This window comes from Candidatus Protochlamydia phocaeensis, assembly GCF_001545115.1.
Classification (GTDB): Bacteria; Chlamydiota; Chlamydiia; order Chlamydiales; family Parachlamydiaceae; genus Protochlamydia_A; species Protochlamydia_A phocaeensis.
Window position 1 is genome coordinate 173,014 of the sequence record NZ_FCNU01000032.1, and the last position, 57,671, is coordinate 230,684.

Below are 57,671 nucleotides of genomic sequence, written 5' to 3' on the forward strand. Positions count from 1 at the left end.
AAAGCAGATTCCGAAGAAAAAATCCGCTCTTTAATCATCTTATCAAAAATGCTCAAAGCGAGATTCGAAGCAGGATTTGAACGAATAAGCGATTTAGAAGCCATTTATCGCGGCACGCTCGCTAAACTTTATCGCCAATTAGCTGAGATTCACATCCGCCGCTTTCTCATTCCCGCGCATGCAAATGAAGGGCAGCATAAAAGAAATTTTGCTGCGGACATTCAAAACGCCATTGCCTATTACGATGAAGCCTTGAAATATACTCCCGAAAATGCGGAATTGCACTTTGACAAGGCCCTAGTTTTGGACTTTGACTTGCGACTGGAAAAAGACAAGGACACCCAAGAGAACGGAGCCTTAGATGAGTATCGCTTAGCGGTCTGTTATAACAAAAAAAATCCCTTTTACCGTAAGGCCTTAGCTTTTACGTATGGCGTGCTGTACGATACTAACAAAATGGAAGAGCATCAAGACAAGATTAAAGCATCTCAAAGTTTCGAGGCGGATTTCCGCTTATGGTACAAGGAATATTTCTACCAAGTCAAAACGCAATCCATCAATGCCCACACCTATTCTAGCTAAAAGGAGAAATTCATATGCCAGGGAGCGAATCGACGCTCTTTGGCCAATGACTACGGCCCATGCGCCACTCGCGTGGCTTGTTTTAATCTAGCCGGCCTTTTTCTTATCTATGCCCTTCACAGTTGAGTTTTAAAACCTTCTCGACGCTTTTGCGTCCCTACGCTAGGGCCTGTCCCTACTCTTTTATAACCTGAGTTTATCAGCTAATCAAATTGAGATGGAGGATGAGGAGAAGAGGGAATTTTTTTTAGGATATCAATAGAAAATGAAAAAGCCCTGGATTGGACTTCCAATCAAGGGCTTTAGTCAATGCTTTCGAGCAATCTATTATTGACCGACGTTCCAACGAATAAAGTTGGAGACTGTCAAAGGCTTGCCAACTTCTTTAGCACGCTTATTGACTAAGTCAGCGATCGTAATAGTATCGTCTTTAATGTACTTTTGGCGAACGAGGCAATGGGCATCATAAAAAGCGCTAATTTTGCCTTCTACAATTTTGTCGACAATATTAGCCGGTTTGCCTTGAATTTGCCCTTTTGCAATGTCTTTTTCATTGGCAATGATCTCTTGAGGAACTGTCTCGGGGGAAAGATACTCAGGAGCCGCTGCTGCAGTATGCATGGCAATGTCTTTCGCCAAGGATCCTTCTTGATTACTGCCTGTCAGTTCAACAACTGTGACGATTTTGCCACCCAAGTGAGAATATACACCTAAAGAACGATCCGGGCTTTTTTTCAGCATCAGGATGCGCTTGATCTGGATATTCTCGCCGATCGTTTGAACGATCGTCGCGCGGTATTGATCAATTGTCAAAGAAGGCTCTTTAGAATATTTCTGCTGCAAGAAAGCATCTAAAGAAGGCGGATTGGTGTTAACCGCTTCTTCCGCAATATTCTCTAAGAATTGCTTGAAGCGATCATTCTTAACAACGAAATCAGTCTCGGCATTCACTTCAACAACTGCAATGGCATTGCTGCCTTCAGCTGTGCCGATCATGCCTTCTTTTGTTTCTCGCCCTTCTTTTTTAACAGCTGTTGCCATTCCAGCTTTACGCAAATTGGCAATCGCTAATTCCATATCGCCTTTAGCTTCTTCCAAAGCTTCTTTGCACTTGCCCATTCCCACGCCAGTACGCTCGCGTAGTTCTTTAATCATTGCAGGAGTGACGGCTGTCATGGTTATTTTTCCTCCTTGGAAAGGCTTGAGGCTTCATCGAAATCCTCTTCCTTATATTTAGAAGAATGGGAGTTTTCGTCTTCGTCTTCTTCTGACTGGTCCTCTTTACTTGCGTAAACTTTAATATCGTTCTTTTTATCGATAATAGCTTTTGCTAGCGTTTCGAGGATGAGCTTAATGCTCTTTAAAGCATCGTCGTTGCAAGCGATCACGTATTCAATCGGATCTGGATCGCAATTCGTATCAACAAGACCCATGACAGGAATACCAAGTTTATTGGCTTCTGCAACTGCCAAATGTTCCTTGCTAGGATCAACGACAATGATCAATCCTGGAGGTTTACGCATGCCGCGTACACCAGAAAGGTTTTTCTCTAATTTTATTTGGTCTTTGGTAAGCAAAGATAATTCTTTTTTCGTCAACCCTTCGCCACCTGTAGAAATGCGCTTCTCAATGCGGTCCAGTTTTTTGATAGACTGGCGAATCGTTGACAAGTTTGTCAGCATTCCACCCAACCAGCGTTCGCAAACATAAAATTCGCCACATTGCTCGGCCAATTCGCGCAGAACGGCTTTTGCTTGCTTCTTTGTTCCGACAAATAAAATAGATTTATGTTTAGCAACAACATCTCTCACGATTTCAACCGCATTGCGGATTTGTTGCAGAGTTTTTGCTAGATCAATGATGTAAAGACCATTGCGTTCTTCGAAAATGAAACGCTTCATTTTCGGATTCCAACGGCTAGTTTGGTGTCCAAAATGGGCACCTGCTTCTAACAGATCTTTAATGGAAATAGGAAGAGTTTGGGTTTTATTCTGAGCCAAGCCTTGTCCCTTTATGTTGACGACGGCATCTTGTCTTAGACAAGATTTCGGTCTTGGTTAAACATGTTTATAGTGAAAAATAGATAGATAAGGTGAATATCTATAGCGCCTGATCAGAATCGAACTGACACTCGTAGCTTGGAAGGCTACTGTTCTACCATTGAACTACAGGCGCATGGAATGAGCAATATTATCTTCATCTTCCTATTTTTGTGCAAGAGCTAAACGTAAAAAAATATGCGATTCCTTCAAAAAGACGCTTTAAATGAATTATTTGTCATACTTTTCTTTGAGTTCGCGCCACTTTTTAACAATCTGAGCCGCTAAGGGAGCCGCCTCTTTTCCATATCCGCCAAAGCGCAAGTAAACGACAACGACCAGCTCAGGTTGGCCAAATTCGTCTTTCAAGATAAAAACATTTTTATTTTTATCATTTTGATCTTTCTGAAAAGCTATGCTGCCAAACCAAACGTGCGTATAAATGCTTGCGCCTTCATTTAAATCCAAATCAATATTTTCAACAGATTCGGATGTACTCGTCTTCCCCAGCAATTGGTCCTTTAGCTCTGTGAAATGGCGGATTGCTTCCGGATGCTGCTGATACAGCCTAGTCAAACTGCTAAGGCTTTCTTGATGGGTTCTTAGGGCTGCAGCCCGCAGTCCTTTTAAAATAATTTGCCGGACAATTTCTGGCATAAAGATTTCTTTTCTCGTTTCGGTGGGAACGGTTTTTACCAAGCTTTCCTGATCTTTGCCTGCAATGGCTGTAAATAAAGGAAAATCAACGCCGATTAAGGACAGGCTATCTTGATAGGCAAAATAGGGCGGACAGGCAATTTGGTCCTCTCCGCGCAAGGGTTCTCGGCCGGCTGTTAAATTCACAATTTTCGGTTTAAGCACTTTGCCTCCATTGGCAATGGCAGACAACATGACGGCTGTTTGCAAAGGCGTGACCACTAAAGAGTGCTGGCCGATGGCCATGGCATATAACCCCGTGCGATTGGTTGTCAAATCCTGCGGCACTTTTCCCGCAATCTCGCCCGGCAAATCAATGCCGGTCCGACTGCCATAAGAGAATAAACGGGCCGCCTGGGATAAGTCATCCGGGCTGTCCAAACATTCCCCAGCCAGAAGCGAAAAGTAAGGGTTGCTGGATACTTCTAGAGCCCGGATGAGATCGACCCGCCCGTTATGCTGGTGCGCCAAGCTGCGGGGCAGGCGCCCTCCTTTATACAATTGCGGAATAGGCTTTCCGTCTTCCGTATAGCCCACATAGCGGGTTTGGCCTTTCGTATACACTTCATCAATGATAGTCAACGGATTGAGATCCAAAAAAGAGACGACTTTCTTGTCCAGCTTGTGATATTGCTGAATCAAGGCAGCATAAGACGTAACAAGCTTAAATAGGGAACCTTGAATAGTTGCTTGCCGATACGCATGCGAACGGGCATAACCAAAACCATAGATGGGATAAAAAGCAGCCGCCAAATGCTTTTCCAAGGGATCTTTATGGCTGCGCAAATAGCGGTAGCGGCCTAAAAGCGGACGGGTCAGCTCTTGATAAGGCCGCATTGTCCGCAAATATGCTATTCTCAAAAAAATAGGGAGTGGCTTCAGCGCTTTCTGCATGATATCGTAGGCCTCTCTCCATTCAACCGCCTGATAGGCCCCTTGCCCGAGCTCTTGATACCACCGGCTAAAATAAGCCTGATAAGGGGTCCATTCGACAGGATAAGTATCGAAGGAAGGATTTCCGGTCAAGAAAACTAAAAGTAAGTCCCATCGATAATGCTCCCAAAACGCTTTAAATAGATGGGTCTCATACTGGTCTAAATAATCCAAATAGGGCTTGGGATATGTTTTAGCGGCTTTCTCCTCCGCTCGTTTTACCTTCAAAAAGTTTTTTTCTTCATTCTTCCGCCATTCTCTAAAATCATTATCATGAAAGAGTTCTTTAGCGAATTCCTTTACAAGTGCAGTCAGCTTGATCAAACTGCCGGTCGTCTTGCGATAGGTTTCTAAAGGATTATTCCCTACATATTCCAAAAGCTCAGGAGTAAAGCGCTCTTCATCGACAGCCAGACGACATAAATCCACCAATAAAACCTTGTCATAATTTTGCGGCAACCGATCCAAATAGGCATCCAATTTTTTTTTAATATCTTTTGCTTGATCCTGATGGATCTGGAAAGCAGCCAGCTGCTTTTGCCTTTCCGAAGCTTTAGCCGGCTGCAGATAGGGCTCATGCTCGTCTGCTGTATAAAGGCAATTGAAAATCGTATAGGGGTCCCAATCCGGATAAAGGCTTGTCAGTTCTTTTACATAGCGTTGAAGATAAATGGCTTGGTTCAAGTCGGTTATTCGATTGACAGCTGATCTCAACGGACTTTCCGCCGGTAAAATAAAATCCAGATAAGCGGGCCAAGAAAGCGGACGCTGCTCGTCATAAAAAGTTTGGCTTAAGCTGTCATAGCGCTCTCTTTCCAGAGGCTGCTGCTGATCCCAAACATCTGCTAAATAGGCCTCATTTTCAAACCAGCGGTTAATGCGCCTTTTTTTTTGTTTCTGCTCTTCCCCTTGTCCGGATGCAATGAAATCGTTGGGATCAAAGCGTGGATATGAGGCTAACGTTAGAATTTCTGCCGTATAGGGATCCATAACAACCACGGCTCCGCTCTTTATCCAAGGATGCTTTTGGGCAAGAATCGTTTTTTTGATCGCCCCCAGCCCGGATTTGCGCACCAAACGCAGCTCTTCATTTTGCGCAAGCAGCTGCTCAGCATACTCTTGCAGCTCGGCCGAAATAGTCAAAAGGATGCGATGGCCGGAAAGAGGAGCCCTTGAACCCGGCAGCTCTCTTAGGAAATTACCCTTGGAGTCCGAATAAAAGCTTTTCTTGCCGTAAAATCCGCGCAGTTGCTCTTCATACACGCCCTCAATTCCTGTTTTGCCGACATAGTCATGAATGGTATAAGCTTTATCTTCTAAATCTTTTAATCGCTTGCGAGCTTGAGCGGTCGTTTCAATTCCTTCGGGAAGCTCGTTCTCTATCCCATCTTCCCTCTCACTGATCAGCTGCTCTAAGATCTTCATCTCTTGCAAGATTTTCTCATATTCTTGGCGATTAATCGCCCCCATATAGCCAATAATATCGGCTGCTACACGCCCTCTTGGATAATAGCGCTTGGGTAAGCGCCGCATGTAAATGCCCGGCCAATCTTTTTCAAGCATCTTAAGCCGGTAATACTCGGCTTCCGACACCTCTTCTTTAATAATAAAAGGGACTTGCGAATAATAAGACGCCTTTGCATGGATAAGGTCTTCAATGCGCTCGGCATCCAAATTCAATTCTCGAGCTAAAAGCTCCGCCAGTTGGTGAATGTATTCCCGTCTTTTAAATACTTTGATTCGTTTGCCATTTTCATCCTTTTGCCAAACGAACGAAGGGATTTCACGGAGTTGAGAATAAAGAATAGTGGCTTGATAATGAACGCGATTGATGGCTAAAGGCAAATTGAAACGATCGCGAATGGTCGCCCGCGTAGCAGGTTCAATGACGACCTTGCGCTGAGGCTTGCGAGACTCTTCTAATTTTTGATCGTATTGAATGACCGCCAAATGCCACACCCGCATAATAATCAATATCAGGGCAATCAAGATGAAATGCAGAATGCGATTTGCCTTAGTCGGAATATCAAGATGCTGGAGATCCAGGCGACTGCGTTTTGAGTGAGAACGTGCCATGCCGTCTTTATCTTAAAGGTTCAAGTAAACTTAAAGCTTAAGGGATTGAATCGAATAAAGAAAAGATAGAAGAAATCTTTCTTCATAAGTTTTCCCCTTATTCCCTTCTAATTTCCGCTTTAGAAGTGACCAGAAACTTAAAAACAAAACTTGCCGTCTCATTTATTAGAGAGGGAAAGATTTTGAATAAAGTAAACTAGAGGCGCCATTCTTTGATGAGTTGATTGGCGCGAACGAGATCATCGGGAAAATCAATTTCCGCGCATTCATTGGAGGCAACGGGAATGCTCCAGACAATTTGTCCGCTTTGAATTCCTTTCTCAATGCCTTTTTCAAAGTAATCTTTGGGATGACAGTCAGCTAAATTTTGCTTTAGAAGGGGCAAATCTGCCTGTTTATAATAGTTAATGCCTAGGGCTTCTCCTTGAGGCTGCCCCACTTGTTTAGACACTTCTAAGATTCGTCCTTCTTCATTAGTCCGGTATTTGACCTCTTCTTCTTCCACCGAGGCCTGATTGACGATCATTCCCGTGCAGTCTTTTCTCAAAATTTTGCTTAAAATGGAAGGATGAAAAACGACGTCGCCATTAAGCCATAGGACGTCGTCGTCTATTTTTCTGAGGGCACGCAGCAAACTTTTAGCCGTATTTTCCTGCTCGAAAAGTGGATTATAAATATAAATGAGATCGGGAAAGACAGACATGATGGCTTCTTTTTGATAGCCGACGACAAGATAGACTTGATCTAAGGAAAGGTATTCCTCCAGGGCATCCAATTGGAATTGCAGAATGGATTTTCCGTTGACCAACTGAGTAAGGGCTTTTGGCCGATGGTCTTCCTTTCCATCCAGCCGACTCCCCACTCCGGCAGCTAAAATGACGACTTTCATGATTTATCCACAGTTAAAGAAGCGGACTGATCTTCTACCAACCACGTATTCCCTTTTCGCACAATTGGCAATAAAAGGTAAGAAGGAAATTTTTCCCCAACGTAAAGCATATTTTTAGCGACTTTAAACTTGCCCGTATTTCCTCCGATTAATCCCACATTCATATTTTTCTCATAGCGGGGATAACTGGAGCTGCTAATTGACAAGCGGATAGAGTGTCCCTTAGCAAAAACGATGCTTGTTGCCCATAGGTCAATGGTAATGGGAATCGGCTGGTTGGGTTTGAGCTCCTGTGGCTGCTCACTTTGAAAGCACATGACGCCAAGGCGGTAGCTTCCTTCGGAAATAAGAATGCTACGGCCATCCGGATAAACATCGCATAAGCGGATGACGAGATCGGTATCCTTTTGATCGGAAGCAAAAAAGAGCTTGGCCGAGAGATTGCCTGTGACTTCGATATCCTCTTCAAGCGGTTCCGATGTAAAAACCAGGATATCGTCGCGCTCTTCAATAGAGGCTTGATTTGTTGGACCGGACGGCAAAAACAAATTGCGTCCGCCATTGGTCTCAATGGGATTGCGAGGATCATAGGTATAGGACAAAATCCCGGTAAAGGGAACCTGCAATTGCAGCCCCTCATAAGAATTCAAATAGTAAGGCGTTGCCTTGGAAGGCACAGGCCATATATTTGATGTGCGCCAGACATTGCCGCTTGATTCTTCTCCATCAAAGGGTCCCATGACATAGTAAGTCACAGGGGGCAAATGCTCGATCCCATTATGCATCCCTTTTAAATAATAATCGAACCAGCGCTTGGGCGAAATATCAAAGGGAGGACTGACCCCTGCAGCGGGCACTTCAAAATCTCCGAATTGCTTAGAGACGGGCCAGTAATGCGTCCATGGCCCCACGACTAGCTTTTGCTGGCCCTTTGCCCCCTTGCCCCCTTCGTTTTGTCTGGAAGCAAAAGCGCTCAATGTGCCCTGCAAAAAGGTATCATACCATCCTCCCACATGCATACCAGGCACGTGGACGCGATGGGAGACTTCCAAGGCATTTAACTGTTTCCAAAATTCATTATAGAAAGGCCGCTGACAAACGTAATTTAAAACGCCTGTATCGCGGGCATAAAAACCAAGCCAGCCTTCGGCCTGATTTTTCAGCAAGACGCCTCCTGGAAAAATGCCGTGATGATAGAGGCTCGCAGCAGCCACAATAATATATTGGCATTGCAAATGCGGAGGATTAGAAGGCGCCATTAGAAGCTGAGTGATCCCTAAGGCTGAAGATCCCCAAGTGCCGATCTTTCCATTTGTATAGGGACTGCTGGCAAGCCACTCCACTGTATCGTAGCCATCCTGGAGCTTTCCCCATCCATCGGAAATAAAGGGGAATGTTTTTCCCTCCGTGTCGAGCACATTGCGCGTATCTTGAATGGCTATGACATAACCTGCCTTGCTCATTTCAGCAAAGCTTTTCCAATAAGCAGACTCGCGGCCGGCCGGACTGCGCAGTAAGATGCACGGCAGCCCCTTAGCCTCCGGTGAAGGCAAATAAAGATCTGTGGGCAAAACGACCCCATCCCGCATGGGAATCATGACCGTTAAATCAGGCTTGAGCTCATCTGCTGCATGTAACAGCTGCAGAACAACTAAAAAAAGACAAACATAACGACGAATGCAAACCATGATAATTCAACTTCATTCCTTCTATTAATAAAAAACCACAGGTCCAAGTAAGAAAAGAAGAATTGGATGAGAATTCTTTTCTTAGCCGATCGGCTGCTTGAAAATCCTGTGGCGGAAGAGGGGCCTATCGCTTTGCAATTTTTCTAAATATGCGACGCCCTTAACCTAAAAGTTGAATGAATTGCCTAAAAGCAGGAGAAGATCATTAATATCGCATAACCTGCAAGCATCGTTAAGCAACCACTTGATACAGGCCTCTTACTCCTAAGCGACTAAATTCAAAACTTCAGGCCTTCTTTAAGCTTTAGCAACTGCGCGTGCAGCTAAACGAGATTTTGTGCGGCTAACTTTGTTGAGTTTAAAAACGCCTTTCTTCGCACATTTGTCTAAAATGCTATAGACTTCATCTAATTTGCTCTTCGTTGCTGCTTCATCCCCTTTTACCAATGAATCTTGGAAAGAGCGGATCGCCGTTCTCACGCGAGACTTGTAAGTTTTGTTATTCAAGCGTCTTTTTTTATTTTGGAGATCGCGCTTTTGCGCTGTTGGACGCTTGACTTTTTTTGTTTCTTCTTGCTTTGCCATTTTTCCTCTAGGGTTTAAAAACTTTTATAAGAAGGAATCCAATTATAGGAAATAGAGCTTAATTCGTCAAAGATTACTTGCATATAAATTGTCTTGGAAAAAACTTTCATTAATAGCAAGATAGTTGTTAAAAACAATAAACAGCATTTAAATTTAAAGATTTTATGAAATATCTTGCTCAAAGCGATACCTCTATTTTAGAGGCCTTAACCCAGTTGGCACCTCAAAGTTCTAAGAATACCTTACGTTCGTGGCTGAAAGAAGGACGGGTACAGATTGATGGCGTTTTAATTAAAACCCCCAACTTTCCTGTTCTAAAAGGCCAGCTTGTTACTGTGGTCCAACGTAAGAAATTTATTGGACAAGGAATTGAAATTCTTTATGAAGATAACGACCTTGTCTTCATCAATAAACCGTCAGGCCTCTTGAGCGTTTCGACTGCTTTCGAGAAAGGTGAAACAGCCCATGCCCTTTTAAAAGCCTATTATCGACCACGCAAAGTGTTTGTCATCCACCGCTTGGATCAAGATACATCCGGCGTCATGATTTTTGCCTTCAACCAAGAGACCTGCGACCGCTTAAAAGATTTATTTGAAGTCCATCATATTCAACGCTCTTATACAGCCATTGTCGAAGGGCAATTCCTTTCTCCCAAAGGGACCTGGAAAAGCTATCTCTATGAGGACGAGCAATATGTCGTCCACGAAACGGAAGATCCTTCTTTTGGACGGCTGGCCATTACGCATTACCGGACATTAGCTGCCCTCAAGCGCTATTCCCTCCTTGAGCTGACTCTAGAGACAGGACGCAAAAATCAGATTCGCGTCCATTGCCAATCAGCCGGGCATCCTGTCGTAGGAGATAAGAAATACGGCGCACAAACGAACCCCCTCAAGCGCCTCTGCCTACATGCCCATCTGCTCGCTTTCCGGCATCCCATCAGTAAAAAAGAATTGAAAATCGAATCGCCCATCCCTGAAGAGTTCTATCGCTTAATTCCCAAAAATTAGGGAAAGGGTATGATGATGCACCGCAATCCCCTTTGGATCGCCTTCCTCTGCTTAATCGGTCTGTATGTCATGGGATATACCATTTATACAGGCCCGCAGCTTTATCATTATCTCCGCCTGACAGAAAAGCTTACTCCTCAACAGATCGAATGGTCGGTTGCCAAACTTGGAGAAGACGCCTTTGCGCCAGAAACCCACTACACCTTCTCTTTCGGAGGCAAAACCTATCAAGGCCAAACAATCTGGCACTCCCCTTATCTCAATGCCTGGGCGGGAAACGAAGCAACCGAAAAGCTCAAACAATCCACTCTGCCCGTATGGTTTGACCCCTCCTCGCCGCAGGTATCGACAATGGATAAGCACTTTCCGGTTAAACCCACTCTTTATTTAATCATGCTGTGGGGTTTGCTGCTTTATTTTATTGGATTGGGACGGTACGTCATCCGCTTCAACAGCGATAAAAACTAACGCAAGTTTTTTAGAACAATTTTTGCCAGTATCGTGCCCTTCGCTCCAAACCATGGGTGAGCAGCACCCATGGCGCGTAAGAGATAAGAGATAAGGTTAATTTTTGATCAAGATAACTTGATAGCCGCTATATAGCACTTTCCATCCCTTATCAATCAAATAAGGAATGACCAAGGCCCCTTTTCCTCCTCCCGGCACATCGCAGTCGTCAATCATAATTACGCTGTTATCTGTGAGCTTGGGATAGACAGCTAAAATTTCTTTGAGATGGTGCTCTTGTGAAGGTCCGGGATTGAAAATATCGTAATCAAAGCTGTCCAAGTATAAGAAATCAATGGATTGATTGAATTGGCTTAGGAAGGCAATCGAATCTTGGCAAACCAATTGAACGTTGGGATTATAAGGCCCGATGCTCATTCTGGCAGCGGTAATGGCATCGGGATTGATGTCTACAGAATAAAGCAAGCTGCCATGGTCTAAAGCCCACTCTCCAAAAATTAACGTCGCCGAGCCGTCTCCGATAAATCCCTGCGCTCCGCATCTTGCCGTTCCTGTTTCTACAACAATTTTGGCCTGCCGCTGGCTCATCAAATCAAGGGCAAGCTTTAGGCTGGCATAGCGCTTATCTGTGCTTGGAATGCGATCTGCCAAATAACTAGTCGAATCGACAAACTCTTGCGAATGAGCAAAAGCCGAAGTCTGAGAAACAAAAGCCATCAATAATAAAGATAGAAACCAATACATATCCTTCTCCTGTTAAAAATGCAAAATAAGGACAATCTAGCAAAAACAGCAAAGAATGAAAACAAAGTCTTTAATTTTGTTCAATTTTATGTCGGTCCGCATAAGAGGCATTTTCAAATCGATTAACCCAAGTTTGGAGCTTTGAAATAATGAGAGCTTAGCCCCGAATTCATAACGGCCTAGATTCAAATTCTTTTCTCCTTAAGAAAAAATCCAAAAATTTTGATTTGAAAAAAAAATTTATTTATCCATTTTAAAAGACATGGCTGAATTCATAAGCAATCGAATCAAGCGAGTTTTTGACTAGGAATAGGAAAGCGGATGGATAAAATTATTTTAGAGAATCAGACCTCCAAAGGAGAACGTCTGCAAGCAGCTTTTCTTCCTGAAAAAGGAATGAACTTGATCAGTTTCAGAAAGGGCGATCTGGAGGTGATCGAGCAATCTACAAGGGATCTTTTCGAAGAACGCTTTGCAGGGTTAGGCGCACTGATCGGCCCCCACTTCCATCGGCGCCGCCCAGAGCTTGTCCCTCGCATTCCAGATGAAACGCTCTTTCCCCATATCGCCCGTGTCAAAGCCAAAGGAATCCAAGATCCTTTTTCTCATGGCATCGCCCGCTATGCCCCTTGGAAAGCCGAAGCCACAGCGACTAAAGTCAAAGCCGTTTTAACAGGCAAAGATACATGGAATGGCGTGCCTTTGGCAGCTATGGAGGGGCAAAATTTTAAAATAGAGTTCGAAGCCGACCTGCAGCCAGACGGCCTGCACCTTCACTTGTCTATTGTTAGCGAAACAGCGTCTCTCGTCGGCATCCATTATTATTATGCCCTTCCCCATGGAACTGGAAGAGTCATTAGCGATGTGCAGAATGAAGCGCGCATGCAAGGAAACCTTCAGCCCATTCCAGCCGACTGGCTATCGGATTCACATCGCTTGACTTTTGATTTAAATCAAGAGGCCGATTTTACTTTTCGTCCTCATCCTGATCCTTTAAAAGGTTCTATTCTGCTTGAGACAGGCGCATACGCACTTCGCACACGCTATCAATGCCTATGTGCGGAGAACTGCTGGCAGCTTTATCATCCAGCTAATGCCCCCTTTGTATGCATTGAGCCTTTAAGTTCGCAAGATCCCCGCCATCCCAATTTATCTGTGAGCGCTCTTCAAATTCATTTAGAGATCTTGTGAATGAATTAATTACGCTTGCGTATACGGAAAAATTAAAAAAATAAGCCTTTGAGTATAAAGGCAATTAACCTATTAAATGTGTATTCATATCAAATGTGAGCATCAGCCCAATGGATGAACCTATTCAGCCCCGACAACCTGAAAATGTAGTTAATGCACAATCTGCTGATAAAAAAAATGAAAACATAGAGGAAAATAACAATAATAAAACAAAGCGAAATGGAATCCTTTTAAAAGTTTTTCTCGTACTTATTCTATTGAGCATTTTGACTTTCTTATATTGGTATTTTTTTATTCGCTTTCATGAAACAACCAACGATGCTTATGTCAATGGCAACAACGTCAACTTAATGGCCCCTCAAAACGGCATTACCGTTTCCATTTATGCTGACAATACGGATTTCGTCAAGCAAGGACAATTACTAGTCGAACTCGATACGACAACTTATCAGTTGGCCTTCGACAAAGCCCAAGTTGATCTGGCTTTAGCTGCCCGTCAAGTCCGGCAATTATGGGAAGATACTAAACAACGGGATGCGGACGTCTTGCTAAGAGAAGCCGAGCTCAAGCGCGCCCATCAAGATTTTGAAAACCGCAATGCGCTGCGCAACACCCAAGCCATTTCTAAAGAAGATCTTACGCATGCCCAAGCTGATTTAGAGGTCGCTAGGGCTGCTCTGCATTCGGCTCAGCATCAGCAAGAATCCGCTCAGGCCTCTTTAGGAAGTACCCCTATTGAAGAGCACCCGCTTATTCGAAATGCTGAAATTGCTTTAAGAGAAGCCTATGTCAATTTGCAGCGCTGTGAAATCTTGGCTCCGGTCAGCGGATATGTCGCTCAGCGCAACGTGCAAGTCGGAGAATGGGTGACTCCTACTAGGGCTCTGCTCAGCATTATTCCTTTGGATGAGATTTGGATTGATGCCAATTTTAAAGAGACAGAATTGAGCGATATCCGCATCGACCAGCCTGTTTCTATTGTAAGTGATCTATATGGCTCAGACGTTGTCTATCATGGTAAAGTCGTGGGCATGCAAGCAGGCACAGGCAGCGTCTTTTCGCTTATTCCTCCTCAAAATGCAACCGGAAATTGGATAAAAATCGTCCAGCGCGTTCCGGTCCGCATTTCTTTAGATAAGCAAGAGCTGCAGCAACATCCTTTGGTATTGGGCCTGTCCGTTCATGTCAACGTTGACACGTCCGATCAAAGCGGCCTGCAATTAGCTGAAAAACCTCTTTATTCACCGCGATTTATTACCCCTGTTTTTGATATTACTATGCAGCCTGTCGATCAATTAATACAGTCCATTATTCAGCAAAATTTGCATTCGACAGGAAACTCAACAGGAAAGGGAACGCCTTAGATGACAGGCTCTCATCCATGCCTTCACGGAATCCGGCTTATTCTTCTCACTCTTTCTCTAGGGCTTGGAACCTTCATTCAAGTCTTAGACAGCTCTATCGCCAACGTCTCCATTTCCCACATTGCCGGAGACCTGGCCGTTAGTCCCAATGAAGGGACATGGGTCATTACCTCTTTTGCCATCAGCAATGGCATTATTTTAGCCATTACGGGGTGGCTGGCAGAGCGATTCGGCGGCATTAAGCTCTTTGTATGGTCGACAACTCTTTTCTCAATTACTTCTTGGCTATGCGGACTCGCCTGGAATCTCCCCTTATTGGTTTTTTTCCGTATCCTGCAAGGCGCTTCAGCGGGAGCATTAATTCCCTTATCGCAGGCTTTGCTGTTGACAAATTATCCGGAAGAAAGAAAGGGGGTCGCTCTGGGATTTTGGTCCATGATCGTCATCGTGGCCCCTATTTTAGGACCGATCGTTGGAGGATATATTACAGACAACTATGGCTGGCCTTGGATTTTCTACATTAATATCCCCATCGGCTTCTTCTCCGCTTGGCTGACTTGGTTTCTCATCGGCCAACGCCACGAGAAAACAACCAAGCGCCCGATCGATTTCATTGCTTTTGCCTTGCTGACCATTGCCATCAGCACCCTGCAGATTTTTTTAGATAAAGGCGAAGAACTGGATTGGTTCAGCTCGAATTTTATCTGCGTCTTGATCACCACCTCTATCATTGCCTTTACCTTCTTTATTCCTTGGAATGCCTATTCCGAGCATCCCATTATGAATTTTTCTTATTTCAGGCACCGCACTTTTACCATTGGAACCATCCTAGGCGCATTGGGATTTTTGATGTTCTTCGGAAGCAATGTCCTTCTTCCTTTATGGCTGGAAACACAGATGAACTATACCGCTTTTTGGTCCGGGGTTGCCGTTATGCCCGTCGGGATATTACCTCTTTTTTTATCTTCTTTTGTTGGAAAATTTGTAACCCGAGTAGATCCGCGTTGGATGTCGACCTTTAGCTTTCTAATGTTTTCTATTACTTTTTTTTGGTTCAGCGTATTAACTCCAGACATCAGCTTATTCGAACTCATGCATCCACGCTTTCTGCAAGGACTGGGGTTAAGCTTCTTTTTCATCCCGCTTGTCACCATTTCCCTATCAGCTATCCCCAATCCTGAATTGGCCGGCGCCTCAGGAGTATTCAATTTTGTGCGGCTAATTGCCGGAGGCGGGTTCGGCACCGCACTTTACGTGACTTTATGGGATAGAAGAGAAATTTTTCATCACAGCCGCTTAACAGAAATCACAACGATTTATAATCCCTTAACTACACAATTCTATCGCCATCTCGACACAACGCTTGGCACTTCCGAAGCTGTCAATCATAATATTTTGGAAGGCCTCATCACCCAGCAAGCTTACTTATTGGCCGTCAATGATGTCTTCTATTTGACCGGCTGGACCTTTCTTCTTTGTATTCCCCTCATCTGGTTCTGCGGCCGCATTGAAGTCAAAAAAGGCCAGCAAGCTGCATTAGATTAATTTATCAAAGCTTTTATTTATTATTTAAATTAATAAAACAACAATTGATTGATTTAATCTAAAAATCTAAAATTAATCAAATTAAATTAGTTTTAAATATTAACCTGACTTGAAGTTTTTTACTCTTTCGATTGCGTCAAAGCTGCGAAGAGGAACAAATGGCAAAAAAACTCCAAACGCAGGTTATTAAATGACAGGTGGTGAATAATGAGAAAATCGATCTATTTTTTAATTCTTACTTTTTGGTGCTTATTTAATTCCGCAGCCTCGCTTGCTGCGCACACCCAATCTGATTCCACTGCAGTGCAAGCAATTATTGCCTCTCCTGACTGGCAAGAAGTTGTGGAATATGCACGTGCGAATCTGCCTTGCGAAGGGTATTTACTGACAAAACCGGATGGATTCGTTTATGTAAAAGTCGATGACGAATACATTCACACCCTATTTCCTATGCTGGGATTAGAAGAAGAAGGATATAAGAAGCCGCCCTATTTCCGTAAAAGTGACTCCCCCGGTGCGCATATTAGCGTCTTTTATGAAAACGAAAATGTGAATCCGGAAGAGATTGGCCAACCGTTCGCATTTGAGCTTAAACAAATCGTGATTGTCAGGCCGTCCAAAGGCACAAGCTATGCCGTCTTGCAAGTCGAATCGTCTGAGCTTGAGCAATTGCGCCAAAAATATGGTTTAACCCCCAAGCTGCATGGACATGAATATCACATTTCTTTGGCCAAAAAAACGTCTGGCCACAAGCATTAACCTTGCGCTTGCTTCTATCTTTAACTTTTCAAGTTAAAGATAGAAGGCTTAACCCGAAATGCCAAGCATTTCGGGAGGATTTAAGCGCATGCACCATTAATAGCCTCGATAAAGAAAGAGAACCTGCTTGACAAATGGCCCATAGGCATAAGTCAGAGCTTTATATCCAGCTAAATAGAAGGGCGGTTGCGTTAAATCGACCGGACGATACTGCCCGGGTGCAATATTTGGATTAGCACTTGTCAAGGTGACGGGATCCACATCGTTAGTGATGAGACAATATTTAAACTTGGGAAGCTGCCCAAATAAAAGAGAAATATCTTCATTGGGAAGATGCTGTAAGACATCTTTGCAAATCAACAGATCAGCGGACGGCAAGTCCATTCTAATCGCATTGCCATGGACAAAATGAATATTCGGCTTGGCAAAGCGCTTTTGGTCTCTTTCGATTACCGATTGAACGACATCATAGCCTGTATAATCCATGCCGTCCCAATTAATCGCCTGGGAAAACTCCCAATCTCCGCAACCCAAATCAATCACAGAGCGAATTTGAAAATCTTTTAAAAATTGCTGTAAAAAAATTCGGTAGCATTCTGTGGCTTCTAAAGTCGATCCGCCCCCGGACACCCCTTGCCCTTCTGCATTGACTCCCCAAATGCCGTAATTGTAAATCGCTGTAAAGGCCTCCTCTGCAGTTTGGGCGGCCAAAGAAGGCTGAGCGGCCAAGCAAGCGAATAAAAAGCCAGCCATAGCCTTAGTTTTTAAATACTGTTTCATATTGAATGGCTCTTGTTTTTTAAATTAATCTTCAATCAATCGCTTATCTCATCCAAGAATGGCAGGAGACATAATGATAACCGGCCGCTTGATAGGCCGCCAGGTGATCGATACTGTTGACATTATCCCATTTTAAGAACCGGATTTCCACTTGTTGGGTTCTGGCAAAGGCAAAGTTGAAGTAAAGCTCATATTCGGCTGCTCCAAAGAATAGATAATTTAAATCTACGCAATCGCAGAAAGCTTTCCAGAACTCTTTTTGATGAACGGATTCTACGACGGCGAATAGGTCCTGCAGAATAGGCCGCTGAAAAAGCATATGATGGGAAATGCCCGAATAAAAAGGAAATTGCTTTTGGAAGCCTGGAATCAAGCGATCGCCGTGTTCAAAATAAGGAAAATGATATTCCGTTCCTGGATTGAAAAGGCCAGCTCCTTGAGCATTTGTGAATGCCACAGGATTGAGAAAAATCGTATCGGAATCTAATATCAGAACATTGGAAGAAAGACCGGGTATCACAAAAGAGGCATAGAGTTTTAAAAGCTGCTGATAATACCATCCCAATCGGTTTTCCGGGGTATTTAAATATGCTTGGGCCATTGCCTCATTTCCTTTTAAAAGGCGCAGAGCTAGATTGGCCTTATTGAAGGGAAAAAGGCGTTCATCAAACCATTCGGCTTGATTGGTCAAAGGCTCTGCCGATACAACAATAATTCGCCTGACTTGGCTGCAATTGGCCCTAATGCCATTAATGCATAAATCCAAGGTAAGCAAATCTTTGTTAGTAGAAGGAATAATGACATCAATGGGCTCAAGATTAAACTGATAAGGCCCGCTAAGAAAGGAGGAGTGGTTCAATTCCGCGGTCGTTAATAAATCAATCTCTGCCGCCTGCGCATCTAAGCCAAAAGATAGGCTCATAATTAGACTGCTATAGAGGCAAAATAGAAAAGAAATCCATGCGCGCATATTATTCCCTGTCTTTTTCAAAGCTAGTAAACTGCGTTTGTCAACTCAAGCCATTAAGAAGGTGTATTAAAACCCATCATAACCGATATTTGAGGTTATTTTCTCATTAAAGGCATGCCTTTCTTATAGATAAACAAAAAAAATGCGGCTGAGATAAGTTATTCCAGATAATAAACCTGTATTTGAAATTTTTTTGCTCGTTCGACTGCGTTAAAAGGGCAAAAAAACTCCACGCTCAGATTAATAGTCTGCACACTAATCCTTCCAGTTATAAAAATCCAATTTTATTTTAGATTCAATCAAACTTAAAGGTTTTTAAAAAATTTGCAATAAAAAAGTCTAATCAGATAGAGTGCGGCAACACACTTGATGGGGCAAATTGTGAAGCGTTTTTCCTTTCTTTTTATTTTATTTCTCCTTCTATTTAAAAATTTCTCTTGGAGTGCGGAATCAAATACTCCCACCCTCGTCTTTATTCACATTGGGGACCATCTACCAGATCACCTAGAGGCTTCTGTTCGCCAAGCGCGCTTGTTTAATCCCGACAGCCCCATCATTCTGGTCGCCAATCAACAGGCTTTTACCTCTCTTTCTCCTTTGCTGCAGCTGCAACAACTCCTTCTCATTCCTTGCGAATCTTTAATTCCGACTGCGGAGCATATCGCCTTCCGCCAAGCTGCCCCTCAAGCCGGATTCTGGCTGTATACTTCCGAGCGCTTTTTGTATCTGTATGATTTGATGGCGCAGTACCAGCTCAAGGATGTTTTTCATTTAGAAAATGACAATATGCTATACGCAAACCTAAAAGAGCTGCTTCCTATCTTTCATGCCCATTATCCAGGGATTGGAGCGACTTTCCATAACGACGAGCTTGGCATTGCAGGCTTTATTTACGCAGCCACCCCAGAAGCTATGCGCAGCTTGGCCTGGTCTTTTGCCAACTATGTCGGCTATGGCTTCAATGACATGCAGCAGCTGATTATTTTTAAGAATCTTACGAATCGCTCGGCAATCGATTATCTCCCCACTATACCAAGTACATATGCTCAAAAGTATCCTTTACAAAGCTTGGAAGGACACACAGTCAAAGAGCCTGAGCGTTTTTCCCATTGCGCCGATCTCTTTCAATCTCTTTTCGATGCAGCCGCGATCGGGCAATATCTAGGAGGCGGCGACATTTTTTTTCATGCCTATGCCAAACCGGGCTTTGTAAATCCGAGCTCGATCTTTAATCCGTCTTTTTTCAGCTATGAATGGAGGCAAGACAGCTTAGGCAGAAAAATTCCCTATGCCATTTTTGACGGGAAAAGCTACCGCATTAACAACATCCACGTGCATTCTAAACTGCTTTACCAGTTCTACTCCTATAGGGAATAAGCGATTCGATTAACGTAAATAACAAAAAAGAGATTCTTTAAAAGAAGGCATGAATGATGATAAAGAAAGCTATTAGGAATTTTTTTATATTTGCAATGGGGCTAACCGCTTGTGCAAATGGGCTGGGTGCCCTTGAACCCGTCGATCAAATTACCTATGATACTTTAGCCAATAGTCCTTGGACTGATCATGTCCGCGCATTTAGGAAGCTATTTGAGCTTGAAAAAGTCAATTCCTTCTTTGAATTCGGCCTAGGCCTAGGAACGAAGTACTTTCTAGACAGCTGCCCTCAAGTCACTTCCATTGAACTCGTCGTCAAAGATCGCGCGCAATATATTGTTCCGTGGTATTATGACTGTGTTAGCCTATTTCAAAGATATTCCAATTGGACGCCCATTCTTTATGAATTTTCCGATACCGTTAATGCAGCCAACCAGCTCGCCTTGCTCAATCTCAATCCTGAACTGTTCGACGCTTCCTACTTGAATGAAATTCGCCAGCTTTGCCAGGGCATTTTTACAACCATCCATTATGATGTAGCTTTTGTCGATGCAGGCATTCACATTAGAGGAGATTTGGTCAATGCCCTATTCGGCTACGTCGATATCATTGCCGCGCACGACACAAACTCCAATCACGCCTGCTATGGATGGTACAAAATCAACCCGCCTGACAATTACGAACAAATTACCTCTACTTATGGATGCGGGATTACCTTTTGGATTAAGAAAGACAAGCAAAACCTGATCAATCAGCTCAAGTTTAGCCTGCTGACTCCTTAGAAGGTTTCTTAGCTTTAAGCCTTCTCTTGTAGCTTGAATGGCTACAAGAGAAGAACACACTCTCTCTAAAAAATTCCGCCTACTCAGTTATTTCTAATGGCAAAATAATTGCTATAGACATAATTTTCCAGCTCAGGCCGCCATTGATCAATGTAGATCAATCCCTCGGGAATAATGCGATAAATCGAATAACCGCAAAGAGTTAAATACTCATAAATTTGCTTCAATGTCGCCTTAGAATCGAGATAGCATCCTCCATATTCAAATTGGATCATGTCAATTGCCTGTTTGCGAATCAACCCATCCGCCCCCGCCAACACCAACCATTCATTGCCTTCAGTGTCAATTTTAAGAAAATGAATTCTGGAAATATTGCGCTCTATACAATATGTGTCCAAACGCTCTGTTTGAACGGTTAAGAAAACGGGATCTAGGCCGAGCATCTTCTCCACTTCAGGGCGTTGATGAAGGGTACTTAAGCCGGGAAGGCTGGGGTAATAAACAAAGGAGGCCTCTCCTTTCGTATAAGATAAGGCTAAAGGGCTGATCTCCGCTTGATAAGGCTGCAAGGCGGCCTTTAAAGTATCAAAAAGCATCGGCAGCGGCTCGAATCCGTGAATGCTGACTAGCGGCTGGCGGCGAAGGACATGCAGGCTCCATTCTCCTATATGGGCACCGACATCAAAGACCATATCCCCCGGTCGAATGACCTTGAGAATATTGGCTTCTCCATTTGTCTGCATATCGCCATTGTTGTAGCCCAAGATATCCATATATCTTCCATCCGGGAAAACGGCAACATTGGCCAAGCGCTCGTCTTTAAGCGAAGCAAAACTCAAGGCCGTGCTCATCATCATGACAGCAACCAATAAGAACATCTTTTTCAAGCATTTCATTGTTTATTACTCCTTTCTTACATGCGTTTATTTTCAGAGCCCTATCAAAGTGAATTCAAAATCTAATAACAAGAATATCAATTTTATGAACAATCCTTTATTAATTGATTAGGGTATTTATCAATCAACTAATAGCCTAGCTTTGAGTTTAAAAACATACCCCAGGAAAATAGGTTAATTAAGTATGTACATGCAAGAAGAGAAAAAACGGCTTTTTTTTGGGCTTGAGGTGCTTGCCCCCTGGCCTTCCAAGCTGCCGCACGGGCGTCTCTTAGAAGAATCCGACCGCCACCTCACACTGGCTTTTTTAGGCGAGGTCCCGTATGCCAAGCTTTTCGAACAACTGCCTACTATCCCTCTCCCTTCTCGCTCGATCGGCTTTGCCGGTCAATTCGACGCCTGTCTTTTTTTACCAAAAAGGCATCCGCATGTTGCCGCTTGGCATGTTCAATGGGCCAATGACGGAGATAAATTGGACGCTTATCAAAAGCAATTGACTCAATGGGTCAAACACCTAGGCTTATCCCTCGATGAAAAGGACGCATTTTTATCTCACGTAACAATTTGCCGATCACCCTTTCAAATCCAAGCGTGGAAGCGGGCATTTACGCCCCTGCCAGTGATAGCCCATCAACTTCACTTGTACGAAAGCTTGGGCCATTCCAGTTACAAGGCGTGCTGGACCCACTCTTTTAAGCGCCCTTTTGAAGAGATTGAACATACGGCCGATATTGCTTTTCTAATACGTGCAGAAGCCCTTCAACATCTCTACCAGCATGCTTATTTAGCGCTCGCCTTTAAATTTCCTCTCTTGCTCGATTATTTCGTTCCTCAAGAGCCTATATCCGATCTCGATGATATCGTGATTCATCTCAATAATGCGATTGCTCAAGCCGATGTTGCCGCTGGCTGCCCTTTTAAAGCGATCAGCTTTCATGGCAGCATTCAAGAAGAGGCGGATAAAACCTTAACATGGGAGATGATTGTCGATGTTTGATTTAAAGGAAATCCAGCCAGCTGTTTACATGCTTCCTCAAACGGGAGGCATGCGAGTCCCAGGCCTCGTTATCGCCACCCCTACTTTGCTGCAAGAAATGGATATTGACAAGCCATTGGAGCAAGTGCGCAATGTTGCCTATCTGCCGGGCATTGTCGGCTATAGCATCGCCATGCCGGACATTCACTGGGGATATGGCTTTCCTATCGGCGGCGTAGCCGCGACAGACGAAGAGACAGGCGTCATAAGCCCCGGAGGAGTGGGATATGATATTAATTGCGGCGTACGACTGGCAATGGCTCCTGGCCAATTCAAAGATCTTTCAGAAGCAGTCAAGCATGACCTCATTAAGACCCTCTTCAAGCTGATTCCATCGGGCGTGGGGCACGAACATAAAGGGACCGGGCTTAGCGAGTCGGATTATCGCAGTATAATAGAAAAAGGAGCACGCTGGTCAATCGAACAAGGATTTGGATTGGCCATTGACCTGGATCACATCGAAAGCCATGGCGTGATCTCAGGTGCCAATTTAGATGCCGTCTCCCCCCTAGCTAGAGAGCGTGGACGCAAACAGCTGGGATCGATCGGCTCGGGCAATCACTTTGTTGAAATCGGAGAAGTCAGCCAGATTTACCTTCCAGAAACCGCTCAAGCCTGGGGAATAGAAAAAGGGCAAACCTACATTTTAATCCATTCAGGGTCCAGAGGATTCGGCCATCAAATCTGCCAAGACACGTTGAATTCCTTTATTAAGCAAGGATTCGCAGAAGACCTTCCCGACCGGCAGCTCGTTGCCGCACCCATTAAGAGCAAGGCCGGGCAAACCTATTTTCAGGCTATGGCCGCAGCCGCTAATTTTGCCTTTAATAACCGCCAGCAAATTCTGCATTGGGTCAGGCAAGCCTTTAGAACAGTCTGTCGCATCAATCCAGAAGAAATCCAGCTTGTTTATGACGTCTGCCACAACATCGCCAAATTCGAGGAATATGAAATAGAAGGCAAAAAGAAGCGCCTCTGCGTGCATAGAAAAGGAGCGACGCGCGCGTTCGGGCCGGAAGCCAAAGAGCTCGCCCCTATCTTCAGAAAGACCGGGCAGCCTGTCCTAGTGCCGGGAGATATGGGGCGCGCCAGCCATGTCATGGCAGGGCTGGGCAATCCCTTGACTTGGTGCAGCGCATGCCATGGAGCCGGACGGGCAAGAAGCCGCGTGCAGTCTTTAAAGGCTTGGCAAGGCAGGGATCCCATCTCTTACATGTACCAAGACAAAGGCGTCCGCGTCATGGCCTCTTCCCACCGGACAGTTGCCGAAGAGATGCCGGATGCTTATAAAGATGTAGATGCCGTCGTAGAGGCTGTCCAGCAAGCTGGATTAGCCAATATGGTCGCCAAGCTTTCCCCCCAGCTAGTCATCAAGGGATGAGAATTTGAGAAGATTTTATCTATTTTTTAAATAATTGATTTGAAGTTTATCGAGAACCAGGCTACGATCGTCCTCAAAAAATTTTATTTTAAACGTTGGTGATATGTTTACAGAAATTTCATTTAGCTATTCAGACATTGAACGGAACTGTTCGGAGATCATTTCTCAATATACCAAAGAAAAAGAAACGCGCGATTCTTCTAAAGAAGAGAAAATCATATTTGTTGCAAGCAGCCGTTTTAGAGAAAGCTACGAGCTTCAGTTACAGGGCAATCAAATGACGTTTAGAGTGAATGGGGCCCTCAGTTCCGAGAATTTGCAATCTGCCAGTCAGCTCATTCAGCACGTTGTTGCCTTTGCCGCCATCTGCGGATTGACCGATGCGGACAGCAAAGGAAAAACAGATGAATCATGCTTAGTAGAAGCTGAAAAGAAAAAGAAGCGTACGACAAGCTCAACGGATTTTTCCGAAGAAGGCGTCGATGTAAAAAAATCCAATTCCCTTTTAACCCCCACTGTTGCAAGAGATAAAAGGCGAAGAAACTTGGAAAAAACTTTTAATAACCATGGAAAAGTTTATAACGCCGGCCTGCTTTTTCCCAGCCGCCCACCTCGTTCTTTATCCTTCCAACTAACAATAGCATCCCATCAGGGAACAAGAGACTATATGGAAGATGCCGGAACGATCAAAGATGAGAAAACGGGCCTATTAGCCGCCGTTTTCGACGGCCACTGCGACCAAGGACGGCTTTCCCAATATGCCGCCGATGCATTTAAAAAAGAGTTTTTAACGGCAATTGAAAAAGAGCCGGATCAAATATCTTACCTCTTTCACCATTTCATGGATCGCATTCATCGAGAGATTGGCTCCTTGCGCTTAAAAGGGGGAACGACAGCTGCTATATGCTATCTAGATAAAACGACGAATTATCTCTATACCTCTACTTTAGGGGATTCGCAAGCTATTGTTTTCCGTAAGCAAGGGCATGCGATTACCTGGTTTCCTGTTTCATGCGTCCGCGATTGGTCTAGCCCAAAGGATGCCAAACGGGCTGTAGAGGGGCTTAAGCTCTATTCGTTTAAATATCCCTACGCATCTACTATTGACTATCCCACCTATCTAGATATAGGAAGCTGGACTTCGGCAAAGAATCCCAAGCTGCTGCGTTTTCCGCCTAATCGCTTTGGAATCAATGTCAGCCGCAGCCTAGGGGATTATAATAATATCAATAATTGGCCGCCTATTGAGATTCTGAGCCACAAGCCCAAAACAACCGAATTCTTATTGAACGCAGACGGCGAATCGGAAGAGTGCATTGTCATTGGAACAGACGGAATCTGGGACTATGTCGACATGGATGAATTGAGTGAGAAGGTGATGCTTCCTCATTGGGGACAAGCGGATCTTGCCCAACGCATTGTGACCCTTGCCGTCGAGCTACCCACAGATAGTGAAGAATCCCGCGATAACGCCACGGCCATTTGCATTCATGTCAGCCCGCAAACTAAGGAATAATCCATTGGCCGCTTTTTATTTGAGCTAACTGCAAGGAAAGATTCAAATTGGCATCCGCTGGAAAACGGGTGCCAATTTGAATTGGCCTGATTTGATGAGTTAGCCGCTGAAACGGATGTCACCATTTCCATTTTAAGGCTGCATGGCTTGCCAAGCATGCAGAACCATCTCATCGATGGAAGGATAGATAGGTTCCCAATTTAATTCCCGCTTCGCTTTGGCCGAATTGGCAATCAAAATGGCCGGGTCTCCCTTCCGCCTATCGCCCTCAATCGTGTTGACTTTTCGGCCGGTCACACGTTCGGCAGCGGCAATGACTTCCCTAACGCTGAAGCCTTTTCCATTGCCTAAATTATAACAGCCGGATGGAGCGCCATTTAACAGCCTTTCCAAGGCGGCAATATGGGCTGCGCTTAAATCTTCTATGTGAATGTAATCGCGAATAGCCGTCCCATCCGGAGTAGGATAGTCTGTGCCAAAAATTTTGACGGCTCCATTTTCCTCTTGAAGGCTTCTTAATACAATGGGAATGAGGTTTCCGGCTTTTTTCTGATAGTCTTTGATTTTACCTTGTGGATCTCCGCCGGCGGCATTGAAATAGCGCAAAGCGCAAAAGCGCAGCCCATAAGCGGCGTCTAAATCTCTCAGAATGTTTTCCACCACCAGCTTAGTGCGCCCATAGGGATTAATCGGCTCGGGCCTGTCGTCTTCGGCCACTTCATCGATGGGCGGCAGGCCAAAGATGGCGGCAGAGGAAGAGAAGACAAATTTATTCACGCCATGGCGAAGCATGGCCTGCAAGAGATTCAAAGTATAGGAAACATTATTGAAATAATACTTCAGGGGATCAGATACGGACTCTCCTACATCTTTGAAGGCAGCAAAATGCATGACGGCATCGATAGGATAATCTCTAAAAGTTTGATCCAATAATGCCTCATCGGCAAGATCGCCTTTTATAAAAAGGCCATGGAGAATGGCCTGGCGATTTCCCGTGCTTAAGTTATCCAGCACAATCGTCCGATAGCCATTTTCATGAAGCCTTTCGTTGACATGTGATCCAATAAACCCACCTCCCCCCACAACCAATATATAACCGGGATGTGACTGATGGCCATGTAGCGAGTGAAATAGAAAAAGGTTTAATAAAATAATTAAAAACCGGCGCATTTTCATCCTTCAAAATAAAATTTTATACGCATTATAGTGACGCCTTATTTGACTGCTAATATTTTTTTTATTACATAACTCACCTGACATAAATTGATAAACCGGGATCTTTCATGCGTGAGCCGCTTTCTCTTCCAACTGTTAGGATTTTTTTTCCTTCTCACCTTTACCGGCTCTTGCTGCCCAAGCTCTTCCATGCCTGCTTTGTGTGCCTTTCTTTATATTTCCTATTCGGCCTTGTGCGATTGGAAGGCAAGGAGAGCTTTTTCCCTCTTATTAAGGAAGAGCCCGCATTCGCCGATGAAACAGTTCCGCAATATGAATTGGTCATTTGCGCGCTTTTTCACAATGAAGCCTTCTTCCTAAAAGAGTGGATTGAATTTCACAAGCTCCAAGGGGTCCAGCATTTTTATCTTTATAATAATTTGAGCACGGACAATTACTTGGAGATTTTAACGCCTTATATTGAAGCGGGCGAGGTGGACCTGATCGATTGGCCTGTCGAAACAAGCAACCAAAAAGATTATATGAATAATCTTCAGCTGCCGGTCTATCAACATGCCCTCGCTCTTGTCAAACATAAGGCCAAATGGGCAGCGTTCCTGGATTTAGATGAATTTCTCTTTCCCGTTAAGCACGCTCATTTGTGCGAACTACTGGAAGACTATGCGGACTACGCCGGTTTAGCTGTTAATTGGCAGGTATATGGCACATCCTGGCTGGATGCCCTGCCGCCGGATGGGCTCATCATTGAGAATCTAATCCTCAAATCAGATGAGCGCTGGGAAATGAACAGGATTGTGAAGTTAATTGTCCAGCCAGCCTATGTCGAATGTATTCCCAATCCACACTTTTTTATTTATAAAGACGGATGCTTTGCCGTCAATACTTCCAAAATCCCTCTCGAACCGGGATTGATCGGGCATCCTGTCGTCATTGATACCGTCCGCATCAATCATTATTGGTTCGGGCCTTATGAATGGTTCCTGAAGAATAAGCTGCCTCGCCGTCAAAAATGGGGAATGGACCTGTCCAAGGAAACTTGGGACGGGCTGATCCAATCCTGCAATCAATACAAAGACGAAGCGATCGTCCGCTTCGTCCCGCAGTTAAAAGAGCGCCTGTTCAATCGACAATCACCCACTCCTCTGGAATGAGGTCTCTCGTGTCCCGGATATAGGTCTCGCTAAACCAGGCGGCAGGAGCGGCCACAATTTTCTCTGGATTGCGGTTCAAGTAGGCAGCCCACCAGGAGAAGCTCGAATTGCAAATAATGTTATGCTTGCACAGGCTCATTAGGTAGAAATCATGGTAATGAGGCTCGCCTTCTATAAAGCGGATGGATCTCGACAAAGCCAGCTGACTGAGTTCTTCTTTGCACCATTCCATATCATTTGAGAACACGACAAAAAGGGCATCCTCAGGGAAAAGAGACATGGCTTTTTTTACATAATCCGCGCCCAAATGGGCATAGGCCATGCGTTGCTCTAGCGGCTCTTTCAAATAAGAGCGCAAATGAATGGCCACTGTTCGAGGATGCTGGAGGATATCGCCATAATTCTTTTGCAGATGCTCTAGAATTGCCGGAGGGGGGGAAAAAAGGTCAATGATCTCCTCTTTATGATTGGCAAAGTACTTCTCCGATTGGAACCAGCCTAGCAAACGCATGTTGGGCTGATAAGGAATAGGATCGTAAGAAAAATTCGGCTCTAGATAAAGATAGTCGCATGGCTCAGGCGGCTTAAAGGCATTCAAATGGTAAAAAACTTTTTCGTAATTAAGAGGAATCTTAAAAACAGGATCCATCTGTTCCGAGAGCAAATCCGGAAAGGTATAATCCGCTCCATGGTCCAACGCCAAGCTGATCGCTGCAGCCATAATGAAAAGTTGATTGCCGAATTGCCCCATTAAATGGGCTGTCACATAAGGCTGGGCCATTAGTACAGTCGGCAGAAAAAAGGCAAAAACAACCAATTTTTTAATCCATAGTCTCATCTTATTCATAATCATCCTTAATTCCATGCGGCAGTGTAAATCACTTAATCGTTTTCTTGTTCTAGCCTTTGGTAAGGCTCTTTATGCCTGATGAAGGCATCCAATTCATTTTGAAGCTGGGCATTCACCTTATTATCATTCAATTGATTGGCCATATTGTAGACATAATTAACTTCAGATAAATAGGCATGCCTTTCCCCTGCCATTTCTATCATGGGAAACATCATCGCCATGTCCCAAGTCACGGGAAAGAAGCGCCCCTCATATAAAAGATCGTCGAGCTTGATCTTCTTAAATAGCCACGTATAAAAAGTCCTCAAATGTGAAGGGCATTTAACCATTCGAAACGCATTTTGGCTCACAATGGCAGGAGGAACAGGCTCTGACCAGGTGACATTTCCCCAGGGATATTCGATCAAACATCCATGAGTTAGCCAAACTTGACCGGATAAATAGGCTTTATTCACCCGCTTTAGCACATCCGCATCATAAAGCCAGTCATCGCCATCCACTGTGACGACTATTTCATGATCGCGGCAACTTTGAATGGCCCGGTATAAGTTTGTCAAAGCTCCGCAGCGGATTTGGTTTCTTATCAACGTAAAATAATGGTTTTCGTCATTGACTAAAGCCGAAAACCCTTCCGTTGTGTCCGGAATTCCTTCAAAACGTCCCTCATCAAAGGCGATTTCGCGAAAATCGACATGGCGATCTTTAAGCCATTCTCTTACCGCCTCTCCTGTCCCGTCGTTTGAGCAATCATCCACATAAAGAATGCGATAATTTGTATAATTTTGTGCCAAAATGGAATCAAGGTTAGACTCCAACCATTCCATGTTATTGAAAGAAGGAATGATGATCACCAAATCTTTTTCCATCTGTTCTTCCGCCCTTAAAGGGGAAGCGCCGAGCAAAAAATAGCTAACCAGCCAGCCAATCTGATATAAGAGGCAGAGAATGGGAATTGACCTGCCGTTTAGCTTTTTTAAAAAAAACAAGCGGATTGCATTAATCATTTTCATCCTTTCTCATTTCATCGTGATTTTTATCTAAAGCGAGCAATTTTTTAGGATAAGGAAGTTCCCATCTTTCGGGATAGCAATAGGAAGGCGATAAAATAACGGTGGGCTCATGGTCGATGCAGTAGCGATTCCAATGACTTTCATCATGCCAAACAGCAATAATGCCATTTGAAAGATCTTCATCGATATGGGCTGCATTTATTTTAGCAATATTTAAAGCTTCCTGGCTCGAGCCTCCCCAAAATCCCCCTGCATAATAAGCTGTGCCTTCTTGCTCGGATACACAAGCTAAAGAAAGCGGGCTTGCTTCATAAGAACCGCGCTGATGCGTAAACCCCGGATGCAAAGTCGCCACCCGCTCTCCTAAAATCTCATCTCCTACTGAATCGACAAAAAGCATATCCGCATCGCAGGCGAATAAATAATCCTGTGTCTGCAGTAAATCCTGATTTTGCGCATACATTTTAAAGCGCATCATGGTATCAAAAGGCCAGCCTAAACGCGGCTGATAAATACGGACAATATTCGGCGCCTCTTCTAAAGGGCCATCTGTGAAAATAAAATAGGTCACTTCATGCCCTTTGCAAAAATGCTTTTCAGCAGATTCGATTAAAGGCCCGACAAAGGAAATATACCTGCCGGTTGCCACAACTAATAAGCCTATTTTCTCTGCAAAAATGTTTTGATAGGAAGAAAGGAGCAATAAAGCAATAACAATAATTTTTCTTAACATAAACCCTTATAGCTAGATAGATATAAAAAAAGTATAGGACTCATTCAATCCATCAAAAGAGGATTGCAGCACATGCGTTTGATTAGCGACAAGTGGATTGATTAAAGAAATAGCTTCTTATTTGCGTAAGAAAATAAAAGGATAGAAAACGCTTTAACATAAAAGTGTTTTTCTAACTTTTATTTTTTATTAGGCAAAAAAAACTTATTAACGCATGTGCGATTCTTTGACTATTAAGATAAAGTAATAAAAATAGCTGCTTTGCTAACAATAGCCAAAGCATTCTTTTTCCATCTTCAAGCAAATTGAAAATCAAAGATATCCAGCACACGCATTGATTAATCAAATTCACAATGGATGCTAAACTTTGCTCATTCCATGCTTTTTCGACTTAAAGAGTTAAAAAGGATTTCCTATTAGCTAAAAGCCTTAGAGCCAGTTAAAAAGCCTTCTAATGGTTGGAATTCGAGTTCTTCTTTCGTGGTAAGCACTCTTGCTTACTCGTGAGAAAATACTCTCAAATGCAAACTACTATAAGTTATTTAAGAGGCTCTTAGAAAATGCCTTTTTCACCTTTGATCATTAAACGTTTATCGATGCTTAAATTGCCAGCAAGCCAGACCGAAATAAGCTCCGGCTTGGTTAGCGATGTTACGACTCTGATCATAGGCAACAAGAGCCGAAGCATAATCTTGCGTCCAGTAGAAGATAATTTGTTCCGCATCAAATTGAACGAGTTGATTGAGAAAATTATGAGCAGTCCCTGAATCGATCAACGGGTTAACGGAATGCAAAAATTCAGCGATAGCCCCCCCATAAGCTAACCATTGGGAGTAAATTTGCTGAATTTGGTTTTGATTATTTGCTTTAATAGCTGTAATCATTTGCGAAGCAAACGTATCATAAACAGCGAAAAAGCTGCTAATTTGGTTTCCTACTGAAGTTCCAAGTAATCCTCCAAAGAAAGAACCAATTTCCACATCGCTTGTAGATAAGCGTCCTTGTACAGCCGTTTGTTCTGCTGCTGGATAGGATGAATAAGGAAAAAGGTTGCCAAAATTAATTAAAGCTGTTTCATGAATATAAATGGCATGATCTTCAAATGCAGTCGCACCAGTCAGTTCTTCTACAAGTTGCGCCTGGCTAAAAGAAGTTGTCACAACAAATAATGCGACAAAAAAATATTTCAAAACTTTAATGGATTTAATGATCATATCCCTCCTCATTAAACTTGATTTGGTTACCCATTTAACAAAAGGCCTTATTTTTTAAAATAGTTTTTGCCCATCCTAATAAATTTACATTTATCTATTATTTGTTGGTTGGAAAGCTCTGATCGAGTATCTGCTCCAAGGCACCATAGAAAAGACGCATCTTTTCTGCCCGTTTGGCAGGATCCATTTTATTCCAGTCAGAGCCTGCTCTGAAATGAATAAACGCATAGTCCATATAAAATTCGTAGTCATAAGGCATTTCTGTTATCAGCTGGAACATTTTTGGGAAATTTTTAAAAAAATCCATAATGGCAGGATCAATGGGATTTCTGACATCCTTCAGCGGAATAGTAATGCAAGTCGTTTTCAACCATTTTAAAAATGGGTGCTGTTCTATATAATAGTGAGTAAATCCCCCTGTATCGACACGGACGCCGTCAATTTCTCCTATATTAAAATTGAGAGTCCTCTTATCTATTAACCTCTCCATATTGAAAACAAGTAAGTTAGGTAAAAAATAAGTCACTTTACCATGCTCTCCTTTTCTATATTGAGGATGGGCGGCTACTTCGCTATCTCCTAAAAGGGAAGTCAAATTGATCTCTCGGATAGGGAACATATCCGAATCAATCACGACAACTATTCCGGGATAGTCAAATCCAACAGTGTCAAGCATATATTGAATGGTATCTGCACATTCTGCACTGGGATCTCCCAGTGGATTGCGGCTTCCTGGCAAGTAGGGTGCCGTATAATTATGGATGGCTTGGGGCACCTCTACGCAAGAGACGTTCAAGGAACGGCAAATCTCTTGAATTTCTAAGGAAAGCGCTTCGTTGGAGGCATCATTGAAGACAATAAAGGTGTAGTCTTCTTTTAAAAATTTCTTAAGCGCAGCCTCTTGCCAATAAATCAATTCGGGTTTGTTATAGGCATGCGTCATCACTAGAACGTCGGCATTTAAAAACGATGCTGCCAAACTGAGGAAGCCTAGAAATAAAAACATTCTCCATTTCATCTGAGTGTCCTTCCCTTTAATCGATTCCTATTTTTGCAAAGACAATTCATTGACAAATTCCCTTTCAATGACAATCAAAGTATTGGCATTAATTTGATTTTTATTATGGGCCATTCGATCAATGCTAATAAAATCGGAAATTCCCAGCTGATAAAGAATCACAGACAACGCATTTTGATCCGAACGAGGCGAAAAGAAGGCATTGGGATCTAAAGCAGCGTTGTACCATAAATCGACAATCTTGGCTCCAATTTCACTTGTAAAATCGACTCCAAAAATACCTGCTGAGCAACTTGGAATATGATTAGCCTCTTCCATCGTCACACCTAGAGCCGCTGCCGCCTGCGGATCCATATAGGGGCCGATCATGTGAGAATTGCCCAATACAAAATACCCTTTTTCTTCGATCATTTTAAAAATGGTATTCAAGCTGACATAAGGAAGCACGGCCGTATCCAGCCAGAAAGCACGCTTATATCCCAATCTTTGCGCCTCTTTGAGGAAGGATACCTTAAATGCATAAGGCACATGAGCTAAGACAAGAGAGCCGCCCTCTACATTCGGCCATCCTCCCAATCGATAGAGGATGTGGCCTTTAAAGTCTGATTTTGCGACGAAATTAACTAACCTGGCCAATCCCCTGGGGTAATTTTTATTAAATGAGGAATAAGCGACTAAACAATTTTCTCTTTCACTTTCTTCGCTATTGACGGCGATCAAGCCCGAGCTGGGAAGTTCGTCTTCTGTTTCCCCAATAATTTTAAAATTTCTTGCATTTGGCTCATAATCGCGCAAGCGCGCCGTAATGGGCCGATATCCATTCGTTAAATAATTTTGAATGAGGCGGTAGTCATCCAAAGTGGGATGATAAATGTCGGCAATCTCCTCATAAATATCGCTCGGTGAAAGCGCGTCTTCTGCTGCTAGAAACGAAGAAAATAGAAGCAAAAAACAAAAAGCTAAACGAATGGCTTGGGTTTTCATATATCCTTCCTATCAATTTTGAGGCCTTCTCATCCCTAATTTTCCTTCGCTAAATTATTTAGCAATGAGGAATTTGTAAAGTTATTTTTTAATAATTATTTGAATGCAAAGGGAAAAGAGCGTAGTGAAAAATCCAAGCCTTTGGCTTCAAGGCTTTTATAAGAATGCTGTTTGGAAAACGCAAAGAAAAGAGAAAGGAAGACGGAAAGAACAAAAGGACTAACGGCGAAATGGCTTAGCCTATCCTTTTGTTCCTTAAATTTTTTCTATCGTTGGACGTAATTGACTTCCATCCATTGGCGATAAGCGCCGGTTTGAACACGCCTGACCCAATCCATGTTATTCATATACCATAGAATGGTTCGCTTCAGGCCTTCGGGGAATTTATGCGAAGGGCCCCAGCCGATTTCTTTTTTAATTTTAGAGCAATCAATGGCATAACGCAAATCATGTCCAGGCCTATCCTTGACAAAGGTAATCAATTTTTCAAGTTCCTGGGCAGGCATGCTTTGAATATCGGCAATGATGCGGATCATTTCATGCACAAGGTCGATATTGCGCCATTCCGCCTCTCCTCCAATATTATAGGTCTCGCCTTTTCGGCCATATTGCAAAAGCAAATATAAGGCCTTAGCATGGTCTTCGACGTATAACCAGTCTCTTACGTTCAAGCCATTTCCATAAACAGGAAGAGGTTTTCTATCCAAGCAATTGAGGATCATGACAGGGATAAGCTTTTCTGGAAAATGGTAAGGCCCGTAATTGTTGCTGCAATTCGAAAGGCAGGTGGACAATTGATACGTATGATGATAAGCCCTGACAAGGTGGTCGGAAGAGGCCTTGGAAGCGGAATAGGGAGAATTGGGCTGATAAGGCGACTCTTCGGTAAAGTACCCGGATGCCCCGAGAGATCCGTACACTTCATCGGTGGAGACATGATGAAAGTGAATATGCGGATTTCTCTTGACGACTTCGAGCAAATGAAATGTTCCCAGGATATTTGTTTCAATAAATGCCTGAGGCCCTAAAATGCTGCGGTCAACATGGCTTTCAGCCGCAAAATGAATGATGGCATCAATCGCATGCTCTTGGCATAAATGCTCCACTAAAGCCTCATTGCGGATATCGCCTTTTTCAAAGATATAGCGCGGGTCTTGATCGACAGAAGCTAAGTTCTCCAGATTGCCGGCATAAGTTAAGGCATCTAAATTGACGCACGTCCCCTTAAAAGCTGCTTCAGGAGATAGTAGATAACGGATAAAGGCCGAGCCGATAAAACCGGCCCCGCCCGTAACGAGAATATTTGTGATGTTTCTTTGTGTCTGCATGCTTATATCAATTGCTGGGTTTCTTGATATCTTTTAAATGTCGTTAAATAATCATACAAGGCTTCTTGCCAAGGCCTTGGCATCCGGCCCAAATGGCGCTCGATTTTCTTCGTGCTTAACGTCGAATAAGCAGGTCTCTTGGCTGGCGTCGGATAGTCCTCTGTTTGAATAGGCTCTATTGCACAAGATTTAAGCGGGAAATTCAATTCCTTGCCCTGCCGATAAATCTCTTTAGCAAATTGATACCAACTGGTCTCAAAAGCATTGGCAAAGTGGAAAATGCCTTCTTCATCGAGCAGATCGAGAGTGGCTTCAGCCAAATCCTGACAATAGGTTGGCCTACCGATCTGGTCGGAGACGATGCGAAGCTGATCTCGCTCTTGCATGAGGCGCAGCATAGTATCCACAAAGTTTTTTCCAGGCAAACCGAACAGCCAAGATGTGCGTATGATGCAAGAATGCTCGTGCTCATCCAATAATTTGACTTCTCCAGCCAGTTTGCTCATTCCGTAAGCCCCCATCGGCGTACAAGTATGCTCTTCTGTGTAAGGAGCGCGGCCCTTCCCATCAAAAACATAGTCGGTGGAAAAGTGGACAACGCGTGCGCCATGCCTTCTCCCTGCAATTCCCAGGTAATGCGGGCCAACAGCATTGATCAGGTAGGCTTGCTTTTGCTCCACCTCTGCCTTATCGACTTGGGTATAAGCCGCGCAATTAATGATATGAGAAATTTTTTGTGTCCTGACAAAGTCGGAAACCATCTCAAGCTGCGTAATATCAATCTGTTGATGGTCATTGGCAACAAAAGGAATAGCACGCTTAGTTAATAGGCGCGTAAAATGCGATCCTAGCATGCCGGCAGCGCCGCAAATCCAAATTTTTTTCATACCTATCTTCCTGTATGCAAAGGTAAATCTTTAAAAGAAGGGGCTTGTTGATCCCGCTCAGATACGATGGGCTGCTGAGTGGGCCATTGAATATTGATTTGAGGATCATTCCAACGAAAGCCTTTTTCATGGACAGGATCGTAAGGCGTGCTGACTTTGTACATGACATGCGCCTCTTCGCTCAATACGCAAAATCCATGCGCAAAACCAACAGGAATAAAGAGTTGATGGTGCTCTTGATCATCTAAAACAACCGCCTCCCATTGTCCATAAGTCGGAGAGTCGGGACGGATATCTACAGCGACATCATAAACCTTACCAACTGCCACCCTGACAAGCTTGGCTTGGCCCGGAAAGGATTGAAAATGCATGCCGCGGATGCAATGCTTTGTAGAAAAAGAATGGTTATCCTGCGCAAATTTTTCCTGAATTCCCATCTTCTCATAAAGAGGCTGCTTAAAGCTTTCTAAAAAAAAACCGCGCGGATCTTTAAAAACTTTCGGCTTAATCAGCTTCAGCCCCTTTAAGCGCAAATCAATGACTTCCATGATGTGGCCCTTTTTCTGCTAATTCCATTAAATAACGCCCATATAAGCTTTTGCCAAGCTTTTGCCCCAGCATCTTCAACTGCTCGCAAGAAATAAAGCGCTGATGATAAGCAATTTCTTCTAAAGAAGCAATGCAATGTCCTTGCCTTTCCTCAATCACTTGAACAAATTGGCTTGCTTGCATCAAGCTTTCATAGGTTCCGGCATCCAACCAGGTAAATCCTCTGCCCATTACGTGCACAGAAGCTTGCCCGCGTTTTAGATACTCTTGATTGACATCGGTAATTTCAAGCTCCCCTCTCGCAGAAGGCTTCAAGCCATGCGCAATGTCGACCACTTGATTATCATAAAAATAAAGCCCTGTCACTGCAATAGAAGATTTGGGCTGCTTGGGCTTTTCCTCAATCGATAAAATTTTTCCTTGGGAATCGAACTCGACAACGCCATATCTTTCCGGATCTTTTACTTCATAGCCAAATAGAGTGGCCCCTTCTTTCTTCTCTCGCGCACTTTTCAATAAGTTGCTTAAATGGCTACCATAAAAGATATTATCCCCTAAAATGAGGCAAACCGGATCCTTGCCAATAAAATCTTTTCCAATAATAAACGCCTCGGCCAATCCATTAGGCTTGGGCTGAATGGCATAGCTGAATTTTACTCCTAACTGCGATCCATCCCCTAAGAGCCGCTTAAATAACGGCATGTCTTCCGGTGTCGAAATGATGAGAATATCCTGAATGTGTGCCAGCATTAGGACAGAAAGCGGATAGTAAATCATGGGTTTATTATAGACAGGCAATAGTTGCTTTGTGACTCCTAAAGTCAATGGATGAAGGCGCGTCCCGCTTCCTCCAGCTAATACAATCCCTTTCATGCTTCACCTTTAGTCTCAAATTTTGAAGAGGGGCATATTAAAACGGAGCCTGGATTTTGTCAATGGAGGAACCTTATCTCAATAAATCCAGAGCCGGAACAGGATAGATACCTGACTTGAGGAGAAAAGTAAAAAAGATATTAGCTTCTTAAATTATGCGCCAATTTTAATTAAATACGCCTTTTATCGAGCTAGATCCGCTGAATTTATCAAACAGCCTCCGCATTCATTGAACATAGTTGTTTTCAGATAGATTGCTGATTGAGTACGACCTGCTCTTAGGAAAAAATCATCCTATTGATCAATAAAGACTTGAGTTTGAAATAAAATAATACAGGATAATATTTTGCTATAGACAGTTTTTTATCGAATTATCACCAAAATGAGTGGACTGTCAGCCTAATCGATGGGTTTTAATAAACCCTTTTAGAGGGATATAGATTAGATATTTGGCTCAAACGTCTCCTTATAAAGATCTTTCCTCTCTTACCTGTCAGGGTTCCAAGAAGCCTTTACTCTATCGTCTTTCAAAAGCTCTTCAACGATAGCGTTATGCCCCTCTTCGCTTGCCCATTTAATGGCCTGATTTTTGTTAGCGGTAGGATCAACTCTTTCATCTTTTAGGAGCAATTTAACCATTTCTAAATTTCCCCTTTGACTTGCCACTCTAAGCGCTCGATTATTGCGAGTACTAGGATCTACTCTTCCATCTTTTAAAAGCACCTCAAGCACTTCTACAGACTCTTGCATAACTGCATCCTCGATGGCCAAATCATCGATAGCGACGATTCTTTCATTTTGTAAAAGCATTCTAAGCGCTTCTGCATGGCCGTTCGAAACTGCCATCTTAATAATATTGGCCGATTCATTAACGGGAACCCCTCTCCCATCTTTTAAAAACGCCTTAATGACTTCCTCATGCCCTTTGGACATTGCAGACCAAAAGGCATCATGATCATTAACAGCAGGATCTACTCTTTCATCTTGTAAAAGTATTTTCACGACTTCCGCATGGCCATTTTGGCTAGCCAATCTAATCGCTTCCTGATTATTAGCAGTAGGGTCCACTCTTTTATCTTGTAAAAGTATTTTCACGACTTCCGCATGGCCATTTTGGCTAGCCAATCTAATCGCTTCCTGATTATTGGCAGTAGGGTCCACTCTTTTATCTTTTAAAAGCCCTTTTACGACTTCTGCATGGCCATTTTGACTGGCCAATCTAATCGCTTCCTGATTATTAGCGGTAGGGTCCGCTCTTTTATCTTCTAAAAGTACCTTAAGTACCTCTGCATGGCCGCCTTGACTGGCATTAATAATGGCTTGATTATTATCTTTAGAGAGATCTAATTCCTCATTTTTGAGCAACTTTCTAATGGTTTGCACACTGCCAATTTTGGCTGCAATTGCCACGCTTTGATTGCTAAAAATGTCTTTTTTAAACGAATCATTTCCAATTAAAGAAAACTCCCGGGAAAGTTGTATAATAGTGCGTTGATCTTCCGGCTTGTCTATATGAGAAAGAATAGAAAAAATCATCTCCATTGGAAATTCAGACAATTGAGATAAACCCCTTGTTAAAAAAGAATTTTTTTCGATTTCCTTTTTGGGAGAAACTCCCTCCTCATTTTTAATAAGGGGTCTATTGGGATCATAAAAGGGAAAATTTTGTGAAGAGGAAGATATAGGCATTGTTTATTTCCTTAAAGCCCATCAAAAAAACTTCTAAAGGCTTGAATTCGAATTCTTTTCCCTAGAAGATCCTCGTGTTCCCTAGGCAATATGGGTTTAATAGGATAGGGAGCAAAGCGTCTACTAGGAGAAAATAATTTTAAATGCAAGCCATTATAAATTATTTGATAGTTGTTTAGAGATTAATTAAATTAATTAAAACATAATATTAACAAATAAAGTTAAATTTCATCATTAAACCATTAATATTATTCTCTTTACAAATTACACTTTCATCAATTTCACATCAAAAATCAAATATTCATTTAAAAACTAGATTTAAAATCAAATAAATCTTTTATTTTTATTATAAATCTAAACCAATTTAAACAAACATAATTATTTAGCACAAATTGATTAATAAAAAAGCACATGAATTAATTTGTATTTAAAATATTTTTTAGATAAATGATAATAGTTTACATTTGAAATTATTTTCTCCCTATCCTATTAAACCCATATTGCCTAGGGAACACGAAGGATCTTCTAGGGGAAAAGAATGCGAATCTTCCCTCCTCATCCCCATCTGCATGTAAAATTTTTATTTTAATTTAAACCATCCTTCTTGCATCATTTAGTTTTAATAGCCTCGATTTTTTGCAGGCCAGCTTACTAAATTAAAAAAATTCTTTAAGGGGAGCTTTAAGCGTCTTTAAAAATTCAAGGGAGAATTTTTAATAAGAATGGAAATTTTTTCCTTTGATTTGAACAGTGAATTTTTCTATTGAAAAATTGGGCTTAAAACCTTTTATGGCCATGACAAAAATTGAATTTAGGTGTTGAGGTTTCTCACCAGCAATCAACCAAGAAAGAAAAAGATTGAAGCTTATAGAATAAAATTCATTAACAAAGGAGGCTTTGTGTCAGATAATTTTTTTTCTCAAATAATCACGAGAGGGGTTGCTGCTTTTCTATGCACTCTATCTCTTTGGACTGTTCCGGCGCCAATACAGGCTAGTTGCTGTGAAAGCAATCCATGCTGCGAAACAGATGAGTGTTGCGGAGGAGGTTGGTTTGGAGGAGGGAATGGGCGAACAGCTTTAGTCATTGGCGGAGCTGCTGTTGTAGGCGGCATTGCCGGCGCCATAGCTGGAAATGCCTCTAGTCATCGCGGGCATCGCGGGCGCACAGGCGATCCTGGAGCTGTGGGTCCCATTGGTCCTGTCGGGCCTACTGGAGCAACTCCTACAACGCCCGGCCCAGGCGCTTTTACCGTTGATGCAGCCAACACGTTGACATTTGCCATGGGATTGACTGTCACGGCAGCAACAGCCGGATCGATAGTTACGCCTTTTGTCGAAAGACCTGATGGAGTTACACTTGAGGGAACTCCTGTAGCTGTCGGCCTTATTGGCACACCAACTTTCGCGCCTATTACCATTACTGATCCCGTTTATGGTACGTATCATGCAGGTCTACGCTTCACTGCTACAGGCTTATTGACGCTTACGGCAGCTGTGACCGGAAGCGTTTTTGCTACACGCGACTCCTCCGTTACTAATATTGGAGTAGCTACGCTTGCGCCAACGACCCCTTTAATTACGGGAACGGCCACACAGGCTCAAATTACGCTTGATTTTACTTACGACGCATTAACCATTCCGTAAAATTAAAAAAGAGGGCTTTTAAAAGCCCTCTTTTTTAGTCATGACGCAAAGCCCGGATAGGATCCATTGTAGCCGCTTTATAAGCGGGATACAGCCCCGAGCACAGCCCCACTCCCGACGCCATTGTCAATGATAGTAAAATGGACCAAACGGTCACGATGGTTTTCCATTCCGCAATATAGCTGATTAATAAGGATAGGCCAATTCCCAGTGTAATTCCTAAAATAGCTCCGGTCAATGTAAGCAGAAGGGTCTCTAAAAGAAATTGCGTCATAATATGCCTGCGATTGGCCCCTACAGCCCGGCGGATGCCAATTTCGCGCGTTCGCTCGGAAACGGTTGCCAGCATAATATTCATAATGCCGATCCCCCCCACCAGCAAGGAAATAGCCGCTATGCTCCCCAACACCCAGTTAAATGTCTGCTGCGTGCGATGGGCTTGGTTTAATAATTCTTGCGGAATGATGATTTGATAATCTTCATAGCCTGCATGCATGCGTTTTAGGATTTTTTTAACCAGGCGGGCTGCCGCATCCATGTGCTTCGGCTGATTGATTTGCAACAAGATTTCGGAATACTGGTCTTTTTTTAAATTTAAGGCAGAGCGCGGCAAGGCTTTTTCCGTGCCTAAGGGGATGAAGACAACCTTGTCCAAATTACGTACCGTCATGACGCCATTTTTACTTGCTTTCCAATGCGTGGGCTTCAAGACGCCTGCCACTTCATAGCGGACATTCTCAATTCTAATCGATCCGCCGACATGCCCATCTTTGCCTAAGCTCTTTGCGACTTCATAGCCCAAAATGCACACCTGTTGCCGACGCTGGCTATCGAGATCGCAAAGGAAGCGCCCTTCGGCCAGCTGAAGATCTTTGATTTCGCCAAATGCGCGCGAAGTGGCTATAATTTCAGGAGAAATAGGCATCAACGTGCCGGTTAAGGATGCTTCTACAATGCGGATAGGAGTAGCTTCATAGGCAAGATAGGAAACATTATTTTGCAAGGCTTCCACATCTTCCCATCTCAAGCCTTTCGAGCGCTTTTCTGCCGCTTGCATCTGTTGTTCTTCGGACTGAGCATGCTGGCGGATGATAATGCTGTTCATGCCAAGCTGTTCAATTTGCTCGAGCGTCTCTTGCTTGGCCCCTTCTCCGATAGACAGCATGGCGACAACAGCCGCAACGCCGAACAACACGCCTAGCGTACTTAAGAATGTTCTTAAACGATGCATGAGCAGGGAACGGAAACACTTTTGGATCTCGTTTCTTATCCTCATAAGTCAATTACTGGGTTGCTTGATCTGAGACAATCTTGCCATCGCGCATGCGCACCAGCCTTCTGCAATAGGCGCCCACTTGCTCGTCATGCGTAACCATGACAAGCGTAACGCCTTGTTCATTGAGCGTGCGGAAGAGATGAAGAATATGCCTTCCTGTTTCGGTATCCAAATTTCCTGTTGGCTCATCAGCTAAAATCAAAAGGGGATTGATGGCCAAGGCACGGGCGATGGCAACCCGCTGCGTCTCTCCTCCGGACAGCTGAGAAGGCAAATGATATAAACGATGGCTAAGGCCAACTCGTTCAATAGACTCCAAAATTAAACGACGCACATCTTTAGGATGCATCTCTGCCGGTTGATACAGGAAAGGGACTTCTACATTCTCAAAAACGTTGAGCTGGGGCATGAGGTTAAAAGATTGGAAGACAAAGCCAATTTTAGAAGCGCGGATGCATGCCAGCTGTTGGTCATTCAAATCAGAAACGTCCTGCTCGTCTAGCCAATATTTGCCTACAGTCGGCCTATCCAAACAACCCAGTAAATGCAGAAGCGTCGATTTACCGGACCCGGAAGGTCCCATAATCGCAAGCGATTCGCCAGGTTTAATCGTCAAATGAATATCTTGCAGGGCATGAACGATTCCATGTCCCATTTGGTAAGACTTGCTTAGGTTTTTGACTTCTACACGGGCTGGCGGTTTCATTGTTCATCCTGCGTCAAAGGATTAAGCAGGCACACGCATTCGCCTTCATTCAAACCGGCCTGAATTTCTATCCACTGTTCATTGTTAGCTCCTGTTGAAATCGCCCGCTTTTCATAGCTTGGCCCGCAAGCGACATAACAATAGGATTGCTTTTGCTCTTCAAAGACGGCATGCAATGGCACAGCGAGGGAATCTTTGACTTGCTGTGCATGAATGGTGGCGCGCGCCGTCATGCCGGGGCGCAGCCGATCGTCAACGTTGTCTAAATTAATGCGGACTTCAAAGTACTTCTCTTCGCTGCCCCTTCCCAAATCAGCTAACGCTAATACGCCGATCGACGAAACAGTTCCATCAAAGCGTAAATGCGGATACGCATCCACTTCTATGCTCGCTTTTTTGCCGATGCCGATTTTAAAAAGATCAACTTCCCTTACGCGTGTTTTGACCGTCATTGAACTGAGGTCCGGCAGGTCCATCAGCGCCTGATTCTTTACTAGAATATCCCCCACGCGCGGCTTGCGTTTCTGTCCCGAGCGGTATTCTTCGCGATGAACGACCATGCCGGGAGCCGGCGCTAAAATTTGCGTTTGAGCCAATTCTTTTTCATCTTCCCGCAGTTGGGTATAATAATCTTCCAATAATTGCTTGGCCTGCAAGTAAAGGGCTTTGGCTTTGGCTATTTTATAAACGCCTGTTTTGGCCGCTTCTTCTTGTTTGATTTTTGCCCGTTTCAAACTAGCCTCGGCTTTTTTAATTTGCATGGGATAGACGTGGTTGATATAGCTCTCATATTGAAGCCGCGCCACCTCATACGCTTCTTGTTCTTCCAACAATTTTTTCTGGGCCTGCTTTAGCTCCGTTGGATTCAAGAATCCTTGCTCCTGCAAATCCAGCAGATCATTGGAATAGGCATTCAATTCATCGTATTTTAACCAAGCCTTTTGCATCGCTCCCTTCAGGCGCGAAATTTCTTGAGGCCCATCGCCATGCGTAATCTTTTCAATTTCTAAAGCTGCCGTTTCCACTTCATAGGCCGCATTTTTATTTTCATGTTCGGCCTGATTGATTTCCCATTCCAACGTTTGTTTCAAAGTCAGTAAATAGGTTTCCTGCTCTTTGATCTGGGCCTTAAGCTTCTCTACTTTCTCTTCAAACGGCGAAGGGTCCATTTTAATTAAGACTTGGCCTGGCGTGACATTAACCCCATCCGGAATCAAGTCAATGATTTTCCCCAAATCTCCTTTGATGGAAGAGGCAATGATGGTAGAGCGAGCAGCTTCTAGCTCTCCAATCGTTTTGACTTCGACGGCAAAATTGCGCCTCTCTGCTTGAACCGTCGGTAAATGGGAAACAGGAGAAGAAGCTGCCGTTTTCCATTTCCATCCCCCCAACGCTAGCAGGCCGCATAAGCCGATAAACAACAGGAATTTGATGAACTTTTTCATATTAATGTATACACGGTTTATCTGTTAGCAGGCCGATTGCTGCTAAAAGTTGATATTCTCCAATAATGTGATCGATCAAAGCGGCCCAATACGTTTGTTCAGCCGCTCTTAAGGATTTTTCGGCTTGAATGACATCAAAGTTATTTGCCATGCCGCGGTCAAATTTAATTTGGGCCAAATGCAATTCGCTTTGCGCGGTATGAATTTGCTCTTCCTGTACTTGAATGCGCTTAAGCGCTCTTTGAAGCTGGCGAATCGCTTTTTTCACTTCTAAAATTAAATTGGCCTGGGTCTGTTCCAATCCTCTTGCGGCTGTTTCAATGGCCAACAAGCTTTGCTCATAAGCGGCCCGGTCTGCAATGGGATCGAAATCCGTAGAAGTCGTAAAGCCTATTCCCCATGTACTTTCCCGATGGCGCGTACAAGAACGGGTAAAAATTTCATCTCGCCCGCAATTGGCATAATTAAAAACTAAATTCAATTCTGGGTAGAGGTTATTTTTAGCCACTTTGGCCAATCGATAGCTCTCCCGCCACTGGTCTTGCGCCTGATCAATTTCAATGCGGTTTTGCAACGCCAGCTTGACAGCTTCGTCTGTATCCAGCGGATTAGACGTATACACAAGCGGAACCTCGACCTGGATACAGGCATCTAAAGGCAAGGCCAATAAATCGCGTAACATATCTTCGGCGTCTTGCAGCCTTTCCTGTGCACTAGTCAAACTATCTTCCGCATGGTGAAGCTCAATCTCCGCTCGATATACGTCCAAGGCATCCGACAAGCCTATCCTTTCCTTCAATTTGGCCGCTTGATAGAACTTACTAATGCGCTGATAAGATTCTTCATTGAGAGCCAGCGATTTCTGCGCCTTAATGACATCATATAAGCTATTGATCGTGCGAATGATCAGCTGCAACTGCGCCATATAAAGATTGCGCGCGGCTGTCCGCAATGAGAACTGAGCCCCTTTGACACCTGAAAGCTGATAATCGATGCCAAATCCTCTAAGGAGAGGCTGAGAAATCAAGGCCCTCAAATCAGTATGATAATGCTCCTTGGTCTTTAGAATAGACGGGCCTACCGTCACTTGCGTTCCGCTAATAAACTTCTTGCTAAAGTCCAGGCCTCCTCCTACAGACATGCCAGTTCCTTCACGCCCGCCTCCCACATAACCGGCTTTGCCGTTAGGGGCGATATCCAAAGCAAATTCACTAAAGGCAATATCTAAGCCATATTGCGCTTTGGTAACATTATCAGCAGTATTAATCAGCTGCCGATTATAGCGAAGAGCCCTTGTCAAAGCTGATTCCAAAGTCAACTTTATGCATGCCGGCTCCGTCCCCTCCATACACGCATCTTGAGACAGCGGTCTATCCTCTTGGCCGCTCCCCTTGCAGGGACATAAAAATGGAAGCATCAACAGACAGAAATATAATAGACGACAGAGGCTTAACATGATATCTCTGCTTAAGTTTATTTATTTTTAAAATAATTATTTAAATTTTACTTGAGATATAAGTAAAAATAATTTTAAAAAATTAAGAATTAAATTTTATTCCTGCTATAATGAATTTTATAATTTATAATCAATTAAAGACTGTCATCCAATTACGAATCTTTTTGCTTTTCTATCAATGACATAGGCAACTTATGCAGCTTACTCCTGAACATCTGCGTCTGACCGAGCACCATGAGCACAAGGCCAACTGGCGCAAGTGGGGGCCTTACCTAAGTGAACGTGCCTGGGGAACAGTACGCGAAGATTACAGTGAGAATGGAGAAGCCTGGGATTACTTTCCTCATGACCATGCACGCAGCCGGGCTTACCGTTGGAATGAAGACGGCATTGGCGGAATTTCCGATCGCTATCACTATCTTTGCTTTGCCCTTGGCTTATGGAATGAGAAGGACCCAATCTTGAAAGAGCGTTTCTTTGGATTGAATCCCAAAGAGGGCAATCATGGGGAAGATGTCAAAGAGTATTATTTTTATCTCGATAATACTCCTACTCATAGCTATATGAAAATGCTCTATAAATATCCCCAGCAAGCCTATCCCTATAACCAGTTAATTCAAGAAAATCAAAAGCGCAGCTCGCATGAGCCTGAATACGAGCTTCTTGATACAGGCATTTTTGATCAGCACCGTTATTTTGATGTTTGGATCGAATATGCGAAAAATAGCACGGACGATATTTTGATCAAAATGACGGCAGTTAATCGAGGCCCCGATCCGGCTCCTTTGCATTTGTTGCCCACTTTATGGTTCCGCAATACGTGGAGCTGGGGGTATGCAAACGGCCCGATGGGAGATATGGCAAGCAAGCCTCTTTTATTTGCCAAGAATCAAGGCTCTTTTTCCGGCATTCAGGCAGACCATTCTGCCGCCGGCACTTATTATCTTTATGCAGAAGGCAATCCTGAGTGGATTTTTACCGAAAACGAGACCAATCGAGAGCGCCTGTACAATAGTCCTAATCCCACTCCTTATGTCAAAGACGCTTTTGACCGCTTTCTCATTCACCGGCAAAAAGAGGCCATTAATCCAGAAAAGAAGGGAACTAAAACGGCCGCTCATTTCTCCTTTTTAATTCCATCTCAGCAAACTATCAGCATTCGTTTGCGCCTATCCAAAAAAAGTCAGGTTGATCCTTTCGCTGATTTTGACTCCATCTTTTCAGCCAGGCAAAAAGAGGCCGATCAATTTTATGAAGCCATCCACAATTCCATTTTAGACGAAGATGAAAGGCGGGTTCAACGGCAAGCTTTTGCCAGCTTATTGTGGACAAAGCAGATGTATTACTATGACATTGAGCAATGGCTAGAGGGCGATCCCAATTGTCCCCCTGTCCAGCGCGCGCTCAGCCGCAATAAGGATTGGATTCACCTAGTCAACTTTGACGTCATTTCGATGCCCGATAAATGGGAGTATCCGTGGTATGCCAGTTGGGACCTTTCCTTTCATTGCATCCCCCTGACTTTGATCGACCCGGATTTCGCCAAACGCCAGCTGATTTTGATGACCCGCGAATGGTATACCCATCCTAATGGACAATTGCCCGCTTACGAATGGAATTTTAGCGATGTCAATCCTCCTGTCCTTGCCTGGTCGGCCTGGCGTCTTTATAAAATCGACGGCAAGCAGGCCGGCAAGCCGGACCGAAACTTTTTAGAGGCCATCTTCCATAAGCTCCTTCTCAATTTTACCTGGTGGGTCAACCAAAAAGACAAGTTCGGCCATAACGTCTTTCAAGGGGGATTTCTAGGCTTGGACAATATCAGCATTTTCGACCGCAGCACCCCTTTAGAACAAGGTCATATCGATCAATCGGACGGAACAGCGTGGATGGGATTCTATTGCATTTTAATGATGAAGATTGCCATCGAGCTGGCAAGAACGGATCCCGTCTACCAGGACTGTGCGACCAAATTTTTTGAGCATTTCCTAAGAATAGCTAGCGCCATGATTAATCCGGAAAGAAAGGGATTTGCCCTTTGGTATGAAGAGGATGGTTTTTTCTATGACACGCTGCATATCAATAGCACCGTCATTCCTTTGCGCATCCGGTCCATTATGGGCCTGCTTCCCTTATTTGCCGTCGAGACTATTGATGCGAGAATTTTGGATAATCTTCCCATCTTCAAGCAACGGATGGAGTGGTTCTTGAGCCAAAGGCCCAACTACACCAGCACTATGACCTGTGAACAAGATCCAGCTAAAGGAGAAAGACGGCTGATGGCCATTTTGACGAAAGAGCGCCTTCTATCCACCTTGCGCTATATGTTGGATGAGAATGAGTTTCTCTCTCCTTATGGCATTCGTTCCTTGTCCAAATACCATCAAGACCATCCTTATACTTTAACAATCAACGGAGCCCAGCACTGCATCGGCTACCAGCCCGGCGAAGCCGTGTACCGCATGATCGCAGGCGGCAATTCAAATTGGCGCGGCCCTATCTGGTTTCCGCTTAATTTTTTAATTATTGAATCTCTCCAAAAGTTTCATTATTACTATGGAGAAACGCTGAAAGTTGAATTTCCCACAGGATCCGGCAATTGGCTCAATTTAGGCCAAGTTGCAACAGAATTGTCCATCCGCCTGATCGCCCTCTTTCTCAAAAATTCCAATGGTGCCCGCCCCATCTATCCGGAAAAGAGCCTTTTCAATCAAGACACGCATTGGCAAGATCTTATTTTATTTCATGAATTTTTCCATGGCGATCATGGCATGGGATTGGGAGCTAGCCATCAAACCGGTTGGACGGCCTTAGTCGCCAAGCTTTTACAGCAATCCGGCGGAGAGAATTGACCCCTTCTATCTCTTGCTTAATATTCATCAAATAGATAGTTTGATTTTTAATTATTGAGTTAGAAGAGGAACTTCCATGTCCCAACGTCGGATTGCCTATGCGATTTTAAACATTTTCCATCGAGCTCCTGTCAGCACCATTCTTATCTTTGCCTTACTATTTCATTGGAAAATGGCCTATGCGATCGTTCAAGATCGCCCTTACGATGAAGCGGTGAGCTTAGGATATTCCTGCCAAGTTGCCCAGCAATTAAATGATAATGGCATCCGCCATCAAGCCTATCCTTTTGACTGGATGCTTAGCAGTGCGGAAGGCCTGATTTTATTTATTCACTATGCCGGAGCTGGATTTTTAGATTTAGATAAGATCGCCATTGAAGAAAGGGTGGCCGGAACGAATATTTTAATTGTTGCCGACACGCTCTATGGCTTTCGCCTGCTGCATGATTTTTATGATCCTTTCGACACCTTTTATCCAATTGTAAAACAAAAATACGAGCGAAGAATCGCCCGGTTTTTTAATCTGCTCAGATCAAATAAAAAAGTCCTTTTTGTCCGCATTCAATTCACACGCGAACAGGCAGAGCTGTTAGATTTCATCCTGCATACGCTTTATCCGCAATTGACTTATACGATTTTAGCCTTAAATCCAGAGCCTCAAGCCGATTGGGGATTAGAGCGCGTAAAAAATCTTCAACTCCATCAAATTCCCGATGTTTGGTATGGAGACCATACGCGTTGGAGAGAGATTCTGAGCCAATTTAACGTCAAGCCTTCGCCTAATCCACCCCAGTTGCCTACAGGGGAATGAGTCGGCTTGAAAAATGAAAGTCCGGGCCTCTTAAAAGAGGTCCCCTCTTTTTATTTTTTTACCCAGCCGCCAATTTTACCGATCTCAAGCAGATAATGGGGATCGATCGAGCCAAACAGTTTGATCAATACAGCAATTATCCCTGTCCAACCTGTCTGATGGCTTGCCCCGATTCCCGCTCCATTATCCCCATGAAAATATTCATAAAAGAGAAGATAGTCTTTCCAATGCGGATCGCGCTGAAACTTTTCACTCCCTCCAAAAACAGGGCGATTACCTTGCTTATCTGGCAGGAAAATGCTGATCAGGCGATTCCCTATTTCTTGGCTCACTTCAAAGAGGTTCATCATCTTTCCAGATCCTGTCGGACATTCAATTTTGAACTCATCTCCATAATAAAGATAATAATTCAAGAGCGCTCGGATAATTAAAATATTGATGGGCATCCAAATAGGTCCGCGCCAATTTGAATTTCCGCCAAACATGCCTGTATCGGATTCCGCGGGAATATAACTCACTTTGTATTCCTGCCCATCTACATAAAAGATATAGGGATGCTTCAAATGATATTTGGACAGGGATCGAATGCCATAAGCCCCCAAAAATTCATTTTCATCCAACATCTTTGTTAAAATTCTTTGAAGCCTTTCTTTATTAACAAGAGCGGCAATTCCTCTTTCCTTTTGTCCAAAATGCCCAGGCCCAGTCAAGTGAATGTTGTTAAAAAGGTCAGGCATCCGTTTAATGCGCTCAAAGAACTTCTCGACGATTGTTGGAAATAAATCTCTGGATTTTTTCTCCGTAATAGTCGTCGCACACAGGGGAAGTAGTCCCACAATAGAGCGGACCTTCAATCGGTGGGCTGTCCCATCCGGCAAGCGAAGCAAATCGTAATAAAATCCATCTTCCTCATCCCACATGCCCTCCTCTCCCACTCGGTTAAGAGCAGAGGCAATCCAAAGAAAGTGTTCGGCAAATTTGAGAGCCATATCTTCATAAGTGGGATCACTAGTTGCTAAGGCAATGCTTAACTCCAGCATATTTTGACAAAAAAAAGACATCCATGCTGTCCCATCCGCCTGCTCCAGATATCCCCCTGTTGGAAGGGGTTTGCTTCTATCAAAGACTCCAATATTGTCCAACCCCAGAAAGCCGCCTTCAAAGACATTTTTGCCAAAGCGGTCTTTGCGATTAACCCACCAGGTAAAATTGAGCATGAGTTTTCTAAAAGATTGGCGCAAGAAATTCTCATCCATTTTCCCCTTCTCTGCCTCTTCCATTCTTGAAAGAAACAAAGTGGCCCAAGCATGGACAGGAGGATTGACGTCGCTAAAGTTCCATTCATAAGCTGGAATCTGGCCGCTTGGATGAATATAGACTTCCTGAAGCATGAGATCTAGCTGCTCTTTGGCAAAATCCAAATCGACAAGTGACAAGGCTATAGAATGAAAAGCAAGATCCCATGCTGCATACCAAGGGTATTCCCACTTATCGGGCATCGAAATGATATGTCCATTGATCATATGGAACCATTCTATGTTCCGGACATAGCGTCCGCCTCTTCCAAATGGATTGACTTGATGCTCTTGCAGCCATTTATCGAGATCAAAGAAATAATATTGCTTGCTCCATAACATACTAGCCAGAGCTTGACGCATGACTTTTGCAGCTTCTAAACTAATAGAAGGCGGAGTAATAGAGGTATAAAACTCATCAGCCTCTTGCTTTCTCTTAGTAAGAGCCGCCTCAAAGTTTTGACCAAAATTTTCACTCCTTGCCTTAGGCGGCAATTTAGATAAACGCAAGCAGACTGTGGCTGTCTGGCCCCCCTCCACCTTCAATTGGTAGTGGAAAGCCGCTTTAGTCCCCTTCTTTTCCGGATTCACGGCTTCTTTTTGACCATGAATAACATAGTTATGAATGCCGTCTTTAACATAAGGACTGGCATTTGAAGTTCCAAAAATCCGCTGATTGTTTGTGTCATTTTCAGTAAAGAGAAGAGGCACATGGCTATCTGCTTGTAAAATATACTCTCCGAGTTCAGCGTGATGGGCAACTATGGCACTCCCCTCTTTGTCAGCAGCCTCATTAAGCTGTGGCTTTTGCTTGCATTCCCACCATGTCCAGACGTTGCGAAACCAAATGGTGGGAAGAAGATGAAGCGTGGATTCCGCCGGCCCCCGATTGCAAACGGAGATTTTGATGAGCATCTCTTCTGGCGATTCCTTTGCATATTCTACAAAGACATCAAAGTAGCGATCTTCATTAAAAATCCCAGTATCAAGCAGCTCGTACTCCATATCTTGATGGGTTCGCTCTTTATTTTTCTTTATCAATTGTTCATAGGGATAAGCCGCTTGAGGATACTTATAAAGATATTTCATATAAGAATGCGTCGGCGTACTATCGAGATAAAAATAATACTCTTTGACATCTTCCCCATGATTGCCTTCGCTGTTAGTCAGGCCGAACATGCGCTCTTTGAGAATGGGATCTTTGCCATTCCACAAGGCAAGCGCAAAGCAAAGACGCTGTTTGTCATCCGAAATGCCCGCTATCCCATCTTCACCCCAATGATAAGCACGAGATCTGGCCTGATCATGCGAAAAGTAATCCCAAGCCTCGCCATTCTCGCTATAGTCTTCGCGGACAGTTCCCCATTGCCTTTCGCTTAAATAAGGCCCCCATTTCTTCCAGGGAATATCCTGCTCGCGAAAGGCTTCGAGTCGCTTTCTTTCTTCAGACATGACGCTTCCTAATTTTGTTGATTGCTTGTATTAAATTTATTTATCAGATCGATTAAAGGCTGCTGGCTAACTTTAATGAATCCTTCTTGGGGACGGTCAAGGTCTGAAATAAGCGCAATGACTGAAGAAAAAGTCAAAATGAAAAGCAGAGTAATACCAATATAACGGGTATGTGTAAGCCCAAATTGATAGCCTAAAGATCCAATAGCTAGAATCGTCACAAAAAAGAGCGTTCCCCAGATGATAAATGGAATGCGAAGCCGTATACCAATATTGACTCGCTTGGAGTGAAAATCAATCAGGTCATTCAAAGATTGTATGAAAAGCCCCGCAACGACAGAGTTGGGATTTCTCTCCGCTATGGCCACCGCTTGCTTCCATAACTGGTCTTGCAATGCGTCCGATTGTTTGAGTGCCTCCTCTAACTTTTCAGGCTTAAGCGCTTCTACCCGTATGGCAACATACTCTCTCAATAAGGTTCTAATTCGCGTTTGATAGGGGTCAGCCAGATAACCTGCTCGTAGATAAGTTGTTCCAATTGCATTTGCTTCATCTAAAACAAGTTCTCGTCTCTCATCAAATTTTGCTGCTCCCATTCCAAAACTAAAGGCCAATAAGAAGGCTAAAAGACCTAGAGAGGCCGCGACAATCGAACCAATGGGACTGCGATCTTCTTTCTCAGTGATTAAGCGATGTCTCTTTCCTAGTAATACTCCTCCTTCAAACGCAAGCAGGACAACTAAAAAAATGAAAATAAAAACTCCCCATAGGGGGATAATGTTGAACAAACTAAAAAGCATATTAAGAAGCTCTTTGAGTTGTTTATATTCTTAAGATTCAATTAAATCCGAAAATTTTATCTAATCAAAAGTACGCTAAATTGTAAATATTTTTTTTAATCATAACCCGCCTCTTCCGCGCCCTTCCATAAAGCTTAAATCCGCTTATTAAAACCGCTAATGGCCTAGATTCGAGTTTTTTTTCTCTTCGAAGCAAGACATGCTTCCTAGAAAGGAAATAAAATTTCAAATATAGGGATTAAGAATTTAGGACGCTCTAAGGCGATTATGAATCGTAAGAAAGCTTCTCATTTATTGAGATCTTTAACGGGGGACTTTACTTCCGCCAAAATTGCGATAAAAGGGAAAATCAGCCAAGGCAAGCAGCTCTTTGTCTCCCCGGCTATCGCCATAGGCATAAAGGACATATTTATCCTTCTTCCCCATTTTCTCCAGTAAGCGCTTACTTTTTTCCGGTCCCCAGCAGTTGAGATCTTGTAGCCGACCTGTTACGCAGCCTGCTTGATCGAGTTCCAAGCGCGAGGCAATCACGTCGTCAAAACCATGGCGCTGAGCCCAGGGACATAAATAAAACTCTAAGGACGCGCTAATCAACACACATCGATGCCCTGCTCGCTGATGCCAGCGCAAACGCTCAATGGCCTCCGGCTTCAGGTAGGCATCCAAAGACTCTGACGCGTATTTTTTTCCCCACTTTTGCAATTCAGCGTAAGGCATGCCTTTAAAAAAAGAAGCGAGAATTTTCTCTTTAATTTCTTGTCGAGAAAGCGTTTTAAAAAGAAAGTGGATAAAAGAGGGAGTCAGAGCCATCAAGCGACTGGCAGCCTTAAAAAAGCCGGCCTGATAGAAAAGAAAAGGAAGAAGCGAGTCCCGATCAGTCAAAGTATTGTCAAAATCAAAAGCCGCTATAATGGGTAAAGAGGAAGACATGGAGTATTTAAAGCATTAAAAAGATTCTTTCAGATAAATGTTAAGGCAATAGGTATAGCAAGATCAACGAGAATGTGCAAGGAACTCTCACTTTTTCATATAAGCGGAAATGGCATAACGCCTTGCCATCCTTCTCCATTCAAGAAATTGGCTTGCTGCTTTTATTTATTATCGAGGGACTTGCTCTCATAGTCTTGCATGTCAGCCGGATAAGGCGCATTATAATCATAAGGAATGCGTATCCAATGAGGAAAATAAAGGTCATCCAAATTAGGAGCTCCCACATAGTCGGGATGTGTCCAATCACTTGGTGCAACGACCATTTGATGGGGATTTTGGCATAAATAAGCCGCCCACCAAGAGAAAGTAGAATTGGCTAGGATGTGGTGCTTGAGCAATGACATTAAAAATAAATCTTGAATATAGTCATTGCCTTCAATGAAGATCATATTTTTATCTTTAAAGTTGGCAAAATGATGCTTACACCAATTAATGCGGTCGGAGAAGACAACAAAAAGCGTGTCCGAAGGAAAAAGGTCCAAGGCTTTTTTATAGTATTCCAATCCTACAAAGGGAAACATTTTGCCATAGTGCAAGGGAGCATCATAGGTCCTGACATGCACGCTAACCGTGTTGGGATGGGACAAAAGTTCTCCATATTTAAATAACAAGTAATAGCAATCGATCTCTGAAGGAGCAAATACTTGCAAGAGTTTATCGCGGTGGTGGTGAAAGTATTTCCAGGATTGAAAAAAACCAACAAGATAGTGATCGGGACAATACGTAATAGGGGTATATCCAATGGGACCATTAAAAATTTGAGTAAACGGTCGCGGCAGAGGAGAATTGTCCAATCTAAAAAAAATGCGGTTGCGATTATAAGATTGAGCGTAATCGCTTTTATCTAATTCAGGAAAAATTGGCCGCGCTTGATGATCCCATGCATAAGCTAGCGTTGTGGCAATTTGAAAAAGTTGATTGCCCAACTGTCCCATCAGGCGGCAGGTGACATAAGGCTGTTCAACCGAATTAGCAAGAAGGAGAAAAGGAAATAGAAGCCATGTGCCTATGCATGCAAGCCTATACTTATAATAACTCATAGCCCTATCTTAAAATTAGATTTATTTCTGTATATGTAAATTCCGAATGAATTATGCACAAGTAAATTCACGACCGATCAATTGTCACATAGATCTTTCGGACAAACCGTTCGAAGAGGAATAAATATGGATGGAACCTTTTTTGCGCTTGACCATACAGCTTTGGGGATTTTAGCATTGGGTTTGCTTTTGGCAAGCCTTATTAAAATCTTTTTCTTCCCCTCTTCCCTTCCTCCGCATTTTCTTTTTTCGGATGTGAAAACCTTGCTCTATCCCAATCAACGCTCGCGCTTGGCCCATCTACCTAAACGCTTGCATCAATTGGCTTTAGCCTGCTTCATGCTCGCTTTTGCAGACCCTCATTTTTTGTTTCCCAAAAGCCGCCAGCCTCCTCCACATCCTTTTGTGCGCACAGAAATACCGACTAAGGGAATTGCCATCTATCTTCTTCTAGACCAATCCAGTTCGATGGCTGAAACAATTTCATCATTTAAAAGAAATAAAACACAGCCTGCACCCTCTAAATTTTATCTTCTCAAGCAGCTTACCAAACAGTTCATTTTAAGCCGCCCATCAGACTTGATCGGGCTCATCTCATTTGCCCGTGTTCCTAAAGTCATTGTTCCTTTAACCCTTGATCAAGAATCTCTTATCGATCATCTCAATCAATTAGAAGTCGTCCAAAATCCCGAAGAGGACGGGACGGCAATCGGCTATGCAATTTTTAAAACAGTCAGCCTGATTGCTGCGACACGTCATTTTGCGGAAGAATTGCAAGGCAAAGAAAAAGCCGCCTATGAGATCAAGCATGCCATTATTATTGTTGTCACAGATGGCTTTCAAGACCCCAACCGTCTCGATTATGGCAATCGTTTGCGGACAATCGAACTAGATGAGGGGGCTGCTTATGCCAAAAGCCAGGGAGTTCGCTTATATGTGATCAACATCGACCCCCACTTCTCCTCCTCTCCAGAATTTGCCCCTCATCGCCGGCAGATAAAAGCCCTAACAGAATCGACAGGAGGGCAATTTTATGCGGTCAATAAAAGCGAGGACTTGGAGCAAATCTACAATACAATTGACCGCATTGAAAAAGAAGACATTCCTATTGTTTTAAATCCTAAGGAAAATTTGAAAGCCGCCTACAACCGTTTTTCGCTCTACCCTTTCCTCGTCTCGGCAGGAATGTTCTTTTTTCTAAGCGCTGCTTTTTTAGAAACAACTTTTTTAAAAAAAATTCCATAGCTTACGATAAACATAAACACACTTGAATCGATTTTATGATAAGAGACATTTTTTTTGACTTCCCCCAGGCCACTTATCTTCTCTTTATGGCCATTCCCCTTTTCTGCCTATACCTTGCCCTCCTGTACGACCGCTCTAAAAAAACCGCCTCTTTTGCCTCCTCTCCTATTTTATCCCAGCTGCTTCTTCCACGCTCTTTGCCGGTTTCAATTTTTAAACTTTGCGCCTATAGCATCAGCTGGGTGTTGGCTTGCTTGGCCTTAATGAATCCCCAAGGGAACTTGCGCTACCTTCCGCTTGCTTCCAATCAGCCAAGCGAAATTCGATCCGATGCTCTTCCTCGCTACCGCCCTCATGAAATTGTTCTTCTAGTCGACACGTCCAACTCCATGTCGGTGCCCGATGCGTCTCAAGGACAGACACGTTTAGATCAGGCCAAAGACATCATGAATGGCCTGGTTAGCCAATTAAAAGGCCCAACCGTCTCCCTCTATAGCTTTACTTCGACCTTAACCCAGCTCGTCCCTCCTACCAATGACTATATCTTTACGCGTCTCATGATCAAGAGCTTGACATTTGATGCGGGCGATGTAGGGGGCACGTCCTATCAGAAAATTTTATCTGACCTTAAGGACAAACTTTTTCCTGTTCCGACCTCAAAGCTCTATACTCTCATCATCCTGAGCGACGGCGGAGATAATAAGATAGAAGAATTAAAAGGGGAAGAACGCGAAAAAGCCATGCAAGCGGTTCTGAATGCCCTCCCCAATCCAAACGAGTTCCATTTCAGGCTTTTCACAGTAGGCATTGGGTCTTTAAAGCCCGGTTTAATTCCGCATGTCACGACTTTAGAAGGAAAGCCCGTCTATTCTCAATTAGATCCCACTCTTTTAAAACAGCTGGCCCAGCGCTATCAAGGGCAGTATTATCAAGCGCAAGAGTGGACCTCTTGGAATTTATCCCATGAGCTATTCCGTCAGATTCAAGAAAGTATGCTCGAGCAACAAATGGAACCCGCCCGTTCATTGGAAAGAAAGGTCTCTATTGCCAAGAAAGACGAAGTATTGTCTGATTTATATTTTCAAGTGCCGCTCGGCCTTGCCATTCTTTTATTAACAGCAAGTTTAATTTTACCTAATGTACGCCGCTTATGAAAGGCTTGATGCATGTAATCTGTCTTCTATTTTTTGCCGCTGCAGCCGCTACTGAAGATATGGCGCAAAAAGGGCAGCAGGCACAGGCATTCGCTCAAGCCAATGATTTAAATCAGGCGAGCCTAATGTATGAAGATATCCTCAAGCAGCCTATGCCGGATTGGCAGCAAGCCATTGTTCTATACAATTTAGGGACTATTAAGATTCTTCAGCAGCAATGGGAAAATGCCTTGCAATATTTCCATCGCATGCCTTTGAATGCTGTCTCCTTCCCTTTGCTAATCCGCTATCTGTATCAAAATGAAGGAGCAGCTTATTTAGGCAGAGCCTGGTCCTTAGCGGCTCGCTCTCCCGATCAAGATTTGGACCAGCAGCTTGATTTTGCCATTCAAAGCTTGAGGAAATTTAAAGAAGCAGCTGAAATGGACTGCCGCATGCAGCGCTTAGAAGAAGAAAGAGAGACCTTGAATTGCCAGCCTTCGTGGGATTTGGCGCATATGCTGGCACATGTGCGCTCCCAAATTGATGAGATTAAACAACAGCAGCGCAAGCAACTGCTCCAAAATGCGGATTTATCCGCTAGCGCCTTATTGCTCTCCAATGGCCTTGAGCAATTGCTTGCCCATCTTCGTCCTTTTGAGCGGAATAAGGAAGATTTGCATTCAACCCCATACCGCCATTATTTTATCTCTCAAGCCAGCACGCTTCTACCTTTATGGCAAAGAGCGGACCAG

At 43.6% G+C, this 57,671-nt stretch carries 49 protein-coding genes and 1 tRNA gene (2 of these 50 only partly in view); 19 read left to right on the forward strand and 31 right to left on the reverse strand.

Going from position 1 to position 57,671, the window contains the following annotated elements; genetic code table 11:
- Positions 1–582, forward strand: the 3' end of a protein-coding gene (locus BN3769_RS13350) for a tetratricopeptide repeat protein (protein ID WP_068471329.1). 2,220 nt of this gene lie to the left of the window's left edge; 582 of the gene's 2,802 nt are visible here — the last part of the coding sequence; the start codon falls outside the window, past its left edge; the stop codon is at positions 580–582.
- 327 nt (positions 583–909) lie between these two features.
- Here BN3769_RS13350 and tsf read toward each other — a convergent pair whose 3' ends face one another.
- From tsf to rpsT, 7 genes are all read right to left on the reverse strand, one after another.
- Complete coding sequence (gene tsf, locus BN3769_RS13355) at positions 910–1,758, reverse strand: translation elongation factor Ts (RefSeq protein ID WP_068471330.1); 849 nt, start codon at positions 1,756–1,758, stop codon at positions 910–912.
- Between the two features lie 2 nt (positions 1,759–1,760).
- On the reverse strand, positions 1,761–2,582 hold the full coding sequence (gene rpsB, locus BN3769_RS13360; protein ID WP_079989570.1) for a 30S ribosomal protein S2: 822 nt from the start codon (positions 2,580–2,582) through the stop codon (positions 1,761–1,763).
- Positions 2,583–2,686: 104 nt separating this feature from the next.
- Positions 2,687–2,757, reverse strand: a tRNA-Gly gene (locus BN3769_RS13365).
- A gap of 95 nt (positions 2,758–2,852) precedes the next feature.
- Positions 2,853–6,326, reverse strand: a complete 3,474-nt coding sequence (locus BN3769_RS13370) for a penicillin-binding transpeptidase domain-containing protein (protein WP_068471331.1) — start codon at positions 6,324–6,326, stop codon at positions 2,853–2,855.
- 196 nt (positions 6,327–6,522) lie between these two features.
- The gene (locus tag BN3769_RS13375; protein ID WP_068471332.1) at positions 6,523–7,215 is read right to left on the reverse strand and encodes a phosphocholine cytidylyltransferase family protein; all 693 of its coding nucleotides are present in this window, start codon (positions 7,213–7,215) and stop codon (positions 6,523–6,525) included.
- Positions 7,212–8,903, reverse strand: coding sequence for a CocE/NonD family hydrolase (locus BN3769_RS13380; RefSeq protein WP_068471333.1), 1,692 nt, complete (start codon positions 8,901–8,903; stop codon positions 7,212–7,214). Before BN3769_RS13380 ends, BN3769_RS13375 begins: the two co-directional genes overlap by 4 nt.
- A gap of 297 nt (positions 8,904–9,200) precedes the next feature.
- On the reverse strand, positions 9,201–9,488 hold the full coding sequence (rpsT, locus tag BN3769_RS13385) for a 30S ribosomal protein S20 (RefSeq protein ID WP_068471334.1): 288 nt from the start codon (positions 9,486–9,488) through the stop codon (positions 9,201–9,203).
- A 164-nt stretch (positions 9,489–9,652) separates the two neighbouring features.
- Between rpsT and BN3769_RS13390 the strand changes: the two genes are divergently transcribed.
- On the forward strand, positions 9,653–10,498 hold the full coding sequence (locus BN3769_RS13390; RefSeq protein WP_068471335.1) for an RluA family pseudouridine synthase: 846 nt from the start codon (positions 9,653–9,655) through the stop codon (positions 10,496–10,498).
- A 9-nt stretch (positions 10,499–10,507) separates the two neighbouring features.
- A complete protein-coding gene (locus tag BN3769_RS13395) occupies positions 10,508–10,966 on the forward strand; it encodes a DUF3592 domain-containing protein (RefSeq protein WP_079989571.1) in 459 nt (152 codons plus the stop codon).
- Positions 10,967–11,062: 96 nt separating this feature from the next.
- On the opposite strand, the gene BN3769_RS13400 is transcribed toward BN3769_RS13395, so the two are convergent.
- Positions 11,063–11,710, reverse strand: a complete 648-nt coding sequence (locus BN3769_RS13400; RefSeq protein WP_068471337.1) for a class I SAM-dependent methyltransferase — start codon at positions 11,708–11,710, stop codon at positions 11,063–11,065.
- A 321-nt stretch (positions 11,711–12,031) separates the two neighbouring features.
- Here BN3769_RS13400 and BN3769_RS13405 point away from each other — a divergent pair, with 321 nt between their 5' ends.
- From BN3769_RS13405 to BN3769_RS13420, 4 genes are all read left to right on the forward strand, one after another.
- On the forward strand, positions 12,032–12,901 hold the full coding sequence (locus tag BN3769_RS13405; protein ID WP_068471338.1) for an aldose epimerase family protein: 870 nt from the start codon (positions 12,032–12,034) through the stop codon (positions 12,899–12,901).
- A gap of 110 nt (positions 12,902–13,011) precedes the next feature.
- Entirely contained in the window at positions 13,012–14,265 is a 1,254-nt protein-coding gene (locus BN3769_RS13410) for an HlyD/EmrA/EmrK family protein (RefSeq protein WP_068471339.1), read from the forward strand.
- The gene (locus BN3769_RS13415) at positions 14,266–15,810 is read left to right on the forward strand and encodes a DHA2 family efflux MFS transporter permease subunit (protein WP_068471340.1); all 1,545 of its coding nucleotides are present in this window, start codon (positions 14,266–14,268) and stop codon (positions 15,808–15,810) included. It abuts the gene before it with no gap.
- A gap of 207 nt (positions 15,811–16,017) precedes the next feature.
- Positions 16,018–16,569, forward strand: a complete 552-nt coding sequence (locus BN3769_RS13420; protein WP_228840703.1) for a hypothetical protein — start codon at positions 16,018–16,020, stop codon at positions 16,567–16,569.
- A gap of 96 nt (positions 16,570–16,665) precedes the next feature.
- On the opposite strand, the gene BN3769_RS13425 is transcribed toward BN3769_RS13420, so the two are convergent.
- Together BN3769_RS13425 and BN3769_RS13430 are read right to left on the reverse strand one after the other, a co-directional pair.
- On the reverse strand, positions 16,666–17,349 hold the full coding sequence (locus BN3769_RS13425; protein ID WP_068471341.1) for a class I SAM-dependent methyltransferase: 684 nt from the start codon (positions 17,347–17,349) through the stop codon (positions 16,666–16,668).
- A 43-nt stretch (positions 17,350–17,392) separates the two neighbouring features.
- Positions 17,393–18,319, reverse strand: coding sequence for a DUF6492 family protein (locus BN3769_RS13430; protein WP_068471342.1), 927 nt, complete (start codon positions 18,317–18,319; stop codon positions 17,393–17,395).
- Between the two features lie 381 nt (positions 18,320–18,700).
- On the opposite strand from BN3769_RS13430, the gene BN3769_RS13435 reads away from it, so the two are divergent.
- Positions 18,701–19,696 (forward strand): hypothetical protein, encoded by a 996-nt coding sequence (locus BN3769_RS13435; protein ID WP_154017930.1) that lies wholly within the window; start codon positions 18,701–18,703, stop codon positions 19,694–19,696.
- 53 nt (positions 19,697–19,749) lie between these two features.
- The gene (locus BN3769_RS13440) at positions 19,750–20,478 is read left to right on the forward strand and encodes a hypothetical protein (protein WP_154017931.1); all 729 of its coding nucleotides are present in this window, start codon (positions 19,750–19,752) and stop codon (positions 20,476–20,478) included.
- Positions 20,479–20,561: 83 nt separating this feature from the next.
- Here the strand turns inward: BN3769_RS13440 and BN3769_RS13445 are convergent, their stop codons facing one another.
- Positions 20,562–21,374 carry an FkbM family methyltransferase gene (locus BN3769_RS13445; RefSeq protein WP_068471345.1) on the reverse strand — a complete coding sequence of 271 codons (813 nt, stop codon included), beginning with the start codon at positions 21,372–21,374 and terminating at the stop codon, positions 20,562–20,564.
- Between the two features lie 184 nt (positions 21,375–21,558).
- Between BN3769_RS13445 and BN3769_RS13450 the strand changes: the two genes are divergently transcribed.
- The 3 genes from BN3769_RS13450 to BN3769_RS13460 all read left to right on the forward strand — a co-directional run bounded on the left by BN3769_RS13450 (position 21,559) and on the right by BN3769_RS13460 (position 25,307).
- The gene (locus BN3769_RS13450) at positions 21,559–22,371 is read left to right on the forward strand and encodes a hypothetical protein (RefSeq protein ID WP_154017932.1); all 813 of its coding nucleotides are present in this window, start codon (positions 21,559–21,561) and stop codon (positions 22,369–22,371) included.
- Entirely contained in the window at positions 22,364–23,791 is a 1,428-nt protein-coding gene (locus tag BN3769_RS13455; protein WP_068471347.1) for an RtcB family protein, read from the forward strand. Before BN3769_RS13450 ends, BN3769_RS13455 begins: the two co-directional genes overlap by 8 nt.
- 103 nt (positions 23,792–23,894) lie before the next feature.
- Complete coding sequence (locus BN3769_RS13460) at positions 23,895–25,307, forward strand: PP2C family serine/threonine-protein phosphatase (protein WP_068471348.1); 1,413 nt, start codon at positions 23,895–23,897, stop codon at positions 25,305–25,307.
- 132 nt (positions 25,308–25,439) lie between these two features.
- Here BN3769_RS13460 and galE read toward each other — a convergent pair whose 3' ends face one another.
- A complete protein-coding gene (gene galE / locus BN3769_RS13465; protein WP_068471349.1) occupies positions 25,440–26,477 on the reverse strand; it encodes a UDP-glucose 4-epimerase GalE in 1,038 nt (345 codons plus the stop codon).
- A 113-nt stretch (positions 26,478–26,590) separates the two neighbouring features.
- On the opposite strand from galE, the gene BN3769_RS13470 reads away from it, so the two are divergent.
- Complete coding sequence (locus BN3769_RS13470) at positions 26,591–27,634, forward strand: glycosyltransferase family 92 protein (protein WP_068471350.1); 1,044 nt, start codon at positions 26,591–26,593, stop codon at positions 27,632–27,634.
- Here the strand turns inward: BN3769_RS13470 and BN3769_RS13475 are convergent.
- The 11 genes from BN3769_RS13475 to BN3769_RS13525 all read right to left on the reverse strand — a co-directional run bounded on the left by BN3769_RS13475 (position 27,603) and on the right by BN3769_RS13525 (position 38,769).
- The gene (locus tag BN3769_RS13475; RefSeq protein WP_068471351.1) at positions 27,603–28,481 is read right to left on the reverse strand and encodes an alpha-1,2-fucosyltransferase; all 879 of its coding nucleotides are present in this window, start codon (positions 28,479–28,481) and stop codon (positions 27,603–27,605) included. The two genes, BN3769_RS13470 and BN3769_RS13475, sit on opposite strands and share 32 nt — an antisense overlap.
- A 35-nt stretch (positions 28,482–28,516) precedes the next feature.
- On the reverse strand, positions 28,517–29,488 hold the full coding sequence (locus BN3769_RS13480; RefSeq protein WP_079989573.1) for a glycosyltransferase family 2 protein: 972 nt from the start codon (positions 29,486–29,488) through the stop codon (positions 28,517–28,519).
- On the reverse strand, positions 29,481–30,227 hold the full coding sequence (locus BN3769_RS13485) for a glycosyltransferase family protein (protein WP_068471352.1): 747 nt from the start codon (positions 30,225–30,227) through the stop codon (positions 29,481–29,483). Before BN3769_RS13485 ends, BN3769_RS13480 begins: the two co-directional genes overlap by 8 nt.
- A 590-nt stretch (positions 30,228–30,817) precedes the next feature.
- A complete protein-coding gene (locus BN3769_RS13490; RefSeq protein ID WP_068471353.1) occupies positions 30,818–31,441 on the reverse strand; it encodes a hypothetical protein in 624 nt (207 codons plus the stop codon).
- A 97-nt stretch (positions 31,442–31,538) separates the two neighbouring features.
- Entirely contained in the window at positions 31,539–32,459 is a 921-nt protein-coding gene (locus BN3769_RS13495; RefSeq protein ID WP_068471354.1) for a hypothetical protein, read from the reverse strand.
- 27 nt (positions 32,460–32,486) lie between these two features.
- Positions 32,487–33,443 (reverse strand): hypothetical protein, encoded by a 957-nt coding sequence (locus BN3769_RS13500; protein WP_068471355.1) that lies wholly within the window; start codon positions 33,441–33,443, stop codon positions 32,487–32,489.
- A gap of 266 nt (positions 33,444–33,709) precedes the next feature.
- Positions 33,710–34,771 carry a dTDP-glucose 4,6-dehydratase gene (gene rfbB, locus BN3769_RS13505; RefSeq protein ID WP_068471356.1) on the reverse strand — a complete coding sequence of 354 codons (1,062 nt, stop codon included), beginning with the start codon at positions 34,769–34,771 and terminating at the stop codon, positions 33,710–33,712.
- Positions 34,772–34,773: 2 nt separating this feature from the next.
- A complete protein-coding gene (gene rfbD / locus BN3769_RS13510; protein ID WP_068471357.1) occupies positions 34,774–35,658 on the reverse strand; it encodes a dTDP-4-dehydrorhamnose reductase in 885 nt (294 codons plus the stop codon).
- A gap of 2 nt (positions 35,659–35,660) precedes the next feature.
- Entirely contained in the window at positions 35,661–36,206 is a 546-nt protein-coding gene (gene rfbC / locus BN3769_RS13515; protein WP_068471358.1) for a dTDP-4-dehydrorhamnose 3,5-epimerase, read from the reverse strand.
- Complete coding sequence (gene rfbA / locus BN3769_RS13520; protein WP_068471359.1) at positions 36,193–37,080, reverse strand: glucose-1-phosphate thymidylyltransferase RfbA; 888 nt, start codon at positions 37,078–37,080, stop codon at positions 36,193–36,195. The genes rfbC and rfbA overlap by 14 nt, the downstream gene beginning before the upstream one ends.
- Positions 37,081–37,566: 486 nt before the next feature.
- Entirely contained in the window at positions 37,567–38,769 is a 1,203-nt protein-coding gene (locus BN3769_RS13525; RefSeq protein WP_068471360.1) for an ankyrin repeat domain-containing protein, read from the reverse strand.
- Positions 38,770–39,668: 899 nt separating this feature from the next.
- Between BN3769_RS13525 and BN3769_RS13530 the strand changes: the two genes are divergently transcribed.
- Complete coding sequence (locus tag BN3769_RS13530) at positions 39,669–40,415, forward strand: hypothetical protein (protein WP_068471361.1); 747 nt, start codon at positions 39,669–39,671, stop codon at positions 40,413–40,415.
- A gap of 34 nt (positions 40,416–40,449) precedes the next feature.
- Here the strand turns inward: BN3769_RS13530 and BN3769_RS13535 are convergent, their stop codons facing one another.
- Genes BN3769_RS13535 through BN3769_RS13550 form a run of 4 tightly spaced genes read right to left on the reverse strand, consistent with a single transcriptional unit; the run spans position 40,450 to position 45,190 of the window.
- Positions 40,450–41,691, reverse strand: a complete 1,242-nt coding sequence (locus tag BN3769_RS13535; RefSeq protein ID WP_228840704.1) for an ABC transporter permease — start codon at positions 41,689–41,691, stop codon at positions 40,450–40,452.
- Positions 41,692–41,698: 7 nt separating this feature from the next.
- Positions 41,699–42,397 carry an ABC transporter ATP-binding protein gene (locus BN3769_RS13540; protein WP_068471362.1) on the reverse strand — a complete coding sequence of 233 codons (699 nt, stop codon included), beginning with the start codon at positions 42,395–42,397 and terminating at the stop codon, positions 41,699–41,701.
- On the reverse strand, positions 42,394–43,842 hold the full coding sequence (locus tag BN3769_RS13545; RefSeq protein WP_068471363.1) for an efflux RND transporter periplasmic adaptor subunit: 1,449 nt from the start codon (positions 43,840–43,842) through the stop codon (positions 42,394–42,396). The genes BN3769_RS13540 and BN3769_RS13545 overlap by 4 nt, the downstream gene beginning before the upstream one ends.
- Position 43,843: 1 nt before the next feature.
- A complete protein-coding gene (locus BN3769_RS13550) occupies positions 43,844–45,190 on the reverse strand; it encodes a TolC family protein (RefSeq protein WP_068471364.1) in 1,347 nt (448 codons plus the stop codon).
- Between the two features lie 302 nt (positions 45,191–45,492).
- Between BN3769_RS13550 and BN3769_RS13555 the strand changes: the two genes are divergently transcribed.
- The gene (locus BN3769_RS13555; protein ID WP_068471365.1) at positions 45,493–48,150 is read left to right on the forward strand and encodes an MGH1-like glycoside hydrolase domain-containing protein; all 2,658 of its coding nucleotides are present in this window, start codon (positions 45,493–45,495) and stop codon (positions 48,148–48,150) included.
- A 76-nt stretch (positions 48,151–48,226) separates the two neighbouring features.
- On the forward strand, positions 48,227–48,961 hold the full coding sequence (locus BN3769_RS13560; RefSeq protein WP_068471366.1) for a DUF1796 family putative cysteine peptidase: 735 nt from the start codon (positions 48,227–48,229) through the stop codon (positions 48,959–48,961).
- A 50-nt stretch (positions 48,962–49,011) separates the two neighbouring features.
- On the opposite strand, the gene BN3769_RS13565 is transcribed toward BN3769_RS13560, so the two are convergent.
- From BN3769_RS13565 to BN3769_RS13580, 4 genes are all read right to left on the reverse strand, one after another.
- Complete coding sequence (locus BN3769_RS13565) at positions 49,012–51,708, reverse strand: MGH1-like glycoside hydrolase domain-containing protein (RefSeq protein ID WP_068471367.1); 2,697 nt, start codon at positions 51,706–51,708, stop codon at positions 49,012–49,014.
- A gap of 8 nt (positions 51,709–51,716) precedes the next feature.
- The gene (locus BN3769_RS13570; protein WP_068471368.1) at positions 51,717–52,508 is read right to left on the reverse strand and encodes a bestrophin-like domain; all 792 of its coding nucleotides are present in this window, start codon (positions 52,506–52,508) and stop codon (positions 51,717–51,719) included.
- 303 nt (positions 52,509–52,811) lie between these two features.
- Complete coding sequence (locus BN3769_RS13575; RefSeq protein WP_068471369.1) at positions 52,812–53,438, reverse strand: HAD-IB family hydrolase; 627 nt, start codon at positions 53,436–53,438, stop codon at positions 52,812–52,814.
- 161 nt (positions 53,439–53,599) lie between these two features.
- The gene (locus BN3769_RS13580) at positions 53,600–54,538 is read right to left on the reverse strand and encodes an alpha-1,2-fucosyltransferase (protein ID WP_068471370.1); all 939 of its coding nucleotides are present in this window, start codon (positions 54,536–54,538) and stop codon (positions 53,600–53,602) included.
- A 126-nt stretch (positions 54,539–54,664) separates the two neighbouring features.
- Here BN3769_RS13580 and BN3769_RS13585 point away from each other — a divergent pair, with 126 nt between their 5' ends.
- The 3 genes in view from BN3769_RS13585 to BN3769_RS13595 are tightly spaced (at most 35 nt apart) and all read left to right on the forward strand, a layout consistent with a single transcriptional unit that may run on beyond the window.
- Positions 54,665–55,783, forward strand: a complete 1,119-nt coding sequence (locus BN3769_RS13585) for a vWA domain-containing protein (RefSeq protein ID WP_068471371.1) — start codon at positions 54,665–54,667, stop codon at positions 55,781–55,783.
- 35 nt (positions 55,784–55,818) lie between these two features.
- On the forward strand, positions 55,819–56,937 hold the full coding sequence (locus BN3769_RS13590) for a VWA domain-containing protein (RefSeq protein ID WP_068471372.1): 1,119 nt from the start codon (positions 55,819–55,821) through the stop codon (positions 56,935–56,937).
- A gap of 8 nt (positions 56,938–56,945) precedes the next feature.
- On the forward strand, positions 56,946–57,671 hold the 5' end (the start) of the coding sequence (locus tag BN3769_RS13595) for a hypothetical protein (RefSeq protein WP_154017934.1). 1,017 nt of this gene lie beyond the right edge of the window; only the first 726 of its 1,743 coding nucleotides appear in the window; its start codon is at positions 56,946–56,948; the stop codon falls past the right edge of the window.

Excerpts from the sequence above, each read along its gene's own strand:
- tsf (WP_068471330.1), bottom strand. The coding sequence starts at position 1,758 with ATGACAGCCGTCACTCCTGCAATGATTAAAGAACTACGCGAGCGTACT.
- BN3769_RS13370 (WP_068471331.1), bottom strand. The coding sequence starts at position 6,326 with ATGGCACGTTCTCACTCAAAACGCAGTCGCCTGGATCTCCAGCATCTT.
- BN3769_RS13375 (WP_068471332.1), bottom strand. The coding sequence starts at position 7,215 with ATGAAAGTCGTCATTTTAGCTGCCGGAGTGGGGAGTCGGCTGGATGGA.
- BN3769_RS13380 (WP_068471333.1), bottom strand. The coding sequence starts at position 8,903 with ATGGTTTGCATTCGTCGTTATGTTTGTCTTTTTTTAGTTGTTCTGCAG.
- rpsT (WP_068471334.1), bottom strand. The coding sequence starts at position 9,488 with ATGGCAAAGCAAGAAGAAACAAAAAAAGTCAAGCGTCCAACAGCGCAA.
- BN3769_RS13390 (WP_068471335.1), top strand. The coding sequence starts at position 9,653 with ATGAAATATCTTGCTCAAAGCGATACCTCTATTTTAGAGGCCTTAACC.
- BN3769_RS13395 (WP_079989571.1), top strand. The coding sequence starts at position 10,508 with ATGATGATGCACCGCAATCCCCTTTGGATCGCCTTCCTCTGCTTAATC.
- BN3769_RS13400 (WP_068471337.1), bottom strand. The coding sequence starts at position 11,710 with ATGTATTGGTTTCTATCTTTATTATTGATGGCTTTTGTTTCTCAGACT.
- BN3769_RS13405 (WP_068471338.1), top strand. The coding sequence starts at position 12,032 with ATGGATAAAATTATTTTAGAGAATCAGACCTCCAAAGGAGAACGTCTG.
- BN3769_RS13410 (WP_068471339.1), top strand. The coding sequence starts at position 13,012 with ATGGATGAACCTATTCAGCCCCGACAACCTGAAAATGTAGTTAATGCA.
- BN3769_RS13415 (WP_068471340.1), top strand. The coding sequence starts at position 14,266 with ATGACAGGCTCTCATCCATGCCTTCACGGAATCCGGCTTATTCTTCTC.
- BN3769_RS13420 (WP_228840703.1), top strand. The coding sequence starts at position 16,018 with ATGAGAAAATCGATCTATTTTTTAATTCTTACTTTTTGGTGCTTATTT.
- BN3769_RS13425 (WP_068471341.1), bottom strand. The coding sequence starts at position 17,349 with ATGAAACAGTATTTAAAAACTAAGGCTATGGCTGGCTTTTTATTCGCT.
- BN3769_RS13430 (WP_068471342.1), bottom strand. The coding sequence starts at position 18,319 with ATGCGCGCATGGATTTCTTTTCTATTTTGCCTCTATAGCAGTCTAATT.
- BN3769_RS13440 (WP_154017931.1), top strand. The coding sequence starts at position 19,750 with ATGATGATAAAGAAAGCTATTAGGAATTTTTTTATATTTGCAATGGGG.
- BN3769_RS13445 (WP_068471345.1), bottom strand. The coding sequence starts at position 21,374 with ATGAAATGCTTGAAAAAGATGTTCTTATTGGTTGCTGTCATGATGATG.
- BN3769_RS13450 (WP_154017932.1), top strand. The coding sequence starts at position 21,559 with ATGTACATGCAAGAAGAGAAAAAACGGCTTTTTTTTGGGCTTGAGGTG.
- BN3769_RS13455 (WP_068471347.1), top strand. The coding sequence starts at position 22,364 with ATGTTTGATTTAAAGGAAATCCAGCCAGCTGTTTACATGCTTCCTCAA.
- BN3769_RS13460 (WP_068471348.1), top strand. The coding sequence starts at position 23,895 with ATGTTTACAGAAATTTCATTTAGCTATTCAGACATTGAACGGAACTGT.
- galE (WP_068471349.1), bottom strand. The coding sequence starts at position 26,477 with ATGCGCCGGTTTTTAATTATTTTATTAAACCTTTTTCTATTTCACTCG.
- BN3769_RS13470 (WP_068471350.1), top strand. The coding sequence starts at position 26,591 with ATGCGTGAGCCGCTTTCTCTTCCAACTGTTAGGATTTTTTTTCCTTCT.
- BN3769_RS13475 (WP_068471351.1), bottom strand. The coding sequence starts at position 28,481 with ATGAATAAGATGAGACTATGGATTAAAAAATTGGTTGTTTTTGCCTTT.
- BN3769_RS13480 (WP_079989573.1), bottom strand. The coding sequence starts at position 29,488 with ATGATTAATGCAATCCGCTTGTTTTTTTTAAAAAAGCTAAACGGCAGG.
- BN3769_RS13485 (WP_068471352.1), bottom strand. The coding sequence starts at position 30,227 with ATGTTAAGAAAAATTATTGTTATTGCTTTATTGCTCCTTTCTTCCTAT.
- BN3769_RS13490 (WP_068471353.1), bottom strand. The coding sequence starts at position 31,441 with ATGATCATTAAATCCATTAAAGTTTTGAAATATTTTTTTGTCGCATTA.
- BN3769_RS13495 (WP_068471354.1), bottom strand. The coding sequence starts at position 32,459 with ATGAAATGGAGAATGTTTTTATTTCTAGGCTTCCTCAGTTTGGCAGCA.
- BN3769_RS13500 (WP_068471355.1), bottom strand. The coding sequence starts at position 33,443 with ATGAAAACCCAAGCCATTCGTTTAGCTTTTTGTTTTTTGCTTCTATTT.
- rfbB (WP_068471356.1), bottom strand. The coding sequence starts at position 34,771 with ATGCAGACACAAAGAAACATCACAAATATTCTCGTTACGGGCGGGGCC.
- rfbD (WP_068471357.1), bottom strand. The coding sequence starts at position 35,658 with ATGAAAAAAATTTGGATTTGCGGCGCTGCCGGCATGCTAGGATCGCAT.
- rfbC (WP_068471358.1), bottom strand. The coding sequence starts at position 36,206 with ATGGAAGTCATTGATTTGCGCTTAAAGGGGCTGAAGCTGATTAAGCCG.
- rfbA (WP_068471359.1), bottom strand. The coding sequence starts at position 37,080 with ATGAAAGGGATTGTATTAGCTGGAGGAAGCGGGACGCGCCTTCATCCA.
- BN3769_RS13525 (WP_068471360.1), bottom strand. The coding sequence starts at position 38,769 with ATGCCTATATCTTCCTCTTCACAAAATTTTCCCTTTTATGATCCCAAT.
- BN3769_RS13535 (WP_228840704.1), bottom strand. The coding sequence starts at position 41,691 with ATGAGGATAAGAAACGAGATCCAAAAGTGTTTCCGTTCCCTGCTCATG.
- BN3769_RS13540 (WP_068471362.1), bottom strand. The coding sequence starts at position 42,397 with ATGAAACCGCCAGCCCGTGTAGAAGTCAAAAACCTAAGCAAGTCTTAC.
- BN3769_RS13545 (WP_068471363.1), bottom strand. The coding sequence starts at position 43,842 with ATGAAAAAGTTCATCAAATTCCTGTTGTTTATCGGCTTATGCGGCCTG.
- BN3769_RS13550 (WP_068471364.1), bottom strand. The coding sequence starts at position 45,190 with ATGGAGGGGACGGAGCCGGCATGCATAAAGTTGACTTTGGAATCAGCT.
- BN3769_RS13555 (WP_068471365.1), top strand. The coding sequence starts at position 45,493 with ATGCAGCTTACTCCTGAACATCTGCGTCTGACCGAGCACCATGAGCAC.
- BN3769_RS13560 (WP_068471366.1), top strand. The coding sequence starts at position 48,227 with ATGTCCCAACGTCGGATTGCCTATGCGATTTTAAACATTTTCCATCGA.
- BN3769_RS13565 (WP_068471367.1), bottom strand. The coding sequence starts at position 51,708 with ATGTCTGAAGAAAGAAAGCGACTCGAAGCCTTTCGCGAGCAGGATATT.
- BN3769_RS13570 (WP_068471368.1), bottom strand. The coding sequence starts at position 52,508 with ATGCTTTTTAGTTTGTTCAACATTATCCCCCTATGGGGAGTTTTTATT.
- BN3769_RS13575 (WP_068471369.1), bottom strand. The coding sequence starts at position 53,438 with ATGTCTTCCTCTTTACCCATTATAGCGGCTTTTGATTTTGACAATACT.
- BN3769_RS13580 (WP_068471370.1), bottom strand. The coding sequence starts at position 54,538 with ATGAGTTATTATAAGTATAGGCTTGCATGCATAGGCACATGGCTTCTA.
- BN3769_RS13585 (WP_068471371.1), top strand. The coding sequence starts at position 54,665 with ATGGATGGAACCTTTTTTGCGCTTGACCATACAGCTTTGGGGATTTTA.
- BN3769_RS13590 (WP_068471372.1), top strand. The coding sequence starts at position 55,819 with ATGATAAGAGACATTTTTTTTGACTTCCCCCAGGCCACTTATCTTCTC.